Genomic DNA, 57403 nt, shown 5'->3' with positions numbered 1-57403 from the left:
CACCAGGGTTCCGTTCATATCAAAAAGTGGCCCACCAGAATCTCCACCTATTAATTTACAGTCAGATTGCACAGTACTTTTTGCCACGCGAACCATTCTGCCCAACCTAACAACTGACCCCCTCTCTGCATCGAACCCACCCGCATGTCCGAGCGAAAACACCCAGTCACCTAATTGGATTTCAGGCTTTTTAGAATCGTTTTTCGGCTCAATATCCACAAAAGGGAGATCTGTTTGATCTAAAATTTGTAGCATGGCGGCATCGTTATCAGCATTTAGTCCGAGTGACTTAGCCTCGTACTCAGTACCATCCTCCATAATTACCGTCAGCTTTTTATTCACACCAGCAACCACATGAGCAGCGGTCAAAACCAAACCATCGGGAGAAACTATTACACCAGATCCCGAACCTTGATTAAGCTTTATACAAACAGTGGCTGAGCGTGCTTTACCTAAATGATCTACTAGCGCGTCCTGAATAGCGACTAGATCTTGTTTTGACTCAGGAAACCTCTTGTCGTTCACATATAGCCTTTCAGCCAATGTCGAAGAACAACAAAGCACCAAGACTACTAAACAATTTTTGAAGAGTCGCATTATCCCTAACTTAACTAAGCTAGCTCTTCGTTCAACTCCCCATTTCAACTAATCGTCAGAAATACCAAAGTCGCGTAAAAATGAAAAAGACGAAAATGAAAAAGACGACCCGCTAGAATACTCTGTAGGAAACCCCCTAACCTAGAAAAGTATTATGACCTATCGGATCGTCTCGGTCTCCTTGCGAAGACTTGAGAACATTGCCACAAATTTATAATTCCGCAACCTTTTTTTCTAATTTCAGAACAAATTAATTTCTCAATAACCCTTGATATTATACGGGTCACAGAAGGCAACCTATAATAAAAGTACATTTAAAATATTAATTTCAAATCAAGTATATAAAAGCGGCCTTTTTTAAGAACAAAAAAAAGACGACCCGCTAGAATGTTCTATAGGAAACCCCCATAACCTATAAGAACATTGTAATCTATCGGATCGTCTCGCTCTCTTGCGAGAACAACGTTATTATGTCTTCAATCCACGCTTCCGCAAATTATTTCAGAGCCTAACAAAAAACTTCCGTTTAAAATTAATTTATAACCCTCTGATGCACTGGGAACCCCCCAGAACTCAGTATTCATAAAAAATCTTTGATAATTTGCTTCCTTTGCATGGAGGGCGGTACCCTTGAGTCTCTATAACGTAAAATACCGCCACTTTTGCCACCTACGCCTCCCCCCAGTCGAGCAGGAGATGGAGTCTCAGGAAATTTAAATCTCCTTCTCAAAATAACAAACAAAGCACCCCCAGCGACGACTACAGCTATTAATATCCATTGAATAGCCTGCATAACGTGTGGCTCCAGAGTATTTTCCCACACACCTAATAACTTACTCACTTTATCAGTAGCCTGTTCAGGAGTTTCAACTGAGCTCTGGGGAGGAATAATCTGATGCCTCAATTCATTAAGAATCTCCTCAACCCAGAAAAGTCGCATAGATAACTGCCCTACGAAACTACCAAGCTGATCAAAGATATCAGACTTCTCCCTCGCCTTATGAGCTGAATTCCAGAGAAGCTCTCGTACCTGCCATCCAGGCACATCATCACTCGGTCCACCAGCTAAGAGAAACTCTGAACGCTCAGGTGTACCCAAGTAATAATACACGATTACAATCGGTTTCTGGTTCCAAGCAAAAGCTTTATCGTACACAGCTTGAGGTGAATAACCTTCCGGTAGCTGCTGCTTAGCATCGAAAAGGTACACATAAAAAGGTATCTTGGATTCATTACCATGCTGCTCGAGCACATACTCCATGTCAGCTCGCTCTTGCATACTGAGTAACTGCTGAGGATCGACCAATGCTCCTTCAGGAGTTTGTCCAAAATATTTTTCCAAGTAAGCAGCACTAATCACAGCTTCACCGGAAAGAATCTCCATACCTGGGAGCTGAGGCTTCTCCTGAACCGCCTCTATGATCACCTCCACTTCCAGCTTCTTCTCAGCCTGCTGCTTCTGCAGTTCGTCTGTGAGCAAGCCTCGACCAACGATGATTTCACCTTTCCGCACACGTTCCTTATCTTCTACATCCCATGTAGGTAACGGAGGTAACTTTGCGAGCAAAGAAGCAGTGCTCAATAAGATGTATACTAAAACCCTCATTGCTTCTTCCTCGCGATACTACGTAATTTCTTCACGTAACGTTTCGTCCCGCCTAGCATTACTTCGATCGCACGCATGTAATTCGATTCAATCAAATAAGGATGTCCCCCAGTCAGAGCTTCGAAACCATCTTCCTCCTCTACACAATAATCGAGCAAATATCCAAAGTTTAAACAGACCTCTTTGCGGTTCACATCCAACACTATCAACACACAACCATCCGCTCTCGCGGACTCAGGGATATCCTCAAACTCGCCTCGGTTCATTAACCAAAAACCGTAGGATCGTATGTGTTGGTCATCACATAAAGAAACCGTAGCAACTACAAAATAAAGCTGAGGAAACGCCTTTTCAGCTTTCGCTATCCATTTAGCAACCTGACGCCTTTGCTGAACCCGCAGTATTCCTGCGGCATCGTGAGGACGCCTTACTCTCCGCTCGAAATTTTTATACATTGCGTCTAGATGCTCTAGATTCATACCGCAGTGCGGACATTCTTCCGCAGAAAGGTGCATAGTATGAAAACATCGAGGGCAGCGCATTGAGCGACACCATAAATTCAGCCTTCGCTATAGCCAAGCACAGAGCGTGTAATTAGTTCTTTTTTTTCTATCAACCATCCATCTAAGAATTCAGCACTTGATTGACATTCACACACCTCTCTTTAAATTAATGTATATGCCTACTAACTCACCAAACTACGCCATCGCCAGGATCGATCTTCCTGCTGCCGGCACACATGGTTGGCAAGTTAGAATGCAACGCCGTGGAATTAAATATGCCAAATTTTTTGCAGATGGTGTCTTCGGCGGTACCGAGCGAGCTTTAAGGGTTGCGAGTAGCTGGAGAAACGAACTACTCGATAGACTAGAAAGCGAAGATAGAGCTAGGATCTGTCAACGCTCGCAACGCAACTCATCCGGTGTAGTCGGAGTTTCTAAAGTCACAGTCATCACTAACGGCGTGCAGTATATTTTCTGGCAAGCTACTTGGTCTCCTGAACCAGGAAAACGCCGCTGTGTGAAATTTTCGATCAAGCGCTATGGTGAGACTCATGCCTTCGAACTTGCCGTCAAGGCTCGTACTGAAGCTGTAGGGCACTAGATCTTCTCCACAAAATGCAAATAGTACTTAACACCTAACGCATTTCCCACCATGCTCACTCATATGCCGCGCTTCACTCGCACATTCCTAGTCCTCCTCGCACTACTCACTACTGCATCTGCGTACGAACACGTCATGCTATCGGGTGGACCAGCACTCAGAAAACTCGAAGACTATCGCGTTGTCAATGATCGCCACGATCGCTGGTGGGCCAACTTCATCCGAGCTGCCACCCTGCAGATGGACATCATCCGTTCCCAATACGGCCCAGATGACACGATCACTTGGTACGTGTACAGAAGTGCGTATGACCTTCGCGGCCGCGAAGACGGAAAGCCTTATACATCGTGGATCGCGGAACAGGCATCCAAACGCGGAGCAAAGCTCGTCTGGATCAGCTCCGGCTCTCAGTTCATTTCAAAAATGAATGCCCTTCCAGCTGGGAAAACTAAGACATTCAACTACTTCGGCCATTCTAACAAACATTGTTTTTTACTCGATTACTCGTCTCAAGTCTTAGGCGCATCTGCTGCTTGGCTTCACGAGAACCAACTCAGTTCACTCAATGGCCGCCCCTTCTCCAAGTCTGCAATTTGTAAGAGCTGGGGTTGCTATACGGGCGAAAGTATGAGCAAGTACTGGCGTCAGGCGACAGGCATCAAACTCATCGGAGCGAAGGGCAAGACAGACTACGAAGCACTCAGCTTTGGCAGAATGCCGGACATCAATGGCCGCTGGACCTACTAACATTCTCATCTAACGACACACCTCATGAAATTCGAAGAACTCAAAGCACTCTACGACCTTCCACTGTTCGACCTCATCAAAAAATCTCGTGAGGTACACGACTCTAATTGGAGCGACAACGAAATCCAGCTATGCACCCTTCTCTCCATCAAAACTGGTGGCTGCTCAGAAGACTGCTCCTACTGCGCTCAATCAGCTCGCTACAGCTCTGGTGTAGAAGTTGAGCGGCTCATGGAAAAAGATGCCGTCATGGAGCGCGCACGCGTAGCTGCCGACTCTGGCTCTACACGCTTCTGCATGGGTGCTGCATGGAAAGGCGTACGCCAAGGTACTAAGCGTTTTGACCAAGTCGTCGAAATCATTGAAGAAGTGTCAGAACTCGGCATGGAAGTCTGTGTCACACTTGGTGAACTCGGACCAAATGAAGCTGTTCGCCTCAAAAAAGCTGGTGTCACCGCCTATAACCACAATGTGGACACCTCACGCGAGCACTACCCAAATATCGTCACTACGCACACCTACGATGACCGACTCAACACCATCAAAAATGTTCAAGAAGCGGGCATGTCTGTCTGCTGTGGCGGCATTCTAGGCCTTGGTGAAACAGCTGATGACCGCTTGAAAATGATCGAGACCATTTCTGAGCTCAACCCGCAGCCTGAATCAGTCCCGATTAACTCACTCATGCCTATGCCTGGCACACCACTTGGTGATTCCGACCCAGTCACTATCTTTGACGTGGTTCGCATGATCTCCATCGCGCGTATTGCCGTGCCTAAGGCTAAAGTTCGCCTATCCGCAGGACGCACACAAATTTCTGAAGAAGGCCAAGCTATGTGCTTCTTCGCTGGCGCTAACTCCATTTTCTACGGAGACAAACTCCTAACAGCTAAAAACCCGAGTGTCCAAAAAGACCTCGACCTGATTGGCAAGTTAGGACTTACAGTCAAGCAGCCGAATCCAGATATGGAAGCTCCTGTCGCGACTTGTGACAAAGAAGCTAGTCCATGCTGCGGCTAAAATGAAATGCCACGCCTCAGCTTGGCCACTTTAGCAAACGAACCCAATTTTTCGTTTGAATAAAACAGTTTCCATCACTGGCATTTCCGCCATTTCAGGTCTCGGAGAGAATCTCACCGAGCATGCTGAAGCTATGGAAAATGGCCAGACTGGCCTGCGTCCACTTAAAGAGCTTTTAGGTGATCAATCTAACTGTAGTGAACTCTTAGGCTCTTGGATTCAGCCGCGTTCTATTCTCAACTCTCGAAAATGGGCACCAGCATCGAGCCTAGCCCTCCACTGCGCCAAAGAAGCAATTGCTGATGCAAAGCTCTCTGGTAAGGATCTTAAAAATGCCGCCATTATCGCGGGGTCTTCGCGCGGCAACGCCTGGCTGAATAACTGGCCTAGCCGCCGCCCGTTCAAGCTCATGGCAGCCTCGAACTCCATGCATGGAGAAATCGCATCCGCTGTATCTATTGAACTTGGTATCACTGGACCTTGGCAAACCATCGCCTCCGGCTGTGCCGCATCTCTCGATGCCCTAGGCATGGCTTGGATGATGCTCCAAACAGGAGTTGTAAAACACGCCATTGTAATCGGCGTCGAGCTGCCACTCGTTCCCGAGATTGTCCAAGGCTATATCGACACTGGAGTTCTCAGCACCAATGGAATCAATGACCCATACCATCCAGACACCTCTGGCTTCTTTCCCGGAGAAGCAGGTTGCGCACTCGTGCTAACTACTGAACCAACTACCAATGCTCCTCTACTAGATGGCTACTGGTGTAACTCAGATGCAGACTCCCCTATCGGCATGCCCAGTGATGGTCGCGGACTAAGAGCCTGTATCGAATCCGCCCTTTCCAGCCTCCCTGCGGAGACAAATATTACAGCAATCTGCCCTCACGCTTCTGGCACTCATCTCCATTCTATCGCAGAGAAACAGGCTCTACTTGATGCTCTCAAACCTCAAACCCCTCTCTCGCTTCACCCGCTGAAACCATTTACCGGGCATACAGTCGGTGCCAGTGGAGCTCTCGATACAGCTATTTTATCTCACTATTTGAGAAACAAACAACTCCCCCCAAACCTAGACCTCACCAGTCCACCGCACCCATTCACACTTCCCAGAAATCCAACTCCAGCTACCGGAACTCTTCTTAAGATTGCAGTTGGAATGGGTGGCCATAATTCCGTCATTGCTCTACGCCCCCCCGAATCGTAAATCTGATAGCATGCGCTCACTCTTGATCACTATTCATGACCAACGCCTTCAACTCTTTGATAGCGAGAAACCACTGGCGACCTATACAATTTCATCAGCAAAAAATGGCATTGGATCAGAAGAAGGATCATTGAAAACCCCCTTGGGTCGATTCGTTGTTTCCGAGAAACATGGCCATGATGCCCCGCTCCACACCATTTTCAAAGGCAGAAAACCTGTCGGAAAATGGGACCCCTGTGACTGTTGTCACGATGACCTCGTCACCACTCGTATTCTCTGGCTAGATGGAATAGATGAGGACAATGCCAACACCAAAAGCCGCTACATCTACATCCACGGCACCAACCACGAAGATAAAATTGGCACTCCCCAATCCTGTGGCTGCATTCGTATGAGCAATCAAGACATCTTAGAACTCTTCGAAAATGTCACAGAAAATACTCCCGTCACAATAAAGCTCTGAGTTATCTAGCTCTGTACTCCTCACTTATTTCTTATCACTTCACACTCTAATCTATGAAACTCATCATTTTCGACTGCGACTCCACTCTCTCCTCCATCGAAGGCATCGACGAACTTGCTCGCGCTAAAGGCCCTGAAGTATTCGCTGAAGTCGAAGCTCTCACCAATGCAGCCATGAATGGTGAAGTCCCTCTCGACCAAGTATTTGCACGTCGTCTTGATATTATTCGTCCAGATTTAGTGACCTGTACTGCCATCGAACAACTCTATATCGATACAGTGGAACCTACCGCCATCGACACCCTTAACAAACTCCGCGCAAAGGGATGGACCTTCGCAATTCTCTCAGGCGGCTTCAAGAGACTCATAGAGCCACTAGCCAAATATTTAGATATTGATCGCGTGGAAGCGGTGCCTCTCACATTAGATGAAAACGGGTTCTATGTTTCCTTTGATTCCAGCTACCCGACAACCTATAATGGCGGCAAACCTGAAATCATCAAACAGCTCAAAACTGAACTCAATCCAGAGAAGATCATCATGGTAGGAGACGGCGTTTCAGATCTTGAAACCCAGCCAGAAGTCGACAGCTTTATTGGCTATGGTGGCTACACTCCTCGTGAAAAAGTAAAAGCGAGTGCCGACCACTTCATTTACAAATTGGATGAGCTCTTAGAACTTGTCTAATGGATCAGATCACTGCGCAGCATCACTACCTCTTTAACGGTCATCGGGAACTACTTACTCCCGATGAAGCGGCTGCGTGGCGAAACCTCCAAGTGGAGCGCATGATTTTACTCTGTGAATATCCAGCAGTGAAAGAACTCCTACACACCCGCTGGCTCACCTCAGACCCCGCAGTCCTTAAGCTACTAGAACAAGGCTCCCACGTCTTTCTTAGTAACACTCTTACTCGCCTAAATGGGCAGACTTGTACCTGCCAAAAATGTGACACCTTGTGCCGAACATCAAGAGCCCAGCAATGTCCTGAGTGCGACCACAGCTGGTTCGAATAAACGCATTACTTGAAGCAATGCGTTTTTAGAATCCTTCAGAATTAGCCGCTCGAAGAAGGGAACTTTTAACCCTCAGGAGTGAGCTCACTGATCGCCTGCATAATACGGTCAGAGATGCGCTGATAGCCATCTTTACCCTTATAACCTACAAGCTCCTCTTTAGTGAAGTGAATTGGGTCGCCTACGACGATATCAATCTGGTTGCACTTCATTTTCCCTGAACCTCGTGGCAATGCATCATAAGCTCCAAAAATCCGCATTGGTTGGACCGTTGCCTGAGACTTGGCGACGATGAGTCCTACGCCAGGAAGGCCTGGATTCAACTTACCATCTAATGTGCGTTCGCCTTCGGGAAACATCACCACTTTTTTACCATTCTTAACGGCTCGAATAATATTCTTCAGACCAGTCATGTCAGGGTTTTCCTGATCGATAGGAATAGCGTCCCACTGCGTATAAAGCCATTTAAAGAATCCCTTGAACAGAGTCTTACGCGCCAGATAAGTCACATTCATAGGGTAGGAAATTCCAATCAAGGGTGGGTCCAAAAAGCTCTCGTGGTTCGCGCACATCAATACGCCACCATCCTGCACAAGCTTATGCTCGTTGATGATACGGCGATTAAAAAACGCCTTACCCGCACTCTTAAAAAAAGTATAACCAATCCAATAGACGACCTTCATATCACTAGTTTGTTAGTTTGCTTTTGCCAGAATCTCAGCTGGAGCACCACGCTCACGAAGTACATCGAGAGCGGCATTCACCACCTGCTCAATGCTCAGTTCACTAGAATCAATTTTCACTGCGCCTTCGGCAACGATTAAAGGAGAGCTTTTCCGCTTACTGTCCTCTTTATCGCGAGCTGTAGGATCATCAATAATACCTTCAGCAGCACGACGCTTACGACGAACTTCCTCAGATGCATCAATATACATTTTAAATGGTGTGTCTGGAAAAACGACTGAGCCAATGTCACGGCCTTCCATGACCACGCTACCCAATTCCAAATAATCTCGCTGCATTGCGACTAAAAGTGCTCTCACTTCTGGAATAGCCGCTACCTTAGACACTCGGCTATTTACTGCATCTTGTCGCAGCGCATCACCGGGATCTACTCCATCGACCAAAACCGTAGAAAGGTTATTGCTAACACCACAGCTAAATTCGACCTCATCTAACATCGCTATAACTGCGGTACTATCAGATGGGTCGACATTCTTCTGAATCGTAGCCCAGGCTACAGCTCGGTACATTGCGCCCGTATTCACCATGATAAGTCCGAGGCGTTTAGCTAAAGTCTTCGCCACTGTGCTTTTCCCTGATGCGGCCGGTCCGTCGATTGCTACTGCAATATGTGAAGTGCTCATAAAAAATGTTAGTATTCGCTCACACTAGCGAGACGATCAAAATAATCTGGAAAGGTTTTTGCTGTGCAGCCTGGATCATTGATAGTTACTCCACAATCAGGATCTAACGCAACCAGAGAGAAACACATTGCAACACGGTGGTCGTCATAGGTATCGATTACTGCGTGTTGAATCTTTGCTGGTGGCGTAATTTCGATAAAATCTTCACCCTCCACTACTTCAGCTCCCACTTTACGGAGTTCTGTTGCCATAGCATGAAGACGATCAGTTTCCTTTACTCGCCAGTTATAGATATTACGAATCGCGGTTGTTCCTTTCGCGAAGAGAGCAGCAGTAGCAATTGTCATCGCAGCATCTGGAATATGGTTCATATCTTGATCCACAGCAGTGAGATCACCACCTTCAACCACGATATATTCATCATACCACTCAACCTTAGCTCCCATGTCTTCGAGAACTTTGGCAAATGCTACATCGCCTTGAATGCTTTTCTTCCCAATGCCTGTAACCTTGATACGCCCACCTTTTATTGCTCCGGCAGCGAGAAAGTAGGAAGCTGAGGAAGCATCACCTTCCACCATGAAACGGCCCGGTGATTTATACTTTTGACCAGCCTTCACATAGAATCGTTGATAATTGTCATTCTCCACACTCACTCCAAACTGCTCCATGATATGGGTGGTTATGTCGATATAAGGTTTAGAAACTAGTTCACCTACGATCTCAATCTCCATATCATTTTCAGCATAAGGAGCAGACATCAAGAGAGATGTCAGAAATTGACTAGAGATAGTTCCATCCACTTGAACTTTTCCACCTTTAAGCCCATTCGCTTTGATCAATAGTGGTGGGTAGCCCTCATTTTTGAGACAAGTGATATCACAGCCCATACTACGCAGTGTATCGACTAAAGCATCGATCGGACGCTCCTCCATGCGTGAGATCCCTGTAAGCGTGAATTCCCCCTTACCTAAGGTCATTGCCCCAGCGAGCGAGCGCATAGCAGTCCCTGCATTACCAAGGAAAAGCTCTAGTGTCTCACCAGTCCCTAATGGTCGGCCTAGTCCATGCATCGTACAAACTGTACCATTCTCGGACAGCTCATACTTCACACCAAGTAGCGCGAGCGCCTCTAACATGCGTTGCACGTCATCACTATCGAGTAGATTTGTAATCTCTGTGGTGCCCTCAGCGAGAGCTGCTAGTAAAAGCGCGCGGTTAGACAAGCTCTTAGAGCCCGGCATATTTACCTCGCCATTGATACGAGAAATCGGTTTTAAGGTAATAGATTCCATAAAAAATAAATTGCTTAGATTAGCTCCCTGCGTTTTTTCGCTTCGGCTAAATAGTCAAACATTTGCTCTCTGTCCCCTTTCTCGAGACAGTCCATAAGTTTTACAAGGTCAGCGATACTCTCACGCATCGAGCGTTGAAGGGCATCGCTGTTTTCCATTAAAATTTCAGTCCACAGGCTTGGGTCTCCACCAGCGACTCTAGTCGTGTCGCGCATTCCGCCACCGCAAAGCTCAGCGATGTCTTCGAATGCTAAACCAACAGTCGCACCTACAGAGGCCAAAATATGAGGGAAATGACTCACTCGAGCGACCGCATAATCGTGATCTTCCGCCGTCATTCTCCGCGTTTTACAACCTAGGTGTTGCCAGAAATTCTCTAGCTTCAGAACTTTCTCCTCAGCGACACCGGCATCATTGGTTACCAAACAAGTCGATCCGTCTAGCAAGTCGACAAATGCTGCCTCCATCCCAGTTTTCTCGGAACCAGCCATAGGGTGGCTTCCAATAAACTCAAGTTGGGTATCATTTATTAGCTCACCGATCTCCTTGTGTGGCAGCCGCTTTACGCTACCCACATCGGTCAAAAGCATTTCCTGCTGAGGAAAGCGTGCAGCAATTTGCTTCACCAATGTTTTCATCACACCCACGGGTGTTGCTAAAATGATGAGATCCGCATTATCGACAGCCTCAAATAGATCCGTCGTTGTTACTCGCACACCCATTTTCTGAGCGAGTTCAAGAGGCTGTTCACGCCGCCCCCAGAGGACTAGCTCCACCTCTGGCATGTGCTTTGTCACAGCCAATGCGATGGAGCCACCAAGTAGACCTGGTCCGAGTATGGAAACGCGCTTAATCATCCGCACTGATATAAAAAGCGCCGAGCCCTAAATGCAAGGCTCGGCGCAATAAATTCTTATTTAATCTACGACCTAAGGCACACGGAATTTGTGCGTCTGATCATTGTCGTATGGATCACGCACAAGAGTACCTTCTGGGATACCACGTACATCCACTTGATTTTTTGTAAATGGGTTAAATACGAAGCCTGGCTTACTTGGAACCTTCGTTGCATATGGGTATGTCGTTGGTGCCGGAGGAGCTACTGCCACGTTAGGGTCAGTTGTAGGTAACTGAGCGCTCTGGTTGTAAGGATTAGAGGTAGCACCATTTTGCTGAGCTTCGAGGCGCTCTCTAGCGGCTTGAAGCTGCTGTGCTCCTGGATCTGTAGCCGTTGTATTATCAACTGGTGCCGGCGGTGTCACTGGCTGGTTTGGCTGCTTAGGGTAGGATGGCGGGTAATAACACGAGGTCACAAGAGCGCAGAACGCCGCTGAGAGGAGAGTGAAAATAGCAATTTTCATAATGACTAACTGATAAGTGGTAGGTAGTTTTAAACTGTTAGCTGCATAAGCAGCACTGTTTCGATTCTTGTCCCAAGCTTAAGCAAAGTCAAGCAGTCGCGCTGAAAAAAAGACTAAGCTTGGCCTCAGCATAGGACTTGAAGTCAATCTACGCTTCCCCTTTACTCTTTCTTACAGCTTTTCAGAATATGATGCCCAACAATTCTATCTATCAAAAGACTCTATCAGCAGTGGAATCATTCATTCACGCACCTGAGTTTAGCGGGCACAATTTTGACTCTTTAGCGAAGGAACTCTTTCAATACCAATTAGCGCAAAACACTGCATTTCGTAGGCTCTGCCAGCTTATAGATGTCGAAAGTATGAATGATTGGAAAGAGTTTCCTGCGCTGACGACTGATACATTTAAGTCAAACTCCCCTCCATCTTGCATCAGCGCTAGTGAAATTTGCTCCACTTTCCAAACCTCTGGAACCACTGGTGAGATCAAAGGGAAACACCATTTCCGCCAAACAGAGCTCTACGACCTATCCATCCTTCAAGCCTGGAAACAACTAAACCTTCCAGCTCCTACTGGCAAAGTATTCATCCTGACTCCCTCACCTGCAGAAGCGCCCCATTCCTCCCTCTCCCATATGATGGAAACCTTGCGCCAACATTATTGCAAGAATGCTACGTATCTCATCAGCAATGAAACTTTAGACCCCACTCCTATTATTGAGGCTAGCAGAAACTCCGAGCCGGTCATCCTTCTAGGAACAGCACTCGCATTTCTCAATCTCTTTGAATCACTAGACACCTCTCTGACGCTTCCTGCCGGCAGTTGGGCCATGGAAACTGGAGGCTACAAAGGGAGTGGTCGTACACTCACAAAAGACCAACTCTATGGACAGTTCCAGTCTTCTATCGGTTTAGCCAATGAACAAATCTGGAATGAATATTCCATGACTGAACTTAGCTCCCAATGCTACACCAAAGGCATAGGCTCCCCCCACCATTCTCCACACTGGATGAAAATTCGCGTGGTGGATCCCGAAACCGACAAGGATGTTCAAGTTGGTGAAATCGGTTATCTCATTATTTACGACCTAGCTAACCTTGACTCGGTTTGCGCCATTCGCACACAAGACCTTGCCATTTACCATGACGAGCACCACTTCACCCTCATAGGCCGCGATCCCTCAGCTCTTCCTAGAGGTTGCTCAAGAAGTATTGATAGTGTCCTCAATAACTAAGTCCATGACCACCGAACAGCGAGCATTTGAACTAGCAAAAACAAGCAATGCATTTTCCCGGTTTCTAGGAGAATTCTCTGCCAACGACCTACTAGACTGGGTGAGCCATGAGCTGGGCCACCCTGAAGCTCTTGATGAGTATCAACAGGTCGGAGACATGCTTACGAAAGCCACAGCGACAAAAAACATTCTCCACATTATCAGCGGTAACACACCACACGCAGGACTACAGAGTCTACTCCGTGGTCTCCTCATTGGAGCAAAGAACACAGTAAAACTGCCTTCTAGGAAATCGACGAAAAATTCAGAGACGATTCCAGAAATTCACGCATTTCATCAATCACTCCATCCCGAACTACAGGAGCTCTGCTCTTTTACCTACGAGCTGAACGGAGATCTCATCGAATCAGCAGATACTGTCATAGCAATCGGCTCAGATCCATCAATCGCCGCCATTCATGCACAACTTTCACCGAATCAGCGCTTCATCCCACACGGGCATAAAATCAGTTTTGCTCTGATCGATAAACCCTCAGTAAAAAATGCCCAACTCGCGGCGATCGATGCCTCACTCTATGACCAGCAAGGCTGTCTTTCTCCTCACGCCATCTATGTGAAAGAAGACGCTCAGAGCTTTGCCCCACTTTTAGCTAAAGCCATGCAAAACTATGGCCAACTAAACCCGCGCTCACCTATCAGCATTTCGGAAAGCGGCGCCATCCGCAACCTTCGAGAAACAATACGCTACCAATCGGCTCAAACCCCCGAGCAATATCAACTCTTCGAAAGTGAACAGGATACTAGTTGGACAGTCATTTACGAAAATGATCCCACACTGCGCCCGAGCCCCCAGAATAGAGTCATTTACGTTCGCCCCTGGCCATCCGACCCGAAAAAATTAGGAGCTGAACTGAAATATCTCAGCACCATCGCCCTCTCACCACTTTCAGGCTTGCTCAAGGATGCAGAATACCTCACTCCAGCTCGCATCTGCCAACTAGGAAAAGCACAACATCCACACCTTTTCTGGCACCACGATGGATTCTCACCTCTCGCCAGTCTCGTAACCTGGCAAGACATTCACCTATAACATTAATAATAGAAATTTTTTATATGGCTAACAAAGACAACCCAATCCGAACCTCAGCGACTATCAAAGAGAAACGTGATGATGGAATGACCTTCATTGTAACTCTACCTAATGGTAAAACCGCCCTCGGTCATTCACAGCTTAAGCACAAAGACTACCGGGACTCCCTAGAAATTGGTGATATGGTCACTGTTGAAATGACTCCATTCGATTTCGAAAAAGCACGCATCATTCCGACTCCAGCTGAGGACTAATCAGACATTTCATAATGAATATTATTCTGGGTACAGCTGGTCACATTGACCACGGAAAGTCTTCACTCGTTAAAGCGCTTTCCGGGATAGACCCAGATCGACTTCCCGAAGAAAAGTCGAGGGGAGTCACCATAGAACTTGGCTTTGCCCACCTCAATCTAGGGGAATTCGAGATTGGACTGATTGATGTCCCAGGCCATGCCGACTTTATCAATAATATGGTTTCGGGAGTCGGCGCTCTCGACATCGCATTATTTATCGTAGCTGCAGATGATGGATGGATGCCTCAGTCTGAAGAACATCTTCAGATTCTACACTATCTTGGTATTAGAAATGTCATCATCGCACTCACAAAATGCGACTTGGCAGAAGACCTAGACTTCACTGTCGAACTTGTCCGTGAAGAAATTTCAGGCACGCACATAGAAAATACTCCCATCATCCCAGTCTCCTCAATCACAGGTGATGGCATTGAGAACCTAAAAGAAGAAATTCTCAAACAGGCCAAAGCTCTTCAGTCAGGTCCTAAGCATCACATCCCTCGCCTCTCCGTTGACCGAGCCTTCTCCCCCAAAGGTGCTGGCACAGTAGTTACCGGAACACTCACTGGCGAGGCTCTCAATAAAGGCGAAACCCTTGTCTGCTTGCCAGAAAATATTACCGCAAGCATCCGCAATGTGCAAAGTCACAACCAAGCACTCGCCTTGTCAGTAAGCGGAATGCGCACAGCACTCAATCTCCCAGACCTACCACTCAAACAGCGTGGTAAACCAGGAGTCAGCAGAGGCTCATTACTCACTCTACCTGATCACCTAGAGCCAGTGGCTGTACTCGATGTTCAGCTACACCGAGCGGATCGATCGATCTCAGGCCAATCTGCAACATCACGAGCACTTAAAAACACGGAAACTGTCGTCCTCCACCACGGAACTAGCCGCACACGTGCACGTGTCATCCTAAACGACCGCACGGCATTAGATCTTGGAGAAAAATGTTACGCCCAGCTCAGACTCGAGTCCCCTATCGCAGCCTGCGTTGGAGACCACTTTGTGATTCGCGATGGTGGACAACAAGGAACTCTGGGCGGAGGAACTATTCTAGACGCTGGAGCAAAAGCTAGAGGTTTCCGCACCGAAACAAGAGCCCACTTTCTGGCTCAGCGCTCAGTATCTCCCTATAATTTACGTGAGCTTATTCTTTCCGAGCTACTTAAAAATCCAGCCGTACTCGCTTCACAACCACTCACTAATCTCCCATTCACTAAAGCATACATCCATCAAACTATAGAAAAACTAGCAAAGGAGAAAAAGCTTACTCTCCGCAGCGGTTGGATTCTAGCCCCTACCTGGTGGAAAAAAATCACAGCCACAGCAACCGAAATCATAGACCTGTGGCACACGAGCAATACAGACGCACCATCCATGCCTATTGGCTCTTGGAGAACCCAGCTAATGAGCGATGGCGTTCCCGAAGAACTATTAGAAGCGATCGAAAAGCACATTCTCGCTCATGGTTACACCAAACAGAAAGATGGAATTGCCAATGAAGAACACTCGCTAGAGCTCCCCGAACGCTTACTCCCCTTTGCTCAACAAATTCTTAAGTCATTTCAAATGGGGGGACTCACTCCCCCGCCTCGAGTCGAAATAGCGCCCGACGAACCATCGCAACAAGCCCTTACATTCCTTATCCGTTCAGGACAGGTGATCGAACTCGACCCCAAAGCATTGTTAGATCACGATAATTACCAAACACTTCATAAGTCTGTGCTCGAATACTTGGCGGCGCATGAGAGAGCTACCGCTTCTGAACTCCGAGAACACAGTGGCACCAGCCGTAAATATATTATGCCTCTCTTAGAAGACTTCGATGCAAAAGGCATCACCATCCGCGACGGCGACTACCGAAGCCTCGCATAATTTTTTTTACTCTCCCAGCTTACGTAAGTATTCGTAGCTATAGATTCCGGTTCCATGGCCATCAGCCCAGTGAAATTGCACTGCATAACCACCCACATTTTCATAACGAGCCAAGAGAAAGCTCTTGTCGTTATAATGCACCGGAGGTTTCACCACACGCCCTAAAGCATCTGGCTCACCTTGGCAGTTTGCACAAGGACACGCTCTCCTCAACTCCTCGTGCTTGATGTAATTCTCAAGACCATCACTCCAGGCAATAGCGAGCTCATCTCCTATACTTGCGATATTTTCAAGACTCAGCATGGCGAATAGATAATTAGAATAAGTGAACTAAAAAAGAAAGCCCGCTAACAAAATGCTAGCGAGCTTTTTCATCCATCAAACAAATGGCAGACCGGGAGGGATTCGAACCCTCGATACCGTCACCGGTATACTCCCTTAGCAGGGGAGCGCTTTCGACCACTCAGCCACCGGTCCAGTGATTCGTTCGTCGAAGTGGTGGGACAAAACCATATCTTGCCTGTTGCGTCAACCCTGCAAAACTAAAAAAAATCATCATTTCTAACGCTCTTTCTTGAGTACCTTTAAGGAGCGATTAGAATCCCCACACTATGTCACACCTTCGATTTTACCTTCCTATTTTAGGCTTAATCATTTGCAGCTGTTCCAGCAACTCCACTGCACCTGAAGAGAGTAAAAAAGAAGTCCAACAAGACCTGTTAGTTGGCCGTATCGCCGCACTATACCCAGACGATGGATACATGCTCATACAACGTTACCGAAACATTCGAACAACTGAAAACACGGTTTATTATAGTCGAAACCAGCATGGTGAAATTTATTCCATTGCCCTCAATGAACAAAAGCAAGGTCAGTTCTATGTTGCCGATATTAAGAGTTCTAATTTCACCATAAATGACCCAGTTTTTCAGAGGACTATTGATGTCCCCCTCCAAGACGATCTAGCTCAATCAGATACAGAGACCGCTAATTCGCTCGACTAATACTAAAAAAGATTTGTGAACCATTATCAGAACAGTGAATCTTTAGAGTTATTTTGAAAAAGTTTATAAAACTATTGCTTCTATTTTAAAAAAAATGTTAGGCTGTACGCAGATTCAAGAATGGTCTCAGAATCACAAAACAATAAACCTATCACAAGGCACTTATGAAAACGCCCTCACCCCTGATCTCCCCCGCAGGCCTCGCGGAAGCAGAACGACTCGCTGATTTTGTTCTGTTCACTCAGCGTTCATGTATCTTGAACCTCTCCTCTGAGCTCAACCGTGGTAACATCTCGTTCCCTCAGTTTTTTCTTATGGCATACCTTTCTAGCGAAGACTATCTGACCATGTCAGACATCGCAAAAAAAATGGGCCACTCCACTGCAGCTGCGACTGGACTTGTTGACCGCCTTGAGAAGCTTGGTTATGTAGAGCGTGTGCATGCTGCCGAAGACCGCCGCAAGATCATGGTTCGTATCACTAGTAAAGGTACAGATCTCGTCGCTCTAATGCGTACAGAGATAGCTTCTAGCCTCGCCGACACAATGGCTGAGATGGACGAAGAAGAAGCCGACACCATCCGTCACGCACAGATGATGATCAACCGCTAGCACCTGAGACCACACAAAAATTTTAATAGAGCGCACTCTGCAGTAAGCTGAGTGCGTTTTTTTGTCTCAAAACCCAAAGATCTGTGACCTGGATTAATAATTCAGAATAACTGAATCTTGTTTAGAGCACCTCCGGCAACTAGCGTTATTAGCGCTGAAAAGAATTTCAAGCGAGGCCTGGCACAATGAATGAGCGGATTAATATCCGTCAATGAAGAACAACGACGCAATGCGCAGAAAGGCTTTTCAGCCCGAAAAGTGCATCTCATTTTTAAATGAGCTAGGCTCACAAATGAAAAAATAAATAACCTATGCACCTGAACGCGAGTTATACCACTCTGCGATTCAAAAGAGACTAATGCTGGAGTGATTCCCTGGTCAATCAAGGCGTGACGAAGGAGCGGTGCGAGCACCGTGACTGAGGAATAACGCAGATTCAACAGGATAGCGTCCAGCCTTCACTTCCTCCGCAACGCGCTATTCCCCAATCTTCAGTAAAATCACATTTGTCTCTTTTGGAACTCAGTTTGGTATTACTAGAGCTGCCCTTTAATAGTAACTAAAGCGAATTACCTAGGCACAAAAAATGCGCAACCTAGGCTGCGCATTGAATGAGAAAAGTTTAGCTACTTCTAGAAAAGTTTAACCATATCCTGTTTATCGGCCTTGGTCATCATCATGTAAGCATTATCGCCTTCTATCCAATGGACGATATTGAATTGCGTTTTTTCACAACCGAAACATGACTTCAATGATATGCTCTTCATAGAGTCTAGTACGTCTGGATCTTCTAAGTTCACCGCATCCAGCACCATAATATGTACCATACCCATTCCCTCTTTCTCAAAACAGAGAAGTGATACAGGCTGGCCATTTTCTAAATACACATCACGGGCACCAACGAGCTTAGCATCTTTCAAGCCTTGGGGTAGATTCGTAGGAACTGGGCTATGTTGATCGCTCAGATAATCCTTCGCCGCATGTTCACAGCTCAAGTTCGTGTTAAGATCAATACCTTCTGGGGCGACAAGCTTGCTCGCCATTTCTTGCACTGCATTATGAACTGCCACCGGTCGAACCGAAGCACTACCAATCACAGGATTAACCACCGCCGAGTTTACAACAATCGCTGGAGTCGGAGAAGTAGCCGGCTCAGGTTTATTAATAGTAAGAAAAGTACCCACAGCCACTACCGCCGCCACTCCAGCCCCAGAAAGCCAACGCCACATGGCTATGTCGTTCACATTCCTAGGCTTATTGGCCGCGACCTGCTGCTTCTCCATCTCCATCGCGGTAAGAATCTGTTCGCGCAATCCTGCTGGTGGCGAAATCATAGCCATACCACCAGTCAGTAAGCTATCGAGCTCCGCGTCTACTTCAGCAGCTTGGCCGTCATATTCTAGTACCGCTAGAATTTCATCACGTAGTCCTTCAGGAATAGGCACCTCGTTAAGAGCCTGCGCAAACGCTGCATCTGTAGCACGCTCTTGCGCTAACCACTCCCCTACTTCCCTGTCCTCTGTAGCGAGGCGCAGAGCATCAGCAAACTCAGGCATTTGTGCATCCGCTCCATCTGGGCGGAAGCTACTAAGTAAAAATTTAGCCTGTTCTTTATCCATTTTGTCTGACCTTTCCGTCCATGTTAATTATTTTGCTTTCAGCTTCGACCTGCATTCTGCTGCGAAGCTGTTCCTTGCCACGTGAAATACGCGACATTACTGTACCTATCGGTATATCTAGTATAGCTGCAATCTCCTTGTAGCTATGTTGTTGTAAGAAAAAGAGTGATAGCGGAGCTCGAAATGTTTCATCCAGCTGCTGCAGTATTTCCACCGCGCGCTTCCCATCTAGGCCTCGGCTTGTATCCGGCTCATGGGTGGTAAGCTGGTAGTCGATCGTTTCTAAATCTGTTTCTGGAAACCGTGTCGAGCGACGAGCATGCGCTAAGAACTCACGGTAGAGAGTGGTAAATAACCACGTCTTCGCCTTGCTTCTATCCTTCAGTTGATCCCCTTTCTGGGCCCAAATGCAGAATGTTTGTTGCACTAAGTCTGCTGCTCTATCTGGGTTTTTTGCCAACGAATAGGCAAATCGATAGAGAGGTTGGTAGTGCGCGTCTACTAATTCTTGGAACTCACTCATACTTTCTAATACTTAGAGTAAATAGAGAGGGAAACTATTCCACACTTATCCCCTTTTAATCAAAATCACTTATTCAAACGCTGGAACGCGAAAGCTATTAGCCTTCTCAGGGTCCTGTGGATCTCTTACCAAAATGCCAGCACTTAGCCCCCTCACATCCACTATGTTGCCTGTAAAAGGATTAATCACATACCCCGCACGCCCTGGTACCGGCTCAGCTATAGGTCTAATAGTATGCTCCACAGGCTTTATTAGCTCATCAGAAATATTCCCGTCATCAGTCTCCTTTGGCAAAACAGTTTCAGTACTCTGAGACACCTCAGGGCTCGACCCAAGATTCAGCCCAAATAACCCGCAAGAACTAAGGCCACCTAAAACCAACAAAGCACACACTACTTTCAAACAGGATAGAAATACAATTTTCATAGTGCTGTTTTTCTAGCACAATCTACATTGTGAAGTAAATCCTAAATGCTAATAATACAGCATTTGTATATTTATACGACTTCACAGTTTACGAAGCCCTCCAGATCGCCTAATCAATCGCTATGGCTAGCGTCCACGTTAATTTAGGTTCCCGTTCATACGATGTTCTTTGCAAATACGGCATGCTTGAGAAAGCAGCCGAACTCATTTTGGAAGCAGACCTCAAAGGTAAAGCTGCAATCATCACCGACAGTAATGTAGGCCCATTGTACAATGAAGCATTAGCCAGCAAACTAAAAGCTGCCGGCTACCATAGCTCCACCCACACTGTGCCTGCAGGTGAAGCGTCTAAATCCATGAGTAATGTCGAGCTGTTGTGCCGCGAAATGACTCAAGAAGGCCACGATCGCTCCTCCTTCGTCATAGCGCTCGGCGGTGGTGTCGTGGGTGATCTTGCCGGCTTTGTAGCATCCGTATTCTACCGCGGTATTCCATTTGTGCAGATTCCCACTACTATCGTGTCACTTGTCGACTCCTCAGTGGGAGGAAAGACCGGTGTCAATATTGCCGAGGGAAAAAATCTCGTAGGCGCCTTTCACCAGCCACAGCTCGTACTCGCTGATCCAGCCACCCTGAGTTCACTCCCCGGTCGTGAATACCGAGAAGGTTATGCCGAAGCGATCAAGCACGCAGCCATCAGAGATGCCGAGATGTTCACAGAACTAGAAGGACTCTCGCCAGCTGATCAAGCACCACCCGCTGAACTCATCGCGCGCAATATCGCCATCAAAGCCCGCGTGGTCGAGGAAGACGAACAAGAAACCTCTGGCACCCGCGCACTGCTCAACTTTGGCCACACCATAGGCCACGGTATCGAAGCCGCAGTCCCCTACGGTACCCTGCTCCACGGTGAAGCTATTTCACTAGGAATCCGCGCAGCTCTCATGCTTTCTGAAGAATATTCCTCACTCTCCCCCGCAGAATCAACCCGCGTGCTCGAGCTACTAAAAGGCTTCGAACTTCCTCTCATCCTTCCCGATGAAATCAAAACCTCTGTCGTGCTCGAGAAAATGAAGCGAGACAAAAAATTCAGCGGCGGCACCATCAACTTCGTACTCCTCCGCTCACTCGGAGACGCCTTCGTATCAAAAGAAATCACCTGGCAATCCATCGAGAGAACTATCGAAGCCCTCCGCAGCTAACCCGTTTTCCAGCTACAAACACAAAAGCCTGAGCTCTCACAGCTCAAGCTTTTTCTTATTTAGTTCATACGAAAACAACTGTTACTTTTTTCGTAGTACCACAAGCCAGTTCATTACATTTATAGGAGGTAAGTCAGTAATAGCTGTAATAGGAAGTAAAGTAGCGGAGATTTGTGCAGATAATGCTGGGTCTGAGCCTGCATCTACCGCCTTCAGATCTAGTAAATCTGCACGTGTTGTACTATCATTCTCCTTAAGACTGCCGACACTACCCCTCAAATCCACCTGACGTGAGCCTGATGTTGCGCCATAACGAATGGCTGGAGCAAACATTGACAATGCTGGATAAGGTGGACTGTCAAGAACTAGATCTCTCCCGTATATATTTAAATCATCGAGAAGATTAAGCGTGTAGTTTGTTATAAATGAAAAACCTTTAGTATTAAAAGCTGTCAAATTTTCAGCTCCAGCCATCTCAACGGCTAAATGAGTTCCAGCAAAAGTAGGATCTTGGGGGTTCTCGATACCCGATATCGTGTAATCAGCATTAACAACTATAGAATGATTAATATCAAATCTACTGGTATTCACTGTGGCGTCGTTAATTAAATAGTTAACCAATTGGGCAACATCCACCACTAGAACGGGCTGCGCACCTTGAAACTTAGTATAAAATGGCCAAACCCCACTTTGTGAACCACTTGGTAATGAGCCACTTACTGTATCAAAAATAAATATCGTTTGGTTTAGACCACCATCCGTTTTGTAGGTCAATGTAACCTGTGTAGGAGTTTGATCTGTTATCGTAGAACTCGCATCTAAGGCTAACGCATCAGATGCCACAGTAGCTGTTACATCCAGCTGCATTGCGGCTTGATGGCACCCACGCGTATACTCAGCCCAACTCTCTTGACTAGAACGATTAGTAGTTTTGGCTGGGTTAGCTCTGGCATAGCGATCGAAAAATTCTGTACCAGTGTTGATCGGAATGAAAATACTACGTGCAAAGTCAGATGCCTGAGAAATCGGGAAAAATTGCCCGACATTTGTCGTTGATTCATACATGTTGCGACTATCTTGAGTATAAGTAGCGTCATAGCCTCCGACTAAACCTCCATTCATAGTCTCGCCCCTAGTTGTAGACAAACCAGTCAGGTTTGCCCCCGCCTGCACATTAGCATCTTTAGCATAAACATTACCTGCCACACTAATATTAGCTCCCCATGCTGTATTATTGATCTGACCTATGTTCGAAAATGCTGAAGAACTGATTGCTAACTGAGCAGGCACCTCATAAAGCGAAAGGATGTACTCATTACCACTATAGGAAGTTTGCCCGAGACCTGTATTAGCCACATCTTTAATCTGGCTATGGAGGTATAATTGCCACCAGTTATGTCGAGCCAGAAATGGTAGACCTGGTGTACCGTAGCCAAAATGAATATCGGGATAAGGCACCGTATCTAAAAAGTCACGGTCATCTCCTATATTAGTTGTTGCGTTATAAGTGAGATCAGACGAGATGATCGGAGCCCATGAAGCATTTAGGGCTGCTATGTTTGCGCCAGGTCGCTCTGTGAGCTGTAGAGGGTAGCCGGTGTAACTAGTACGTGCAGTATCAGCTGCACTCGGTGAATACCCAGCTCTTAAGCCACTACTATACGCCCCATTAGCATCAACTTCACCTATAATTTCATCAACTGTCTGGGCCGCTGAAGCATCCGCGGTATTCCCATTATATGCAGTGGCAACGCCTAACGCATTTTCTATAGCACTATGTGTGGCAGCACTACGAGCTGCAGACATATTAGACCAAGCCATCGCTGCTGTATACATGTGGTTAAACCTCCTTACAGCCCTTGGTCGAGTGGCATTATTCGCTGAGTTTTCTGCCATCGTATTCGCAGCATATACCGGTGTCATCGTCACCACTGATCGAAGAAATGCCTGCTCTCGACCTTCATAGTCTATCGATAACTGCACCTTTTTTTGACCTTCTAAATTACGGATAGCTGCACGATATTGTATAGCAACAAGTGCTAGCATAAAAGAACAGATCACTACAGTGGTCATCAGTGTTACGACACCTTTTCGCGGCCTAGATAGAGTAGCATTTTTCATAATGATGGTGATGCAGCATAGGTTATTTGGCCTCCATAGGGGCCAGTCAGGGTGAGTTGCATAATACCGCTACCTTGGACAGAAAAAACGGCCGAAGCAACGTTACTAGCCATCGTCCATCTGTCCCCAGCAGCGATAGTTAAAACGCCTCCAATATTAGTAACTATACTATACTCGATAATCTGACTCACAGCATTATAACTAATTATTCCATAACGTTTATCCCCTCCGTCGGACTGGGAAAAGCCAACGATAATAGCTGATCCTTGATATACATTAGCACCAAGACCATCAACGGTAACAGTCAGCCCTGTGCCAGCTAGAGCAGCAGCATGGTCATTGCACACTCTAAAAGCGTCAGCCTGAGAGAATAGACGAACTACCATATTATTTACTAACGGTGCATCCTCGGCAATAAATTTCTGGGTATTCCACCACTTAAGAAACTGTAACTGCTGATTCAACATAGTAGTGAGAGTGCTCGCGATCAAAACAACAAGCACCATGACTACTGATAATTCTATCAGAGTATATCCCTTCTTACTTTTAGGTTTTAGTACTTTCATTATTCTGAGCGTACTACAGTTCGAGATTTAATAAAAGTTTTACCATTTATCACGTAAGACACATGACTCTCTAGCTGGTATGCTCGAATACCCATTTGAGCAGTGGTCAAAGCTCCACCAGAGTTAGTTGGTCGAAAAAGGAGCCCTGCTGCTAGCTGGGTCCCTTGAAGTGTCGTCCTCTGGCGCATTATCTGACCATTATATGCTCTACCATTTCCTGTTCCAAGACTAAATCCCGGTAACAAGCCTAGTGCCTGAACAGCGGGCGCGGACAATGCCCCCCCCCCCCAAGCCGAGGTTCCTGCTTCAATATTTGCGAAAGCTACATTATTCGCAGCGGCTACTTCCTGCGAAAGGTAAGCATCCGCTAGATTCTGCTTCATCACCCACGAGCGAGGCTGTAAAATATTAAACGAAGCATTAACAAGAACTATAGCTATAGAAACGAGAATAAACAGAGAAACGGAGGCCTCCACTAAGAAGCTTCCCTTACGTTTTAGAACACCGGGGGGAGCATCTGCGGCATTCGTCAGTAACAGCTTTGAGTCTGAAAGAGTTGTTTTCATGAATATCTGAAATCACGGGGAGAGAATTAGTAAAGCACATCTAGTGAATCAGACAATCATAAACTTAGACAGCCCTAGGCAGACCTTTAGTAATTAAGGTAGAGATCACTAGGCTTTAGCCAAATTCAGATCACATCTTCACGGCTAGGTACAAGAAAAGGCCGCGATCTAACGCGGCCTTCTCGAAAAATTTTAGTATTTCGTGTTAGAATAAATTCGAACTAACCACGCTTACTCTCAATATTAGGCATGTTTCTCGATCATTGCGTAAGCATTATGATTGTGGATCGACTCGAAATTCTCAGCCTCCACTTTGTACCAAGTGATATTATCCTGAGCATTCGCCTTACCTGCAATATTACGCACAAGATCTTCCACGAAAACTGGGTTTTCGTAAGCTCTTTCTGTCACGTATTTTTCATCAGGTCTCTTAAGTAAACTATAGAGCTCACAACTCGCAGAGGATTCTACTAGATCAATGAGGTCTTCAACCCAGATCGGCTGCTTCGAACGTACAGCGAAGGTCACTAAGCCACGTTGATTGTGCGCGCCGTATTCTGAAATAGCCTTAGAACAAGGACAGAGAGTCGCCACCGGCACCATCACAGTACAAACGAAATCTGAATCGCCGTTGGAACACGCTTCAACTTCAAAACGAACGGTATAGTCCATCACTCCACCTTTGCCTGTAACGGGAGCTGCTTTGGTACGGAAAAATGGGAATTCGAACTCTACATGTGCTCTAGAAGCCTCAAGCCTCTCCAGCATTTCCTCAGGAACAGCCTTCATCTCACGCACATCAAGGCAGTTCCCATGACTATTGAGCACTTCTACAAAGCGGCTCATATGGGTACCTTTGAAGTGCTCAGGAAGGTCTACAGCCAAAGCTGTCATAGCGACAGTACGCTGGCTACCACCTTCTTTTTCGCGGACTTCTACAGGAAAACGAAGAGCTTTCACTCCTACGCGGTCGATTGCTATGTTGCGATCGTCTCGTTCGTTTTGAGTATCTTTCAATGGCTGAATCTCAGCAGGCATGGAATTTATAAAATAATTTTAGTAAACAAAGCGAGCTAGTCCAGAAAAGGCCGGACTAGCTCGGGGAAACCATTTATCTGGTATCAACACCCAGAGTCTTCCAGGTTATGGAAGGAGGTTGCAGGAACGAGCACGCTTAATTTCGCGAGTGATCTTGCGGTGAAGCTTAGCAGAAACACCAGTCACACGACGTGGAAGAATCTTGCCAGTTTCAGAAGTGAATTTTGTAAGTGTATCAGCGTTCTTGAAGTTGATGTGCTCAGCTGGAAGATCGATACGACGGCGCGTCATGCAACGGTTAGCCTTGCGGAAAGCGATGCGGCGCTCAATTGTCTTAGGTTCAGTAGACATAATAGTAAATTTGTTAGTTTGAAATGCGATTAACGAAGCTCACGGTGGAGAGTACGACGACGAAGTTTAGGATTATACTTAACTTTTTCAAGACGACCTGGAGTATTCAGGCTCTTCTTGTTTCGTGTGGATGTGTAGCGGGAAGGAGATTTACCTTCTGCGCGGGCTTCTGTACATTCGAGGATGATGATATCACGTGACATGGTTTAAAAAATTAGAATTTGGGAGGCGCAAGCTACCGAAACTGGACGACTCGTCAAGACAAACCGATCTATTTTCTCATATTTTTACTCACAAAAATGAAACACCCATCACAGTTTAAGCTCCATGATGAGTGTAATAAGGTATTATCGAGAGAGTTACATCGTCAAACCAGTGAATCCCGCTTCATCTTCACGACGGTAACGGTTCTTACCATGCTTCCCTTCCCATCGCTCTTGGCACTGCACAGTAAGTCGACAGAACGGTATAGCCTCCAGACGCTCTTTAGGAATCTTGTCACCAGACATTTCACATAGACCATAAGTCCCCCGCCCAACTCGGCTAATAGCTTCCTCGATCTCATAAAGCGCATCGTGCTCTTTGGAGAGAATATTTAGAGCTAGGTCACGGTCATAAGCATCGCTACCAGCATCCCCCTGATGCATTCCTGAACCATTAGCCTCGCTCCCCTCTGGATGATTCCTCAGGGTATCCTGAGCTTTATCAAAGGTGGTATCTACAAGTTCATCACGCAGGTCGAGTAGACGCTGGTGCTGCTTCTTGATAAATGCGGTGAGTTTTACAGGGCTTTTCAGGATCTCCTTCATTGCTTTTTTCTTAGTATTTTTTGGTTGGGGTGCCTTTTTAGGCGGAGAGGATTTAGCTGTGGACTTTTTCGCAGCCTTTTTCGCTGATTTAGCCACTGGTTTTGACTTTTGTGCCACCTTTGCCGTAGCTTTTTTTGAAGCCTTTTTCGCTGGTTTGCTCGCAGACTTCTTTTGGGCAGTCTTCTTTGTAGGTTTAGAAATAGTTTTCTTCTTGGTCGCTTTTTTAGCGACTTTCTTAACAGCCTTCTTCACTGATTTTTTAGTGGCCTTTTTGGCTACCTTTTTGGCTACCTTTTTCACAGTTTTCTTTACAACTTTAGCCTTCTTGACTGCAGCGCTCTTAGCTGTTTTTTTGACAACCTTCTTCACTGATTTTTTCGCAACTGTCTTCTTAGCTGTCTTCTTAGCTGTCTTCTTAGCTGTCTTTGAAACGGTTTTCTTGACGACTTTTTTGGATACAGCCTTCTTGGCCACTTTCACCTTCTTACCAGCTGCTTTTTTAGGCTGTTTTTTTACGACTGCTTTTTTTACTGACTTTTTCGCTATTTTTTTTGCAGCCCCCTTCGAGGCAACTTTCTTCCCAGCATTCTTTTTAGCCGCCTTCTTCGCGACCTTTCTGCCTTGTTTCTTTTTGGGTGCCATGGAGTTAGGTGGTTTTATTTAGGTTTATAACTAGATAGGAAATCTAAAGCATTACGAGATTTAGCACTATCGAGTTAAAGATTTCTGACACCAACGCAAGGAAAAACGACTCTTCGGACCCCTCTGGAAAGCTTAGAGTCTGAGGATTTGACACACCTTCACTAACAAGCCAATGTCTTGCTCATGACTTGGAATGACCAATTTTTAAAACTCTTTCGTCGCTGCATTGAGGCCTACCGCAGCGGCAATTCCGACTACGATTCTTACTACACTGAGGATGACATCACCTTCCTTCAATCTATCGGCTATAAGCCGCGGGAACTCTTCGACTTCATCGAAGACTTAGGAGATGCCGGTGAGCCCACTGAATCCACAGCCCTACTCGTAGCAGCTGTACGCCGTGACTACTTCCATGTTGTTCAAAAGGGAACACTGAGCCAACACGAGATCACCTCTAGCGAACTCCCATCTAAAACAGATGAGTACGATGGTATCACCTACCTTAAACGCATCATCTCAAAAGCTGAGCATAAGCTCCGTGGGGAACTCGATCCAAACATCATGTACGGCTGTGGTGGCGATCGCCGCTTCCTCCGCGAAAATGGCAACATCCACCCTGCTGACTTCTTGCGTCACGTTTGGGCTGCAGATGGCGACATCCAACAGATCGCTGATTTCGTGAAATCCCAAGCAACCTAATTTCCAATGGCTAAAGACTACAAAGGCGAGCAAGTGCTCGTCATCACCCGCAACCTCTTCGACAGCCTCGGTTCCTTTCAAGGTATCAACACTGATGTCGACAGTTTCCTTCCATCCATCCTCGATCCCAAGAATAACTCCTTCATGGATCGCGGTGCCGCGGAAGACGATCCGAGCCACAAGCAGATCATCCCTTACGTGCTGATTCGTCTCAATGGTAAGTTCGTGCATTACTCACGCGGTAAGGCTGGCGGTGAAGCCCGTCTCCATGCCAAGCGCTCAATGGGCATTGGTGGGCACATAAACCCTGAAGATGAGCGTGAAGACCACCTTGGCTATGAAACTTACATGGCCGGCGTGGAGCGCGAAATCGCGGAAGAAGTGGTCATCGATGGAACCTACACCCAGAAGATCATTGGACTGCTCAACGACGACTCAAACGAAGTTGGCCAAGTCCATCTTGGAGTCGTTCACCTCTTTGAAGTCGAAGGCACTTCTGTAAAATCAAACGAAGACGCCATAGCTGACCTCCAGCTCAGCACACCAAACACCCTCAACTCTGACTACTACGATAGGCTCGAAACTTGGTCTCAGTTCTGCGCTGACATCATCGACGAACTCTAGGGTTCCAGAAATTCAGATCACAAAAAAGGCGAGCATTTCAGGTGCTCGCCTTTTCTTTTTTAGCAGAGTGAGAAACCCATCGTTCCTCACTCGCAAATTTATTCTTTGTCTAGAAGTTGAATGTACCGATGTCTGTACGGCTCAGCATGCCAGGGAAAGTCACTTTCTCCAGCTGAGCATAAGCTGCCTTCACAGCAGAAGTACGATCATCGCCACCAGCGACGACAGCAAGTACACGGCCACCATTTGTTTCCCACTCACCATTTGCATTCTTGCGAGTACCGGCATGATACACACGTGCACCTTCGACATCGCCAAAGCCAGTGATCACGTCACCACTGCGGGATGTTTCTGGGTAGCCAGCAGAAGCGCGAACAAGACAAACGGACCACCCCTCACTGAAGCTCAGAAGATCAGAGTTGAGCTCACCTTTTGCTCCGTCGAAACAGAACTGTGCCAGGTCACCGCCAACGATTGGCATCACAGCCTGACACTCAGGATCACCGAAACGGCAATTGTATTCGATAATCTTTGGACCAGCCTCTGTGATCATCAAACCAAAGTAAATAAATCCACGATACGGAAGATTATCTTTCACGAGACCGTCCACTGTAGGCTTCACGATCTCTTGCTCTATTTGATCAAGCAACTCTTGGCTGACTAGCTGACGCGATGCCACGGCTCCCATACCACCTGTATTTGGACCATGGTCACCATCAAGAGCACGCTTGTAGTCACGCGCAGGCGTGAAAATGAGATACTTGTCATCTACCACAGCTGCAAACACCGAAACCTCTGGACCGATGAGACATTCTTCCACCAGAAGACGGCCTTCACCGAAACGGCGCTCGACGAGCACTTCATTTAAAAATTCTTCAGCAGTCGCTTCGTCTGGACACACCGCAACACCTTTACCTGCTGCGAGTCCGTCGAACTTGAGAACCGTTGGGTACACGCCATTGATCGCCGCGCGCGCTTCCTCGATGTCAGCACAACCTGTGGCTGCTCCTGTAGGAATGTCATGGCGAAGCATGAACTCTTTCGCAAATTCTTTAGAAGCTTCGAGCTGTGCAGATTGGAAATGCGGCCCCCAACAAGGGATCCCTTCCTTCTCACAGAGATTCGCAAGACCTTCTCCAGTCACTAGGTAACTTTCTTCACCTGCGACACAGAGTTCGATCTTATTAGCCAGCATCCACGCGATCAATTCATCAAGCCCAGCGACCTCCACGCGCGTCGCAATCTCTGCAATCGCATCGCTTCCAGGAAAGCTGTATAGCTCTGTTTCCGTTGGAGATTCGTTGAATGCTGTCAAAAGCGCATGCTCGCGCCCACCTTTTCCTACAACCAAAATTTTCATATCTGCGCCGATTCATACTCACCCAAGCCAATTGTCCAAGTACGATTTTTAGTTTAACTCACTTCGCTTTTCTGACGGGATTTTCTCGACAATTGCGTTAAAGTGGCAAAAACACGCAGAGTGAGCCTTAAACCACAAGCACTTCCTAGCCTTCTCGGCTACACATCCGATGACCTGACCACACTTCTCAAAGAAGAACATGGCCAGCCAGCCTACCGCGTGCAGCAAGCACTCGAATGGATTTACAAACATCGTGCTGACTCTGTGGACGAAATGCTAAATCTCCCTGCGGGTCTTCGCGACACACTGAAGAACAACTTCCGCATGAGCCCGCTCGAGTTAGTGCGTGTACAAGGCTCCGAAGACACAACGCGCAAGTACCTCTTCAAACTGCATGACGGTCGCTACGTAGAAACCGTCCTCATCCCAGCTTCTCCTGCGCTCTATGGCGAGAAATCAGATCGCCACACCGCTTGTGTATCCTCTCAAGTTGGCTGTGCTTACGGATGTAAATTCTGCGCATCTGGACTCGACGGATTCACGCGTAACCTCACTGCTGACGAAATTGTCGGTCAGCTGATGGCAGTCGAAAAACACGCGGGCCGCAAGATCAACAACATAGTCTTCATGGGAATGGGCGAGCCCTTAGCAAACTTTAAGAATCTCAACCAAGCTCTGGACATCATCACAGGTAATTGGGGTCTCAACATCGGTGCTCGCCACATTACCATATCCACCTCAGGTCTCGCCCCAATGATCAAAAAGCTAGCAGATCGCCCACAGCAGATCCGCCTTGCAATCTCCCTCCACGGCGCCACCAACGACACGCGTGACAAGATCATGCCAGTCAACTCGAAGTGGAAAATCGAGGAACTTTTTGATGCGCTCCATTACTATAAATCAAAGTCAAAGAAGCGCATCACCTTCGAGTACATCCTGATTAAAGGAATCAACGACGAGCTCGAACAAGCTTCGATTCTAGCGAAACGCGCTAAGTCACTCGGAGCTCTCGTCAACCTCATTCCCTACAACACCGTTGAAGGACTAGAGTGGGAACGCCCCTCCGAAGAGCATTGCTACAAGTTCCGTGACATTGTCCGCAACAACGATGTGACAACCACTCTACGCATCGAAAAAGGTCACGACATCGACGCCGCCTGTGGCCAACTCCGCCTCAAGCAAGAGACTGCAGATGGTAAGATCTCTCTAGATTAGCAATCTAGGCTGAGGCTCTATTTAAATGCTCTCACAATGAACAGAGCCACCTCCAGTAAAGTCACTACCCCAGTAATGACTAAAATTATATTCATCAGTAGCTCCATCATACTTTGAGAAACTGAAGCTTTTTAAACCTTCGTCCAGATGCGGGTATTGAGATTCATCGTCTCGACCACCTCGCAGCAGGTTTGCATCTCCATCACAAATTTTTCAATCTGACTCACGTCATAACTCGGCTTCTTGAAATCGGGCTCAAACCAGTTTCCATGTGTTGCAAAAAGCATCACCACCTTGGAGTCCTTGAAGGCGAACATCACATTATCGCCAAGCACTGAGCGAAGCTTTAATAAGCGTTCCTGCATATCAGGCGTGAGCACATAGCGCACCTCCACTTGGTCTCCACCTCGCACCACGAAGGCTTTTTCAAACTCGGGGTTCTCTAGATGGATCACACTTCCACCGAGCTTCTGAAGCTTCTTGCCAAGCCAACCAAAAGTACGCTCCGCAAAATCAGGGGTCACGGTCGCCCAAGTGGAAAAATCCTTGTGAAAATCAGCCATAAAGAACACACCATCAAATAATGTTTTCCAAGATGTCTGCGTCCTTCCTTTTGAATCCGTAGAGGTATCTTTCCTCTCTGCCTTCACCTCAGAAAAATATAGCTCGGTCTCGCCTACTCGTCCTGAGAATAAGTCTTCAGAGTGATAGCGATCAATCCGCGACTTGATTAACCCTGGGCTTTTAAACAAAGCCTCAGAGATCCCCTCATGTGGCCGGTACTGCATGCCTGGTTGAATCGCCTTAGTCACTTCAGTCAGTACTCTTTCTTTATAAGCCTGAAGATACTCCTTCCTGTGCTTCCCGATAAAAACGGCATTTAGAACACAAAAGCTAATCACAAAACCCACTACAGCGATAATGAGACCCATGAGACCTATATCAGACGAACTCATGATCATGACTCCAATCAACAGCCATACGAGCGCAGCTACCCCCACAAAACCATTGCCCTTCTTTTGCTTTTTGAGAGCAACTTGGCGCTGATCCTCGAGCTCACCTAACAAACCAGCCTGCTGCTCGATCACAGCTATCACTTGCTCACGACTAAACACTTTTCACCTCCGTCTCTGAGGCTTCTATCTGAAACCATTCCCGCCGCTTAAATCCAAACATCCCCGCCACCAGACTCGAGGGAAACATCTGCACTCCATCGTTATATTCAGTGATCGCTGCATTATAGGCACGCCGTGCAGCCGAGATCTGACTCTCGATTTCTGTTAAATTGCGCTGTAAGTTCAAAAACTGAGCATCCGACTTCAACTCTGGATAGCGTTCACCCAGCGCGATCAACCTCGGCAACTCTTGAGAAACCTCCCCCTCTCTCCGAAACCTTTCGTCTCCTCGAGCGGACTGAGCCTGAGCCCGCGCTTCTATCACCCTCTCAAAAACTTCCTTCTCATGTTTGGCGTACCCTTTTGCTGTCTCCACCAAACGAGGAATCAGATCCCAACGCTTCTTCAACTGCACATCGATCGAACTAAAGGCATACTCCACCGCATTTCTCCGGCTCACATGCCCATTATACATCACGATCAATGCCAACAGCGGCAAAATGAAAAGTGCCGCTAGGAAAAGGATTCGAGAATTAGCTAAAAGCATTACCATAGATACTTCTAACGACTCCACCACATCACCGCCATAATAAGTTCAGTAGAATTTTGTACTCATTCGTATCACTTCTTTTTTAATAATTGATACAGGCAATAAACTAGAGCGAGCAGCGAGAGCCCAATCCAGCCCCAAGGAAGCACCCAACCAATACGCGTGTATATGGTCGCCCCACTCACCCTTGACACTCTGGCATACAAGGCTCCTTCCTCCATTATTGGCAAGGAATCTACCCTGACACCTGTCGGGTCAATAAGCTGAGTCACCCCTGATCCTGCCGCGACCAGGAACCAACGCCCACTCTCAGCAGCTCTGTGTCGAAATAATTCAGAGTGCATGTAATGCTGACGTTCTCCCCAGTGCTTAGCATCGAGACTTGGCACTAAAAACATTTCAGCGCCTGCGTCGGCCATTCGCCTCACCACTCCTTCGTAATCATTATCAAAACAGATTGGCGAACCTATCGATCCAAGCGAGGTCATGACCGGCTCTGCGACTTCTCCCTTTTTCCCATCATTAAAAAAATGCACGGGGTGATTCTTGTGATGCGTCCCCAATATTCCATTCTTATCCAGCACGACAGCTGAATTATAATGCTCACCCATATCAAGGTCAGTCCTAGCTCCGACTATGACTAGAGCATCCCTCTCTTTTGCCAGATCCATTAACTTTTGGCGCATACGGTCAGACCTCTCGAGATCGACCTCTATCGCATACTCAGGAAACAGAATAACATCGATATCCTCCTCACAACTCGCAACGAGCTCTTTATAGCGATGAATAGTGGCAAACTCAGCCTGAAGCGCGAGCACCCTCAGGGATGGTTCAGACGGAACAGAACGTGGGATGAAGCTAACAAGCAGCAACACAACTAAACCCGCACCTCCAAACCAAGGTTTACGCAGACAAATAATCAACATTCCAAACAAGATGATGAGCACACTCATTCCATAGACTCCGACTACCGAAGTCAGAAACTGTGGTTCAAAACCTAGCCCCGGAGTCATCCAAGAAAATTTGAGCAAGAAGAGTTCAGACCGGATAAACTCCACCGCGCCCCACCAGAGAGCACCAAACACGGCTAATCTCCATCCACCTTTCCAACACGTCTGGGCTATTCCATAACCAAGCCCAAAGATTGCCGAAAAAAATGCTAAAACTAACACCAATGGGTATACCGCCCAGCTCATAGTTTGAAACACATTTGCTAACCACCCCATGGTACCCCCAAACAAGCAAACTCCATGTAAAAAACCCAATCGGGTCGCCACCTTCACTGAAGTACCAGTGAGAGCAACTAACAATGGCACCCATGCGACAAGAGACAAATAGCTATAAGAAAATGGAGCAAACACGGATACTGCTAGCAGGGCACTCAGCCCCACAAAACCAATCCTCACCCACAAAGATAAATTCTTAGAAAACTCTAACATCAAGCCTAAGAAATAACAGATTCATCAGCCAAAACAACCTATTCCTACCCACAAAAAAGCCGTCCTCAAACGAGAACGGCTCTTGAAAAAAATAACGTGAAACGTCTACTCAAAGAAATTAATCTTCTGGGTAGCACCCGGGACTTCGCCGCGCGCCATTGCATCGTGCTCTGCGTCTGTACAAGCGGAATCAGTCGGAGCATCTGCTTCAGCTTCGGAAGCCGCAAGAAGTCCATTCTCGATCATCCACGCTTCTACCTCGTCACCAGAAACATCGGCGAGCATCGTGCCATTCACTTCCACACAGGGACTGAGTGGCTGACCACTCTTCTGTTCCATTTCCCAACGGAACGCTGTGTTCTTAATAATATCTTTCTCTTCCCACTGGAGGTCGTACTTACGAAGAATCGCACGCACGCCTTCACTCCAACCACAGTAAGTCTTCAGGTAAGCTACAACTTTTATATCTTGGCTCATAATTTTATCAATTTGAATAGCGTTAACCTACATCCACTCTCACTACGTGCAACTCTAGATTCACATCGATAAGAAAAGCTGCAACTTCACCATAAGATCTTTGTTTATACCTCATGCGCCTTTATTTCCTCCTATGCAGCCTGCTCATTCACAGTGCGCCAGCCAGCTCACAGCCGAATATCATTCTCCTACTCTCGGATGACCAGCACTGGGACGCCACATCGGCGCCTATGCATCCCAGCTTTTCATCTTCGAGCGACAAACACCAGACACCAAACCTTGCGAAGCTCGCAGCCCAAGGCATGCGTTTTTCCGCAGCCTACGCCCCTGCTCCGGTTTGCGCCCCTACACGTGTAAGCCTTCTCACAGGGAAAAGCCCAGCAGCTCTACAATGGTGTAAGGCTTCCCCAGTTCTAAAATCTTCCGAAAACACCAAGTATCTAGCAGCATCCTCAGCAAAAAACATTAAAGATCCCACCTTTGCTGCATCACTTCAGCAAGCTGGCTATAACACGGCACACTTTGGTAAGTGGCACATAGGCGGTGGAGGTCCAGAAGCACACGGATTTAATGTCAGTGACGGCGACATAGGCAACGAGCAATCCATAAAGTTCGAGGACCCAAATCCCGTAGATATTTTTGGAATGACCGACAGAGCCAAAGCCTTCATCACAGACTCTGGAGAAAAGCCCTTCTATTTACAAATGTCTTACCTCGCACTGCACTCCCCGCAAAACGCTTCAAAAAAGAATATAGAAAAATTCTCAAAACTCTTACCCAATGACAAAGAAAGATCGGTGCAACGGATCGCCCTCGCCTCTGATCTTGATGAAGGTGTTGGAGTACTCATGGAGTTCTTAAAAGAAAAGAAGCTCCTAGATAACACCTACGTCATCTACATGAGCGATAATGGAGCCAGCGGCCGTTCGAGTAAACTTCAAGGCGGAAAAGGCTCACTAGACGAAGGCGGCATTCGTGTCCCCTTCGTTATCACAGGCCCTAATATACCAGCAAACAGTTGGTCACATGCACCCATTTCAGCAATCGATTTCTTCCCAACCTTCTGTCAGCTCGCATCAGCCGAGTCGCCTCCTAGTCACATAGAAGGCACTGACATCAGCCCACTCTTCACGGGAAAGCCTATCCAACGACAGAAGCCACTCCTCTTTCATTTTCCTCACTACCAAAAATCCTCGCCACAAAGCGCGCTTATTACCGGCCAATATAAAATCCTCTTCGACTACGAGAAACAGCATTCCGCTATTTTTGATATCCACAATGACCCCGCTGAATCAAACGACCTTAGCAAGACTCAACCCGGCCTCGCTAAAAATCTTAAGCAACAACTTTTCGCTCAGCTAGAAAGCGTCAATGCTGCAATCCCCCAGCCTAATCCGAACTACGATCCATCGAAACCCACACCTGACTTCAGCCAAAGCAAACCCCGCCGCTCAAAATAATTTTCTACCGTCATGAACAAACTACTTAGCATCACACTTTTCAGCATAATCCCGACCACCCAAGCCATCTATGCTCACGATGCCGCCCACACTGGTGGCGACGGTGTCCAGCACAGCTCTGCCTCAAAAATAGAAATCAGTACGGACAATGAACAAAGGCACATCCACGCAAATGGTATCGCCAACCACACTACAGGTAAGTTTCCTAACAAAAGAAACCCTCATTCTATCACCACTCAGAACTACCGCCACGCAGTTCCAGAAAAAGGAGTCGTTGCTGAGAAGTTCACCCCGCTAGAGCGGCAGGCATTCGGAATCGCAACGAACGGCGTCCTCTTTGACCCCAACACAGCTGAATATTGGAACAACGACCGCACCACTGGATGGAACTACGAAGCTCTCTCTGGGAAAATAGATCTAGGAGAGGATATCCATCACGCCCACGTCCAACCCAATGGCGCCTACCACTACCACGGCATGCCAACCGGCCTCATTGAAATCATCCAGAAATCTAAAGCTGAGAAAAAACAAATGACTCTCGTTGGATGGGCAGCCGACGGCTTCCCCATCTATGCCAAATTCGGTTACGTTGACCCGAATGATCCATCGAAAGGTCTCAAGGAAATGCACTCCAGCTATCAGTTAAAATCAGGAGACCGCCCAGGAAGCATCGACCCAAAATCTCTCAAACGCGTCCGCCAAACCACCAACTCACTAGAACCAGGCGGCTCATACGATGGTACATTCGTCCAAGATTATGATTACAAAGAAGGCTCTGGCGACCTCGATCAGGCAAACGGCAGATTCGGCAAAACTCCAGAATTCCCAGAAGGTACTTACCATTATTACATCACTGCCGAGTTCCCATTCGTGCCACGCTTTTTTAGAGGAGCTCCCTCACCGACATTCAAAAAACGCCACAGCAGACCAAGATGAAGTAAGTAAAATAGCAAATCTTGATATCCCCCCAAGTCCGCCATTGCCGCCTGCTTGAACTATTGATCTCCAGCGGGCAATATCCCGGACTGATACGCCTCGGAGACGGCGGCGGGAGCGTTTTTGACTCCCAGCTTATTGTAAATGCGCTCGATATGGGTCGCCACTGTCCGGTGGGTGATGTTCAGCTCGCTTGCGATTTCCTTTTTCACAAAACCCTCCCCGATGAGAGTGAGCACCTCGATCTCTCGATTCGAGAGAATAGCATCAGAGTCGCCCTGCGGAGCTTCGTCCTTAATCGAACTAAGCAGGTATTTTGCCATCATTGGGTCGATGGCAGCACCGCCGTTGGTCACGTTCCGGATTGCATCCTTCAGCCGCACCAGTGACGAGCTTTTGAGCAAGTATCCGGCTGCGCCCTTGCGCACGGCTGCTAGCACATCGGCTTCTTTTCCTGACTGGGTCAGGACAATGATTTTTGTGTCGGGCATTTCTTCCAGTAGATCGGGTATGGCTTCGATCCCCGACATCCCCGGCAGATTGAGATCGAGCAACAATACGTCAGGAGCTAGTTCGCCGGATGCTTTCCGCAAGTTGCGTAATGCTCCCTCGGCACTGGCGAACTGGTCGATAAGCTCCAGCGAATCGTCATTATTGGTCGTGTGCTCGATGACTTGCCGGTAGGCAGGGCTATCTTCAATGAGCATGATTCGGGTACTGCTTTTCATGATGACAATGGGAATGTAAGGCCAAACAGACTCCGACGAAAGCTGATAAACACAGTGATGCAAGAGCCTCCCCCTTCCGGGCTGCTCGCAGTGACCTTGCCTCCGAGGAGTTTTGCCCGGCTCCTGAGTGAGGCGGGCACCTCGGGGGGGGATGATTGAGAAAGGCCAACGCCGTCGTCGGTGACACTCAGAGAAATGCCTCTAGGAGTGCCTGATAGGTGGGTAATTACCTTGTCCGCTTTTGCGTGGCGCACTGCATTGTTGAGGCATTCTTTGTGAAATAGCACCAGATCTAGTCGCTTCCGAGGTGCTAAGCTGATGAGCATTTTCTCGTTTTCAATGTGAGTTTCGTACTCGATATCAGCCAGCAATCGGTCAGCGCTGCGCTCTAGTTCCTCGACTAGGTTTTCGTATCCTCCGGTTGCCTTCAGGAGGTTGGTGCAGCGCCGGGCTGCCTGTTCTGCTTCAGTAGAGAGATTGCTTACTTTCCCGACTGTTTCGGACAAATGGCTCAATGAATTGTCCTTCTTCTTATCTGCGATTAAAGCCTGTGCGTATTCTCCGAGCAGTGAGATGGCATTCAGATTGGCCCCCAGTTCATCGTGAAGATTGGCGGCTATCCGCTCACGGGTTTTCAGAATGGCTCGTTGACGAAGTATCCGGCCTAGGAGGATGGCTATCCCGATCCCGACAAAGAGCAGCACCGAGATCCAGATCATCCATCGGAGAGTGGTTTGTTGGCGCGCTTGGTGGTGGTTGATTTCACGGATGATACCCGGACGGCTTACCTCCAGATCGTGCCGGCGCGCCAGTTGCTCCATCCAATCGCGGCTTGTCAGGATTTCTCCGAAATGGTTTTTGCCATCGGTAATAGATCCCTTATTGAAGTGCCTGGCCCCTTTATCTCGTCTCCGGTTGGGAAAAATGACCTGTTTGTTTTTAGCCACATTCTGCCCATCGGCAAGGACCTCGAACTCGGCCAGTCCCATCGAGTTTTTATCACTGCTCTCTGGTGGCATTTGGTAAGGGGTCAGAGCCGAGAAGCGTATGTAGCGACTGCTAGTTGCAGTGACATTTCGAGTCAAAATGGGGCCAGCGTCATATGCTGAGTTCCGCTTATACTCGAGCAAGATCGTGCGTTCTAAAAAATCCGCATGGTTGGATCCTTCCACGAGGAGGTGATAAGGGATTCCGAAATCGACCGGAAATATCTGGGGGATGTGTTCGGTTTGGTCAGTACTATGGATGCGCAATCCATCTACTAGGTGACTGCTCCCCAAGTCCACGACGAAAGAATAAGGCACCTTATCAGGAAAGAAGCAGAAGTAGGGGGTGCTGTAGTCTCCTTGGGCGTCCATGAGGAAGGGGGTGAAGCCGTCGGTCAGCGCGTGCGGTGAGAGGGCCACCTCTCCCCATCCGCCAACGACGGACGATACTCGGACGGGTTGCATCAAGGCAATGTTTCGTTCTCCGCTGAAGACCATGATCTCAGAGAAGCCAAGAACAAACCGTTCATCGCGTGCCCATGGCGAAAGCTGTGTGGATTCCACCCGCACCCATGATGCCCTTGTTGGAGGAAGGTCAATAACAAGCGGGGCCAGCCGCGGCAGCATATCTTCATCGGGGCCGACGCTGGCAATGACTTGCCCCTTGCTGTCACCTTCGACTCCGGCAACGATTTTGAATGCCTCTGGGAAACTGGTTGCCTGTGGACCAGATTCAGCGTCATTCCAGAGTAGGGGCACCAGCACGACCCGATCAAACTGGCTGTCTTCCGGGAGTTGGATTTCGGCCCATTCGGAGCGGGATAGATTCTTGCCTGGCTTTGAGAACCATCCGATGTTTCCAGCGCCACCGCGTAAGGTGAACTGGGCGAGTTGATCGAGCTCGGCATCGATCTCCACCAGCCTCTGCTTTAATTCGTCCAGAGAGCGCTTCTCGGGTGGAGCAGCAGCCACCATGTTCACAGCCCATAAAAGCGAAAGAGCCATGAAGGTAAACAGTCTGACTCGTCTCTTGGTGGCGAACATGCCTCTGTCTACCATGGTGATCCTTGCTCGGACATGAAGAAATACACCCTCATCGCCCCCCGTGATCATTGTCGGTCGAACGACCGATATTCAAAAGTGTGTTTTTGGGTATGGTTACAAAAGATCTATTGAAGATATCCTGATCACTTGTGGGAATCACTGCAAGAATCAGTGCTGACAATCAGTTATCAAACTCCTCAATATAAAACAAAGCAACATAATGAAAAAAACATTAGGAATTATCAGCGCCGCTTTCTGCGCGAGCGCCCTATCATCCCAAGCTGCTGTTCTGGTAGATTACCAGTTCAATGACCCTGCCGATTATAACATTATTTCAGGTACAGCCAGCTCTGCTCGTGTCACTTGGAATGCTACAATTACCGCGGCTGATACTAGCGCATCTATATTTCAAGGAGACGGCCTGCAGCTCTTTGCCAATGGTGGCCTCAATACGGCATTCACCTCTACTGCGGGATCAGCAGCTGAGGGTGCAGACGCTGGTGATTCCATGACATTCACCCTCAGCGCTGGTTCAGGGTATACTCTGGACCTTACTAATCTCACTTTTGATTTAACCGCTAATCAAGGAGCTACTGCATACCACGTTGATGCATATGCTGATGGCTCTCTCACAGCAGTTGAGCTTCTTGCGAGCACGACTGCTGATGGCCCGTTTGACCTTGATCTAACTGGTTTTGCGTCGGATGTCGAATCCATTGAATTCCGAATTAACATGGATGTCTTTAATAGTGGCAACATGCAGATTGATAACGTGATCGTTAATGGTGACGTAGTGGCAGTTCCAGAACCGAGTTCAGCCTCTCTTCTCGGCCTTGGCGGCCTCGCACTGATCCTTCGCCGCCGCAAGTAATTGCGTCCAGCGAAGTATTTTATTTTCACAAAAGCTCTCCGAGTAATCGGGGGGCTTTTTTTAAAAAGCCTGAATAATCTTGGAACAATGTCTCTTTTTGTTCCAAGCATTTTTTCTCACCAGTAGCAGCATGGAAGCCTGCGCCACCCATTGCAAACAACACAGTAAAACCAAAAATGAAACTAAGATTAGGACTTATCTGCGCCACGTTCTGCGCAAGCGCCCTGTCATCACAAGCAGAGGTTTTGGTACAGTATGTTTTCACTGCCCCTGCCGAATATAAGCTTATTTCTGGTGACGCCAGCTCTGCTCGTGTCACTTGGAATGCCAGCACCACAGCTGCTGGCACTAGGTCATCTGTATTTCAAGGAGTCGGCCTGCAGCTCTTTACAAAAGGTGACATCCATTCGTCATTCACCTCTGCTGCGGGGTCAGCGGCTGAAAAGGCAAACGCTGGTGATTACGAGATGTTTACCCTCACAGCTGGTTCAGGTAAGAAGCTCGATCTTGCGAGTCTAACATTTGACGTGATTACCAATTCCAATAATGACAACACCTATTCTGTGGATGTGCTTCTTGATGGTGGACCGGCAAAGACTCTAGTTGCCACTAATAACAATATTACCTCGTACGATCTTGACCTAAGCGGTTTCGCCAATGCTGGCGAATTAGAAGTGCGCATCAATATTGATGCCTTTACTGGCGGGCATATGCAGATCGACAACGTGATCGTAAATGGTGACGTAGTGGAAGCTCCAGAAACGCGTTCAGCCGCCCTTCTCGGCTTCGGAGATTTAACCCTGACTCTCAGCCGCAGCAGATAATTACGCTAAGCAAAGTTTTTTCAATTTCCTGTAGCAGCCTCGAATGATGCCTGCGCCATCCATTACTCTATAAATGTCTTCATACAAACCTCTGACCGCCGTGCTGGTCTCATTGCTTGGATTATCCGTTGCGCATGCAGCACCTCTAGTGGAATACCAGTTCAGTGACCCTGCCGAATATAATATTATTTCTGGTAACGCCAGCTCTGCTCGTACCACTTGGAACGCGACAAGTACCGCGGCTAATGTCAGCTCATCCGTCTTTCAAGGAGTGGGCCTCCAGCTCTTTGCTAATGGTAGCCTCAACACGGCATTCACCTCTGCTTCGGGGGTGACAAATCTAAGGGCCGATACTGGTGATTCCATGACATTTACCCTGACCGCTGCTTCAGGTTTCGAGCTAGACCTATCGAGCTTAACCTTCGACGTGCCTAGCAATGGTAACAATGGCAACACGTTTTCTGTTGATGTGATTCTTGATGGTGGAACGCCAAGCACTATTCTGGCGACCACTAATTCTGCCTCCTCAAAAGATCTTGATCTGACCAGTTTTGCTAATGCTAGTGAATTAGTGGTCCAAATCAACATCGACAGCTATTCTGGCAGTAACTTCCAGATTGATAATGTGGTGGTGAATGGTGAAATCATTGGTGGTGCAGATGTAGAGGATGACACCTTCGATGTCACGGTGAGTGGCACCACGAATCTCAACGTGCTCGCCAACGATCTCAACACCGGCGAGCTGGACCTTTCTTCGTTGCAGATCAGCAGTTCTCCTACTCACGGTACAGCCACGGTGCTGCCAGATGGGAGCATCAATTACCTCAATACTTCCGGCACGCTGGGAAGTGAGAGCTTTGATTACTCCGTGGACAACAGCGCAGGCACTGTCACCTACTCCGCCACGGTCACTTTACAGATTGTAACCGTCATCAAGACGATCAACTCCTCACTCAACCTGCCCGATACGAAACCAGTCGGCGGTTTCCAGTTTGAGGATGCTTTTCCCGGTCTTACATTTACCGGAGGCACCTGCTTGGAGCACATGCCTGGCAGCACTGAAAATCTTTTTGTCACTGAGAAAGCCGGACAAATTTGGCTCATCCCCGATGTCACCGACTCGACTCATACTAAGAGTCTCTTTCTTGATATCACTGGGCAAATGGACGCCTCATTCCTCGCCGGATTGCGAGGGCTGGCATTTCACCCGGACTTTGCTACAAATCGCTATTTTTATGTTGCCTACAATCACACCACGGGAGCCCGGGTTTCTCGCTTCACCGCCAACGCAAGTGACTTGAACGAGGTGGACAGCTCCACCGAAATCGTCCTATTAAGTCAGGGAGACTATGAATCCCACGGCATCAATCGTCTGATATTCGGACCGGACGGCTATCTCTACATCGCGATCGGAGACTCCGCGGATCACACGACTTCTCAGAAGATCGATGAAAACTTCTGGTCCTCAGTTCTCCGGATCGATGTCGACAAAAAAGTAGACAACTACGAACCAGTCAACACAACGGGCGTGAACCTAGATGGCATGGGCAAAGCGTACTATTCAGTTCCCGCTGACAACCCGTACATCGACACGAACTTCACCGATGGCCGAGGTGTCAGCACCTTCCACGGTCAGTCGATCGACCCCTACGATGTACGCACCGAGATGTTTTCCATCGGTTTCAGAAACCCATGGAAGATCGGCTTTGTCCCGAACACCACCAGCCTCTGGGTCACCGATGCTGCCCATGGCAACTATGAGAAATATGCCATTCTCCCCAAGGGGTCCAATTCAGGTTGGGGATATTTCGAAGGCACCTACGCGGGACGCTATCAGATAGAATCTAACCTCTATCCACCTGCAGGCAGCACCTATGTGCAGCCGGTCATGGAGTACCGGGTTACCGGTGTGGACAAGAACGGTGGCACCAAGTCCATCGTCGGCGGAGCATTCTACACCTCCAATGACATCTCGGAGATGACCGGGTCCTTTGTGTTTGGTGACAACGTGACTGGGGACATCTGGTACATGACTCGTCCGGATCATACAGATCATCAGACGGTCGGCTTCACGGACATCGGTGGAGGACTCGATGGACTCGATGAAACCGGGATGACCACCGAAGATATTGATGGAGCTAAGAATTTCGAAGCTTTGGGCTATAATGTAGACTCTATCGTCCGCGTCGGCGTCACTGGTCGCATGAATGCCATCGGCAACGACCCATCGGATGGCAGCGTGCTCATTATTCTTAGCGATGGTACCATTCAACGGATCGTCCAGAATATCGATGATGGCTCAATCCCCCCAACCTTATCAGCTACAGGCACATTCAGTGACCTCAGCACCATGACCCCGAACTTTGGAGTCGTGCCCTATGATTTGAATTTAAGATTCTGGTCGGATCATGCGATCAAGACCCGCTTCTTTGCATTTCAGGACGGCGCCAGCCTGATCACCTACTCTCGTGATGGGTTCTGGGGTTTCCCAGAGGGTAGCGTGTGGGTCAAGCACTTCGATATGGACCTTAATCGCGACAGCCCGGGCACCAATATCAAACGTCTGGAGACCCGTTTTCTGGTCAAGACGGCCGATGACTTCTATGGCCTCACCTATAAATGGAATGATGCCGGAACAGATGCCGATCTCGTCGACGCAAATGGTGAAAACATCGATCTGACCATTCAGGAAGATGGCCAGATTATCACGCAAACGTGGCGTTACCCTTCAAGAGGTGAATGCCGCGCATGCCACACCACGGATAACGCAGCCATCGTCGGATTCAGCACACGACAACTCAATCGAGAAGCGACTCTCAATGGATCTGCGGGTAATTTCCTAGAACTGATGGAAGACGCAGGCTATTTGTCACCCCTAGATGATATCCCTGAGAACCTGCCAAAATACTATCGCCCTGATGAGGCCAGCATTAATGTTGAAGATCGGGTGCGCTCGTACCTAGCTGTGAACTGCGCCTACTGCCACTACGAGGGGAACGTCGCGGTACCATCCTCGTGGCAAGCGGACCCGGACCTGAGCTTAGAGGATACATTACTGCTTCACGGCGTGGCACATGGCGCCTCCAGTATCGTTGACTCGACGGATCGTTTGATCATTCCTGGCAATACGACTAAATCAATCATTCTAAACCGGGCGGCAGAATCCAACGGCTATTCTCGTATGCCGCCACTAGCAAGCAACGTCATCGACCAAGAGGGAGTTGATCTTATCATCGATTGGATTAACAACTACGCCAATGCCAAGCCGGTTCTAGGTTCAGCTACTGGTCCTCACGCCATCACCGAGAATACCGCAGCGAGCACAGCGGTCGGAGCCTCGCCAACAGCCACGGATCAGGACTCAACCTACTCTCTGGAAGATCGCGGCACGCTAACCTACTCCATTGTTTCAGGAAATGACAGTGGCTACTTCTCTATCGATCCCTCGACCGGTGCGTTGTCCCTCGCACAGCAAGGCCCTGATTATGAGGAAGGCGATATTCAGACCCTAACGATCAAGGTCAGTGACGGCTTCGCCCCGAACCCCGGGGAAGCAACCACAGACGTCGCCATCCACGTCAGCGACATCTTGAATGATGATACCCAAGGCGATGGAATCGAGGATATGTGGGCAGTTACCCATTTCGGATTCTCGATGATCGATCCGCTGAATGATAGTGATAATGACGGCAGCATCGAGTTGTTTGAGTATTGGGCGGACAGTGACCCGAATGATTCTGCCAGTAAGGGATTCAGTGTACTCACTTCTTCCACGGGATACGTCAGTACCCCCGGCCAGGAAGGCTATGAGTTTGAGTGGATCATTCGCAGCGAATTGACGGCAGGCGTCGATTACCTAATCAAGGGGTCATCCACGCTGGAAGGATTTACCACACTGACAAAGGATGTCGATTACACCGAGGTTCTAAGCGAGTCAGCAGGTTCTGGACTGACCCGTAAAAGAATCAAAGTTCTGACGACTGGTGAGCGCTATTTCCTGAGAATCGAAAACCCCTAGATGAATCAGACCATCGCATGCTACTAAACTCAAGAAAGGGAAGATCTAGCTCTAGATTAAACACCTGCGAATATGAGACAATAGTTTATCCTAAATGGGGCTAGACCACAGCTCTATTTCGCCTCAAAATCACCTATCAAAAAAGAACTCACACGCTTGAAACTCATTCTTTCATCCATGAAACGACAATCCCAGCTGAGCGCATTATGAAGAAATTTCCCTATTTCCTCATGAATTACTCAAAAAGATTAAAAAATCAGTTGCATTCGCCTGCAGAATCCTATAGCAATCCGCCCCCGCACACACCACTCGGTGTATTATAACAATTTTCAAAGAAGGACTAATCCGATGAACATCATTGACAAAATCGAAGCTGAACAGCTCAAGGACGAAGTAGCAGACTTCAACGTAGGCGATACTATTAAAGTACACACACGCGTTGTTGAAGGTGGTAAAGAGCGTATCCAGATCTTCCAAGGTCTTTGTATCGGTCGTAAAGGTTCTTCAGTAAACGCAGCTTTCACTGTCCGTAAGATCTCTTACGGCGAAGGCGTTGAGCGTGTATTCCCAGTTCACACACCACGTATTGCTAAGGTTGAAGTTGTTTCCCGCGGCAAAGTACGTCGTGCAAAACTTAACTACCTTCGTGAGCGTATCGGTAAGCGTGCACTTCTCGTTAAGTCTGCTGACAGAAAGTAGAACCTAAGAGTCACACATTTTTTGAAACGGTCATTGCATTCTAGCAGTGGCCGTTTTTTGTGCTTCCGAAACTAGTAAGTTTCATCAGGATGGCGACGTAAAGGTAATACCACTCTGCGATTCAAAAGTGACTAATGCTGGAGTGATTTCCTGGTCAATCAAGGCGTGACGAAGGAGCGGTGCGAGCACCGTAACTGAGGAATAACGCAGATTCAACAGGATAGCGCCCAGCCTTCACTTCTTCCGCAACGCGCCATTCCCCAAGCTTCATCAAAATCACATTTGTCTCTTTTGGAACTCAGTTTGGTATAATAGCAAATACGTATAACAATTCTCTGTGCGCATCCCTCTCTACATTTGCCTTCCACTTGCTATCAGCCTATTCGGCGGATTGCTTTGGTTTGGCGCACATGACACAGACTTCACTACTGAACCAAGTGATGCCGAAATTACATCTCAGCTAAGCGAATGGAAAGCCAAGCACCCCACGCTACCTCCACGTCAGTTCACCACTGCAGTGGCCCCTCGCATTGAGAATAGCCAGAAACCAGCTCCCACGAAAGAGTACCCTACTATTCCAGATGGAGAGCTCACAATAAGCCCGGGACTCGATCACTATTCTGAGCTCAATGATCTACCGACTGAGAGCTATCAAAAACTCGCTATCGAACTCGAAACCAAAGCCAAGCTCCAGCACAGCTTACTCGCATGGGAACGATCAATCGACCACTGCGACAACGATCATCCAACTAAAGCGCACAAGGCCATCACTCAGCTCCGGCAAGCCCTCCCCATTTGGAACACCGACAGCGAACAATCTTTCCCTCTAGCAATCCATATTCACACTCCTGAGGCACATTTGGAAGCTATCGAGAAGTTACGTGAACCGGTCACACAAACACTCCTAGACTCCTCTAGCTACATCATCAGACCAGAGCTTGAAATTAGCTCAGCAGAACACCGCCCAGGCTTCCCCGCTCCCCCTATTCGTATTTGGTTAAGCTCCACCGGCCCTGAGACAAAACAAACACCGCAGCTAACCTTTCGCTTTAAGCCTGAAGACGACGTTTTCTCCCTAGAAGAACAACTCTACCTCGCCATCTATCGCTCCATCTCAGGTCAGTTTCTGCAAATCTCAAACATCCAGCCACCAGCTCCACTCTCAACCCAAGATTCGGCGAAATCAGCCCTCGGCACCTACCTCACACGCCGCCACTGGAAAATGCTTAGCGATAGCCTATTCGTAGAAAATGAGCCACCACCACCAGCTGTCATCATTATCGAAGAAGAATCTGACCAAGAATAAATACCAACTTACTCCCACATAGCGTATTTAGCTTGAATCTTGCGCCCGCCTCACTAGCTTCCGCAACATGCTCCAGGCAGGAATCGTAGGTCTACCAAACGTCGGAAAATCCACTCTATTTAATGCAGTTACCCGCACGCGTAAAGCGGAGGCGGCTAACTATCCATTCTGCACCATCGACCCAAATGTCGGTGTCGTAACCGTTCCCGACGAACGTATAGCAGTTCTCAGTGAACTTTCAGGCTCCAAAAAACTGATCCCGACAGCGATCGAGTTCGTTGATATCGCAGGTCTTGTGGAAGGCGCTTCTGAAGGTGCTGGCCTAGGCAATAAATTCCTCGCAACCATCCGCGAAGTAGACGCTATCGTGCAAGTTATCCGTTGCTTCGAAAATGACGATATCATTCACGAGCTTGGCTCCGTGGATCCAGTCCGTGATATCGAAATCATCAATGGAGAACTCATCCTTGCCGACATGGCAGCCATGGAAAAACGCCGCTACTCACGCGCTAAAAAAGCGAAGAGCGGAGACAAAGAATCAAAAGCAGAGGTCGACCTCATCGACAAACTTATGCCGCACCTCGAAGACGGCAAGCCTGCGATCACCCTCGAACTCTCTGAAGACGAGCGCGAACTACTCAAAGAGTTCTTCCTCCTCTCTAATAAACGCTCCGTATTCGCCTGCAACGTCTCTGAAGACGACCTCGCTTCTGCGACGGCTGACCAAATGTCTCACCCTCTTGTTTCTAAAGTTGCTGAATACGCAGCAGCGGCGCACGGAGCTGAATCCATCGTCATCTCTGCTCAGATCGAAGAAGAGCTCATGGATTTAGATGCCGCAGATGTTGCCGACTTCCTCAGCGACATGGGCGTCACAGACTCAGGCGTCTCAACCTTGATCAAGGGCGTCTACAGCCTACTCGGCCTCCGCACTTACCTCACCACTGGAGTTCAAGAAACACGCGCATGGACCATCACCGCCGGCGACAAAGCCCCTGCAGCTGCTGGCGTCATTCACACAGATTTCGAAAAGCAGTTCATCCGCGCAGAAGTCATTTCCTATGATGATTATGTGACCCACAAAACAGTTGGAGCTGCGAGAGAAGCTGGCGCTCTTCGCGCTGAAGGCAAAGAATACGAAGTTCAAGACGGCGACGTCATCAACTTCCTCACCGGCGCCTAATAAAAGCTGCTCAAACAAACTTCAAAAAGCCACTCTGCTTCATCGCGAGTGGCTTTTTCACTTCTCATAGTTAGCTTAAACTCACAAACTCCTTCCATGGCGAACATTCTCATAGTTGGTGGCACTGGCTGCGTAGGACTCGAAACGACTAACGCCCTCCTAGACAAAGGAGGTCACAAAATTATTTCTATATCTCGAGGACATACGGCTCAACCTGACCTCTCCGAAGTCATCTACCACAAGGGTGACATTCTCGACATTGCTAGCCTGACAAGCACGCTTGAGAAGTTTAAAATCACACATGTCCTGCACGCAGCAGCCATGCGTACCACCGACTGTAAAGCTGCACCACACAGTGCGATTAAGATCAATGTCGACGGCACAGCGAACCTACTCGAAGCCATCCGTCTCTATGGCAAAATCCAGCGACTCGTATTCATCAGCACAGCCGCTGTCTACAAAGTCACTAGTGATAAATGCTTTGTCACAGAACGCTCCCCCACCACTCCGCTCAATGCTTATACCGCAACTAAACTAGCAGCGGAACAGCTAGTAGAGTGTTATTCTAAGAATTACTCTATCCCCGCTTCTATCATACGCCCACAAATTATTTATGGCCTTTCACGTGGAAGCGAAGGATCAACAGCGGGCGTAAGCTCGGCCATCCGTGCCGCGAGCCAAGGTGAGAATTTCACCATCCCCTTTGGCGGCACCATCGGCTTCCATTACGCACCAGACATTGGAGAAAATGTCGCTCTCGCTCTCATGAAAAGCCCGCAGCATTTCGCCAGCTATAACCCCCCATGCCAATCACTCTCAATCAGCGGAATCACAGAAAGCATTAACTCCGAATTCGCTAGCCAACACATCGACCACCTCGACACCATCTACCCATTCCCTACTGGAGTTGACGATAGTGCATTTAAAAGTGATTTCCCAGACTACGCGCTCACTACATTCAGCGCAGCCCTTCAGCAGATGAAGCAACAGCTTCGCTAGAGCTCATAGAAATAAAAAAGCTTCGGATATCACTCCGAAGCTTTTGAAAAAATAAATTAAGCTTAACGCTTATTTCTCAAATATGGAGGGATATCTAAATCTTCGCCGTCCACTATATTCGGAGCCTCTCCATCAAACTTCCCGCGTGGTCCGCCATCAAGATCTAGCTCCACCTGTGAGCCCTTGCTCAATTTGGCAGCATTATCATTCATCTCCTCCGTGACCTCTTTCTCAAGCTCTTCAAACATGGTCATTTCATCCACTTCCTCAGGATCATCCATCTCCTCTTTTTCAGACTCAATTAGCGGAATTATCTCCTCCACCTCTTCTTGAACCTCTTCAACAAAATCTTCTTCCTCATCAGGAAGTAATGTATCTGCCTCATCGAGCATTGGCTCATCATCTAGCTCAGCGACCGCCACTTCAAGCTCACCAACTAAATCTGCTGGCGACTCATCCACCAAACTAGCTTCAACTAGCTCTACCTCCACCTCGCTCTCAGTTATCTCTAGTTCAGACTCTTCTACTTGAGAATCGACCACTTCAGCAAGCTCCTGAGCTGACTCACTTGGCTCCACTACCTCTAAAATCTCAGCTTTCTGGACCAAGCCACTTTCAGGGAGAGAGCTGATCACTGTCACGCTCAGGCTGTCCGCCATATTCACATCTACAGCAGCTCCAAAAAGAATATGCGCATCTTCGGGCACATGCTTACTGAGTTCACGCATAAGTAACTCTACTTCATACAAAGTTAAACCCTCTCCACCACAGACATGCACCAAGGCTGTCTTAGTATTCTTCAAAAGACGTCCTTTATCTAACAGAGGACTCGTAAGCGCATTCTGCAATGCGACTTGGCTCCGGTTTTCACCTTGGGCAATACCTGAACCAAAAAGACAACGCGAGCGACTCGAGCTCAGAGAACTAATTAGATCATCCAAGCCTACATTGATAATTCCTGGTCGCACGACCAAACGAGTCACCGCCTGAATGCTCTCTGAAATCATCCGATCAGCTGCAGCAAACGCCTCATGAATTCCTTGTGAAGCCAAAACTAGCTCACCCATACGCGCATTTTCAAATGTCACTAAAGCATTTGCGATGACTGAAAGCTCATTGAGTGCAGTCTCCGCCTGTTCACGCCGGCGCTTCCCTTCAAACTCGAATGGCATAGTCGCGAAAACCACCACAAACGCTCCCATCTCTCTTGCAATACGCGCCACAAGTGGAGCGCCACCTGATCCAGTTCCTCCACCGAGCCCTGCACAGACAAACACCATGTTGCGCTCGCGCAGAGCATCTCGGATTTCGGTCTCCTGCTCAAGCGCAGCCTTAGCACCGAGTTCTGGATCACCTCCACAGCCTAGACCCATCGTTAGCTTCGCTCCAATTTGAACCTTCTCAGAAGCTACAGAACTTGTGAGCGAGCGAGAATCAGATGCCAGAGCTAACAATTCAACTCCTTGCATGCCATCCAACGCTACTCGATCGATCATGTTTAACCCGGCGCCCCCAACACCTACTATTTTCACTTGAGAGTCTGGAATCGTTTGCTGTTGGTCACGCTGGTATTCAATCATGCTGGATAGAAATTTAGTTAGGTTTTGTTTACTACTTCCACCATAATTTGACCAGTCGATAAACTCTAATACTCATTTTTCTCTTCTCAGAAAAAAAAAGAATCATAGACTTTCGCCATGCCTCGCATCGCTCTGCTACAACTCACAGCTCACGCTGAGCCAAAAAATAACATCGCAAAAACTGAAGAAGCCATCCGCCAAGCAGCGTCCGAAGGTGCACAGATTATCTGCACCCAAGAGCTCTTCACCACAGAGTATTTTTGTATCACACAAGACACCGATAATTTTAATTTAGCCGACAAAATCCCCGGAGCACTCACCAAGCACCACCAACAGTTAGCCAAAGAACTCGGCGTAGTCATCGTTGCCAGCGGTTTCGAAAAACGCGCCACAGGCCTTTACCACAACACCGCTTGGGTCATCGATGCTGACGGCTCCTATCTCGGGCAATATCGTAAAATGCACATCCCGCAAGACCCTGGTTTCGAAGAAAAATTCTACTTCACTCCAGGCGATACGGGCTACAAAGCGTGGGACACCCGGTTTGGTAAAATCGGAGTCCTCATATGCTGGGATCAATGGTACCCAGAAGCAGCACGCCTCACAGCTCTAGCTGGTGCTGAAATTCTTATTTATCCCACTGCGATCGGCTGGCTTCCCGAAGAAAAAGCGGAACTTGGCGAAGCGCAACACAATGCATGGCAAGCGGTACAATGCGGCCACGCCGTCGCAAACAGCTGCTATGTCGTCGCGATCAACCGCACCGGCACCGAAGGTGAAACAGAATTCTGGGGACAATCTTTTGTCTCTAACCATTACGGTCAAGTCATAGCCAAAGCTCCAGTCTCTGAAGAAAAAGTTCTCACTGTCGATCTCGACCTCGACGCGCTCGAACAACACCGCCGCATCTGGCCATTTTTCCGAGACCGCCGCATCGATTCCTACGGTGACATCACCAAACGGTTTATTGATTAAACTACCAACACTTCACGTTCATGTCTCAACAAGAAATCCGCTGGCCTGCAGAATGGGAAAAACAAGATGCGGTTTGGTTCAGCTGGCCGCACCGCCAAGATACTTGGCCAGCTGAAAAGCTTACTCAAATTCGGAGCCAATTCACTCAGATCATAGCCACCTGCTCGCGCTTTCAGCCTGTAAGCATCAACGCTGCAGCACCGCTTCACGCTGGCATCCGAAAAGCTCTCGCGCCATCTCACTGCAAGCTCGATCGCATCACACTGCACGACCACTCGACCAATGACGTTTGGTGCCGTGACCATGGCTCTACATTCGTCATCAATCAGACATCCAACAAACTACGTGCAATTGATTGGCACTTTAATTCATGGGGTGGAAAATTTCCGCCGTGGGATCTCGATGACCAAGTCGCCCAGCAAATGGCGACAGCCACTCAGGCTGAACATTACCGCTCGCCACTCTATCTTGAAGGTGGCGCTATCGAAGGAAACGGCGCTGGAACAATGATCACCACTGAAGCCGTCGCGCTCAACCCAAACCGCAATCCCGAATGGACTAAATCCGATGTCGAAGCAGAACTCAGTAAAGCACTCGGAGTGAAGAATATTTTCTGGCTCCCTTCTGGTATCGAAGGCGATGACACCGATGGCCACATTGACGACCTCACACGCTTCGTTCGAGAGGACGCCATCGTATCCATTGTAGAAAATGACAGTAAAGATCCTAACTACCGCACGCTCCAGCAAAACTTAGAAATCTTGCAGGATCTAAAAACAGTGAGCGGCTCCAATGTAGAAATCGTAGAACTTCCCATGCCGACACCCCTTCGGACCAAAGGCTGGCGACTGGAAATGCTGCCAGCAAGCTACGCAAACTTCCTCATTCTCAATGATTCAGTACTCGTCCCCACATTCAACCAAGAAAAAAATGACGACCGCGCCCTCGGCATTCTCAGTGAATGTTTCACTGGCAGAAATGTCATCGGTATCGACTGCCGTGACATCGTCTGGGAAGGCGGTGCTATCCACTGTATCTCCCAGCAGCAGCCATCCCTCTAACATGTCATTGCGCCATTATAAAATATAGCAGCTTTCACCCTTGCTCTAGGACGGAGCTCCGTATTTGTTAGAACCCGTACAACACCTATCAATTCTATGAACCAACCACCTCTACTCCCTCAAGACCAACGTCGTTTCAGCCTCGCCGAGTTCGTTTCAGCCACTGAACAACAAGACCGCGGTCAAGGATTGTTCGAGCTCGAAACCCCTCGCATGCTCGAACTCAACCTCAATGGTCGTATCAATACCAAACTAGGCTCCATGGTATCCTATCGCGGCAAGGTGAAATTCACCCGCGAAGGAATCCTCGATCAAGGAGTTGGCAACCTTCTCAAAAAAGCGGTCTCAGGTGAAGGCATGCGTCTCACTTATGCTGAAGGACAAGGCCAAGTCTATCTCGCAGATGCTGGCAAAAAGATCACCATCTTAAACCTAGAGGGAGACGACGGCATCATTGTGAACGGCAATGACGTGCTAGCCTTCGAACCCACCCTAAACCACAAAATTTCTATGATGAAGAAAATTGCTGGTTTAGCACAAGGAGGTCTCTTTAACGTCGCGTTCAAAGGCTCGGGCCTCTTAGCAATCACCAGTCATTACGAGCCGGTAACTCTCCGCGTCACCCCCAACTCACCTGTATTCACTGACCCTAACGCCACCATAGCATGGAGCGACAGCCTCTCACCTAGCATGAAAACTGACGTCTCTCTCAAATCATTCTTCGGCCGCAGCTCTGGCGAGTCCTTCCAAATGGCATTTGAAGGAGACGGATTCGTCGTCATTCAGCCCTACGAAGAAGTGTACTTAAGCTCTCGAGGCTAGGCATCAGTTACAGCATCACTCACAACAGTATCATCGCTCACTTGAGCCTTGGTGCTTTTTTAGGAAGCGTAATCGTGCCAATTAGCAGCCGCTCCCACGATTCCTTCAATCAACATTTGCACCCCAATCACAGCAAGGATCAGCCCCATTAAACGGGTCACAATGTTGAGACCTCCCTTGCCGAGTGTAGAAACGATTTTCTGACCTCCCACAAAAAAGAAAAAGGTAACGACACAGAGTAAGCTAAACATCGCTATGGTGATAAGAGTCGCAGACCAACCTCCTTTGGAAGAAAAATTTATGGCTGTAGCTATTGTGCCTGGGCCGGCAAGAATCGGCATGGCCAATGGTGAGATAGCCACATCATCAGCCGTCTGATTGTCTCCTTGCTGCTTATGCATTTTTGAGGACTCACCATTGAGCATCTTGTAACCAATAAAAAACACTAAAATCCCACCAGTCACTCGCAATGCTGGAAGCGTAATGCCAAACATGTGAAAAATCATATTACCCAACAAAGCGAAGGCGGTGACTATACAGAACGTCATAAACAAAGCTTTGCGTGCTATCTGACGCTTCTCAGCTTCCGAGTCCTCACCAGTAAGCCCTATAAATACAGCCGTGTTCGCCACTGGATTCATGATCGCGAAAAACCCTAAAAATACGTGGAGAACCTGTCCTGCTATATCACTCATGTTAGATACGACCTCTTAAGGATAACACGAGCACTTTGGAAGTACTTTCGCATAAAAGGGCCTCTTTGTTAAGTAGCTCCGCGACTGAAGCAATTTCTCCTATTTCAATATCATAAGAGAGTAAGCTGATGAGCACACCAATGTTCCATCTCAATATCTGCATCTGACAACCCCCACTTATGGCGCATCTCTCTCCATAATTTTTCTGAGCGAACTAAATAACCTTTCGCCTTAATCTTACTACCGGAACTGATCTCAATCTCTGCTAAATCACATAAAATTCTAGCTGACATTCGCTCGGCCGACAAGGCGCTCAGAAAACTAGGTCCGCTAAGCACTGAAGATAACAGCTCTAAAGCCTTATTTCCATCACCTCTAGCTTTCTCAGAGCTCGTCTGCATCATACTTCTCACCCACAATAATGTCGCACATCTACAATATGCAGCCTGATTAGAGGGGTCACTTGCGATTAATGCGGCCAATTCCTTTACCTGTCTATCCATCAGCTCCACAGCTGATACTTGAGCTCCTCTTTCCCATGCCATGAATGCATGCACCTCCTCAATAGACGCCTGCACCAGAACATCCCCACCGCCAAGCTTTAGGGACTGACTTGCCTTATCTAATAAATTCTTAACTTTAGACAGATCCCTATCTCGCAAACACTTTTCTGCCTCGCTCACATGGAGCTTTGCTAATATCAAATGAGCTCTCGAATATTCTGAATTTTGCTTCACTAGCCACGCGGCTTGCTCACCTGCCAGCTTTTTTAAACTATTACTCCAATCACTACTTCCATCCACTGACGGCATCACTGATACATCGTGGGAAAGTTGAGCTAATTTAAAGCGCACCTTGTTGTTAGAGGGAACTTCAGCGACCATTTCACTCAAAGAATCTACGGCAGTCAGGTAACTTTTAAGAGCTAGCTTAGGCTGCTCTTTTAACCTCAAATCTCCATCTATTTCTGAAAGCATCGCAGAGACATAGAGGTACTCGACACCGTCTTGATCCATTTCTGGCAGTACACTCCAACAAGATTCCACCAATACTACTGCTTCGGCAGCCTTACCTGCAGATTCTAATTTCTTCGCTTGTTTGTAATAAATACGAGCCAATATCATCGACCGCTCTTGTTCCAATTTCGCCGTCGACCAATCTATCGAATCTAACTCTTGTTGATCGAACCCTCCAGAGAGAGCCTGGGACTCAATAACTCTCAGTTTTATCAATTCCCTTTCACGCTCAAACACATCCCCGCCCTTCAATAACTCGCTAAGCTCACCCCAAGACTTACGGATTGCCTCCTCTCGTTCCTCGTCAGACTCCAAGTCTATCAATGAGCTCTGCCGCGCCTCAGTTTTAAGAGCATAAATCTCTTGCGACAGACCCACTACCTTCTGCATAGATTGCCTCAATCGCTCTAACTCCTTACCCCTCTCGACATATTGTTTCTCCATTTGTTGACGCCCAGACGCCAGCTCTTCCTCTTTTTTTGAAGCAATAGCTTTTTCGGCATCCAAAGCCGCAGCCCTCTGAGTTATCAACTCTCGTTCAGTAATAATTTCCTGCTCTTTTTGTGCGAGAATATCCAATGTCCCTTGATGCTCGCGATTTAATTTACTCAACTGAACACTCACTAGCCCCCAATGCACTACAGCTAAGACAATTACGACTATCAACGCCGCCTTCGGCCCATGCTTCCACATACGCTTCACCAACAATCTCCACTGCGCCAATTCAGGCTCAACCGCTTCTTCAGGGACTGTCTGCTCATTCAACAGCCCAGTAGCTCTCTGCTGCTCTAACTTTTCTTCAGCACTGAGGTACTGGAACCACCAGTCCTTATTCTCCTCTTGCCTACTCTGCTCCTTATCGTCGTTCATTGATGATCTTACTCATTATACGTTACGGGGAATTATTGTTCCGGGGAGAGTCACAACAGAAAAGACCCAATCAGAAACCTGGGAAAACAAGAT

58 protein-coding genes and 1 tRNA gene (1 of these 59 running past the window's edge) are annotated in these 57403 nt (G+C 47.9%); 29 read left to right on the top strand and 30 right to left on the bottom strand.

The genetic code is table 11. The features are described from left to right. The 3 genes from ACSHX2_RS09865 to ACSHX2_RS09855 form a co-directional block, all read right to left on the bottom strand. Window positions 1-597 carry the 5' portion of a S1C family serine protease gene (locus ACSHX2_RS09865; protein ID WP_435692774.1) on the bottom strand. The gene continues 393 nt to the left of window position 1, outside the view, so only the first 597 of its 990 coding nucleotides appear in the window; it begins with the start codon at window positions 595-597; its stop codon lies off the left edge, out of view. A 580-nt stretch (window positions 598-1177) separates the two neighbouring features. Beyond that, window positions 1178-2203, bottom strand: coding sequence for a hypothetical protein (locus tag ACSHX2_RS09860; protein WP_435692773.1), 1026 nt, complete (start codon window positions 2201-2203; stop codon window positions 1178-1180). Continuing rightward, window positions 2200-2718: a hypothetical protein gene (locus ACSHX2_RS09855; protein WP_435692772.1), complete on the bottom strand. Its 519-nt coding sequence runs from the start codon at window positions 2716-2718 to the stop codon at window positions 2200-2202. The genes ACSHX2_RS09860 and ACSHX2_RS09855 overlap by 4 nt, the downstream gene beginning before the upstream one ends. 163 nt (window positions 2719-2881) lie before the next feature. Here ACSHX2_RS09855 and ACSHX2_RS09850 point away from each other — a divergent pair, with 163 nt between their 5' ends. The 7 genes from ACSHX2_RS09850 to ACSHX2_RS09820 all read left to right on the top strand — a co-directional run bounded on the left by ACSHX2_RS09850 (window position 2882) and on the right by ACSHX2_RS09820 (window position 7759). Continuing rightward, window positions 2882-3307, top strand: coding sequence for a hypothetical protein (locus ACSHX2_RS09850; protein WP_435692771.1), 426 nt, complete (start codon window positions 2882-2884; stop codon window positions 3305-3307). Between the two features lie 63 nt (window positions 3308-3370). Then, complete coding sequence (locus ACSHX2_RS09845; RefSeq protein WP_435692770.1) at window positions 3371-4054, top strand: hypothetical protein; 684 nt, start codon at window positions 3371-3373, stop codon at window positions 4052-4054. Window positions 4055-4078: 24 nt separating this feature from the next. Continuing rightward, window positions 4079-5074, top strand: coding sequence for a biotin synthase BioB (gene bioB, locus ACSHX2_RS09840; protein WP_435692769.1), 996 nt, complete (start codon window positions 4079-4081; stop codon window positions 5072-5074). A 55-nt stretch (window positions 5075-5129) separates the two neighbouring features. Beyond that, on the top strand, window positions 5130-6281 hold the full coding sequence (locus ACSHX2_RS09835; RefSeq protein ID WP_435692768.1) for a beta-ketoacyl synthase N-terminal-like domain-containing protein: 1152 nt from the start codon (window positions 5130-5132) through the stop codon (window positions 6279-6281). A gap of 10 nt (window positions 6282-6291) precedes the next feature. Then, entirely contained in the window at window positions 6292-6744 is a 453-nt protein-coding gene (locus tag ACSHX2_RS09830; protein ID WP_435692767.1) for a L,D-transpeptidase family protein, read from the top strand. A 53-nt stretch (window positions 6745-6797) separates the two neighbouring features. Beyond that, entirely contained in the window at window positions 6798-7430 is a 633-nt protein-coding gene (locus tag ACSHX2_RS09825; RefSeq protein WP_435692766.1) for an HAD-IB family phosphatase, read from the top strand. Continuing rightward, window positions 7430-7759 (top strand): hypothetical protein, encoded by a 330-nt coding sequence (locus tag ACSHX2_RS09820; RefSeq protein ID WP_435692765.1) that lies wholly within the window; start codon window positions 7430-7432, stop codon window positions 7757-7759. Before ACSHX2_RS09825 ends, ACSHX2_RS09820 begins: the two co-directional genes overlap by 1 nt. 65 nt (window positions 7760-7824) lie before the next feature. On the opposite strand, the gene ACSHX2_RS09815 is transcribed toward ACSHX2_RS09820, so the two are convergent. From ACSHX2_RS09815 to ACSHX2_RS09795, 5 genes are all read right to left on the bottom strand, one after another. Continuing rightward, window positions 7825-8442, bottom strand: a complete 618-nt coding sequence (locus ACSHX2_RS09815; protein WP_435692764.1) for a lysophospholipid acyltransferase family protein — start codon at window positions 8440-8442, stop codon at window positions 7825-7827. 12 nt (window positions 8443-8454) lie between these two features. Then, entirely contained in the window at window positions 8455-9126 is a 672-nt protein-coding gene (cmk, locus tag ACSHX2_RS09810) for a (d)CMP kinase (RefSeq protein ID WP_435692763.1), read from the bottom strand. Window positions 9127-9134: 8 nt separating this feature from the next. Continuing rightward, window positions 9135-10421 carry a 3-phosphoshikimate 1-carboxyvinyltransferase gene (aroA, locus tag ACSHX2_RS09805; protein ID WP_435692762.1) on the bottom strand — a complete coding sequence of 429 codons (1287 nt, stop codon included), beginning with the start codon at window positions 10419-10421 and terminating at the stop codon, window positions 9135-9137. Window positions 10422-10435: 14 nt separating this feature from the next. Then, complete coding sequence (locus ACSHX2_RS09800; protein WP_435692761.1) at window positions 10436-11278, bottom strand: prephenate dehydrogenase; 843 nt, start codon at window positions 11276-11278, stop codon at window positions 10436-10438. Between the two features lie 72 nt (window positions 11279-11350). Then, a complete protein-coding gene (locus tag ACSHX2_RS09795) occupies window positions 11351-11782 on the bottom strand; it encodes a hypothetical protein (RefSeq protein WP_435692760.1) in 432 nt (143 codons plus the stop codon). Between the two features lie 188 nt (window positions 11783-11970). Here ACSHX2_RS09795 and ACSHX2_RS09790 point away from each other — a divergent pair, with 188 nt between their 5' ends. The 4 genes from ACSHX2_RS09790 to selB are packed head-to-tail and all read left to right on the top strand — an operon-like array spanning window position 11971 to window position 16280. After that, a complete protein-coding gene (locus ACSHX2_RS09790) occupies window positions 11971-13017 on the top strand; it encodes a hypothetical protein (protein ID WP_435692759.1) in 1047 nt (348 codons plus the stop codon). 4 nt (window positions 13018-13021) lie between these two features. Next, entirely contained in the window at window positions 13022-14107 is a 1086-nt protein-coding gene (locus ACSHX2_RS09785; RefSeq protein ID WP_435692758.1) for an acyl-CoA reductase, read from the top strand. Window positions 14108-14130: 23 nt separating this feature from the next. Beyond that, window positions 14131-14361 (top strand): translation initiation factor IF-1, encoded by a 231-nt coding sequence (locus ACSHX2_RS09780; protein WP_435692757.1) that lies wholly within the window; start codon window positions 14131-14133, stop codon window positions 14359-14361. A 14-nt stretch (window positions 14362-14375) separates the two neighbouring features. Next, window positions 14376-16280 (top strand): selenocysteine-specific translation elongation factor, encoded by a 1905-nt coding sequence (gene selB, locus ACSHX2_RS09775; protein ID WP_435692756.1) that lies wholly within the window; start codon window positions 14376-14378, stop codon window positions 16278-16280. A gap of 6 nt (window positions 16281-16286) precedes the next feature. On the opposite strand, the gene ACSHX2_RS09770 is transcribed toward selB, so the two are convergent. Next, window positions 16287-16583: a gamma-butyrobetaine hydroxylase-like domain-containing protein gene (locus tag ACSHX2_RS09770; RefSeq protein ID WP_435692755.1), complete on the bottom strand. Its 297-nt coding sequence runs from the start codon at window positions 16581-16583 to the stop codon at window positions 16287-16289. 84 nt (window positions 16584-16667) lie between these two features. Beyond that, a tRNA-Ser gene (locus ACSHX2_RS09765) sits at window positions 16668-16757 on the bottom strand. Window positions 16758-16891: 134 nt separating this feature from the next. On the opposite strand from ACSHX2_RS09765, the gene ACSHX2_RS09760 reads away from it, so the two are divergent. Together ACSHX2_RS09760 and ACSHX2_RS09755 are read left to right on the top strand one after the other, a co-directional pair. Then, window positions 16892-17284, top strand: coding sequence for a hypothetical protein (locus ACSHX2_RS09760; protein ID WP_435692754.1), 393 nt, complete (start codon window positions 16892-16894; stop codon window positions 17282-17284). A gap of 164 nt (window positions 17285-17448) precedes the next feature. Continuing rightward, the gene (locus ACSHX2_RS09755) at window positions 17449-17895 is read left to right on the top strand and encodes a MarR family winged helix-turn-helix transcriptional regulator (protein WP_435692753.1); all 447 of its coding nucleotides are present in this window, start codon (window positions 17449-17451) and stop codon (window positions 17893-17895) included. A 632-nt stretch (window positions 17896-18527) separates the two neighbouring features. On the opposite strand, the gene ACSHX2_RS09750 is transcribed toward ACSHX2_RS09755, so the two are convergent. The 3 genes from ACSHX2_RS09750 to ACSHX2_RS09740 all read right to left on the bottom strand — a co-directional run bounded on the left by ACSHX2_RS09750 (window position 18528) and on the right by ACSHX2_RS09740 (window position 20463). Continuing rightward, window positions 18528-19514: a hypothetical protein gene (locus ACSHX2_RS09750; RefSeq protein ID WP_435692752.1), complete on the bottom strand. Its 987-nt coding sequence runs from the start codon at window positions 19512-19514 to the stop codon at window positions 18528-18530. Next, complete coding sequence (locus ACSHX2_RS09745) at window positions 19507-20037, bottom strand: RNA polymerase sigma factor (RefSeq protein WP_435692751.1); 531 nt, start codon at window positions 20035-20037, stop codon at window positions 19507-19509. The genes ACSHX2_RS09750 and ACSHX2_RS09745 overlap by 8 nt, the downstream gene beginning before the upstream one ends. A 69-nt stretch (window positions 20038-20106) precedes the next feature. Then, window positions 20107-20463 carry a hypothetical protein gene (locus ACSHX2_RS09740; protein ID WP_435692750.1) on the bottom strand — a complete coding sequence of 119 codons (357 nt, stop codon included), beginning with the start codon at window positions 20461-20463 and terminating at the stop codon, window positions 20107-20109. 122 nt (window positions 20464-20585) lie between these two features. On the opposite strand from ACSHX2_RS09740, the gene aroB reads away from it, so the two are divergent. Beyond that, entirely contained in the window at window positions 20586-21665 is a 1080-nt protein-coding gene (gene aroB / locus ACSHX2_RS09735; RefSeq protein ID WP_435692749.1) for a 3-dehydroquinate synthase, read from the top strand. A gap of 81 nt (window positions 21666-21746) precedes the next feature. Here the strand turns inward: aroB and ACSHX2_RS09730 are convergent, their stop codons facing one another. The 7 genes from ACSHX2_RS09730 to ACSHX2_RS09700 form a co-directional block, all read right to left on the bottom strand. Further along, window positions 21747-23711 carry a hypothetical protein gene (locus ACSHX2_RS09730; protein ID WP_435692748.1) on the bottom strand — a complete coding sequence of 655 codons (1965 nt, stop codon included), beginning with the start codon at window positions 23709-23711 and terminating at the stop codon, window positions 21747-21749. Between the two features lie 71 nt (window positions 23712-23782). After that, window positions 23783-24352, bottom strand: coding sequence for a prepilin-type N-terminal cleavage/methylation domain-containing protein (locus ACSHX2_RS09725; RefSeq protein ID WP_435692747.1), 570 nt, complete (start codon window positions 24350-24352; stop codon window positions 23783-23785). After that, entirely contained in the window at window positions 24352-24918 is a 567-nt protein-coding gene (locus tag ACSHX2_RS09720) for a hypothetical protein (RefSeq protein WP_435692746.1), read from the bottom strand. The genes ACSHX2_RS09725 and ACSHX2_RS09720 overlap by 1 nt, the downstream gene beginning before the upstream one ends. A gap of 243 nt (window positions 24919-25161) precedes the next feature. Further along, window positions 25162-25956: a GTP cyclohydrolase FolE2 gene (folE2, locus tag ACSHX2_RS09715; protein ID WP_435692745.1), complete on the bottom strand. Its 795-nt coding sequence runs from the start codon at window positions 25954-25956 to the stop codon at window positions 25162-25164. A gap of 105 nt (window positions 25957-26061) precedes the next feature. Continuing rightward, on the bottom strand, window positions 26062-26307 hold the full coding sequence (gene rpsR / locus ACSHX2_RS09710) for a 30S ribosomal protein S18 (protein WP_435692744.1): 246 nt from the start codon (window positions 26305-26307) through the stop codon (window positions 26062-26064). A 29-nt stretch (window positions 26308-26336) separates the two neighbouring features. After that, on the bottom strand, window positions 26337-26510 hold the full coding sequence (gene rpmG / locus ACSHX2_RS09705; RefSeq protein WP_435692743.1) for a 50S ribosomal protein L33: 174 nt from the start codon (window positions 26508-26510) through the stop codon (window positions 26337-26339). Window positions 26511-26666: 156 nt separating this feature from the next. Continuing rightward, entirely contained in the window at window positions 26667-27758 is a 1092-nt protein-coding gene (locus ACSHX2_RS09700) for a TraR/DksA family transcriptional regulator (protein WP_435692742.1), read from the bottom strand. A gap of 183 nt (window positions 27759-27941) precedes the next feature. Here ACSHX2_RS09700 and ACSHX2_RS09695 point away from each other — a divergent pair, with 183 nt between their 5' ends. Further along, window positions 27942-28457: a hypothetical protein gene (locus ACSHX2_RS09695; protein ID WP_435692741.1), complete on the top strand. Its 516-nt coding sequence runs from the start codon at window positions 27942-27944 to the stop codon at window positions 28455-28457. 6 nt (window positions 28458-28463) lie between these two features. Beyond that, window positions 28464-29081: a hypothetical protein gene (locus tag ACSHX2_RS09690; protein WP_435692740.1), complete on the top strand. Its 618-nt coding sequence runs from the start codon at window positions 28464-28466 to the stop codon at window positions 29079-29081. A gap of 109 nt (window positions 29082-29190) precedes the next feature. On the opposite strand, the gene purD is transcribed toward ACSHX2_RS09690, so the two are convergent. Continuing rightward, window positions 29191-30441 (bottom strand): phosphoribosylamine--glycine ligase, encoded by a 1251-nt coding sequence (purD, locus tag ACSHX2_RS09685; protein ID WP_435692739.1) that lies wholly within the window; start codon window positions 30439-30441, stop codon window positions 29191-29193. Window positions 30442-30561: 120 nt separating this feature from the next. Here purD and rlmN point away from each other — a divergent pair, with 120 nt between their 5' ends. After that, window positions 30562-31656, top strand: coding sequence for a 23S rRNA (adenine(2503)-C(2))-methyltransferase RlmN (rlmN, locus tag ACSHX2_RS09680; RefSeq protein WP_435692738.1), 1095 nt, complete (start codon window positions 30562-30564; stop codon window positions 31654-31656). Window positions 31657-31787: 131 nt separating this feature from the next. Here the strand turns inward: rlmN and ACSHX2_RS09675 are convergent, their stop codons facing one another. From ACSHX2_RS09675 to ACSHX2_RS09660, 4 genes are all read right to left on the bottom strand, one after another. Beyond that, a complete protein-coding gene (locus ACSHX2_RS09675; protein WP_435692737.1) occupies window positions 31788-32771 on the bottom strand; it encodes a DUF3137 domain-containing protein in 984 nt (327 codons plus the stop codon). Further along, the gene (locus ACSHX2_RS09670; RefSeq protein ID WP_435692736.1) at window positions 32764-33318 is read right to left on the bottom strand and encodes a LemA family protein; all 555 of its coding nucleotides are present in this window, start codon (window positions 33316-33318) and stop codon (window positions 32764-32766) included. Before ACSHX2_RS09670 ends, ACSHX2_RS09675 begins: the two co-directional genes overlap by 8 nt. 74 nt (window positions 33319-33392) lie before the next feature. Further along, entirely contained in the window at window positions 33393-34760 is a 1368-nt protein-coding gene (locus ACSHX2_RS09665; protein ID WP_435692735.1) for an apolipoprotein N-acyltransferase, read from the bottom strand. Between the two features lie 105 nt (window positions 34761-34865). Then, window positions 34866-35237: a glutaredoxin gene (locus ACSHX2_RS09660; protein ID WP_435692734.1), complete on the bottom strand. Its 372-nt coding sequence runs from the start codon at window positions 35235-35237 to the stop codon at window positions 34866-34868. A gap of 113 nt (window positions 35238-35350) precedes the next feature. Between ACSHX2_RS09660 and ACSHX2_RS09655 the strand changes: the two genes are divergently transcribed. Together ACSHX2_RS09655 and ACSHX2_RS09650 are read left to right on the top strand one after the other, a co-directional pair. Beyond that, complete coding sequence (locus ACSHX2_RS09655; RefSeq protein ID WP_435692733.1) at window positions 35351-36697, top strand: sulfatase-like hydrolase/transferase; 1347 nt, start codon at window positions 35351-35353, stop codon at window positions 36695-36697. A gap of 12 nt (window positions 36698-36709) precedes the next feature. Next, window positions 36710-37633: a YHYH protein gene (locus ACSHX2_RS09650; protein WP_435692732.1), complete on the top strand. Its 924-nt coding sequence runs from the start codon at window positions 36710-36712 to the stop codon at window positions 37631-37633. 59 nt (window positions 37634-37692) lie between these two features. Here the strand turns inward: ACSHX2_RS09650 and ACSHX2_RS09645 are convergent, their stop codons facing one another. Next, the gene (locus ACSHX2_RS09645; protein ID WP_435692731.1) at window positions 37693-38361 is read right to left on the bottom strand and encodes a response regulator; all 669 of its coding nucleotides are present in this window, start codon (window positions 38359-38361) and stop codon (window positions 37693-37695) included. Continuing rightward, window positions 38358-40391, bottom strand: a complete 2034-nt coding sequence (locus ACSHX2_RS09640) for a sensor histidine kinase (RefSeq protein ID WP_435692730.1) — start codon at window positions 40389-40391, stop codon at window positions 38358-38360. The genes ACSHX2_RS09645 and ACSHX2_RS09640 overlap by 4 nt, the downstream gene beginning before the upstream one ends. Before the next feature lie 220 nt (window positions 40392-40611). Between ACSHX2_RS09640 and ACSHX2_RS09635 the strand changes: the two genes are divergently transcribed. From ACSHX2_RS09635 to ACSHX2_RS09605, 7 genes are all read left to right on the top strand, one after another. Further along, window positions 40612-41262 carry a PEP-CTERM sorting domain-containing protein gene (locus ACSHX2_RS09635; RefSeq protein WP_435692729.1) on the top strand — a complete coding sequence of 217 codons (651 nt, stop codon included), beginning with the start codon at window positions 40612-40614 and terminating at the stop codon, window positions 41260-41262. 176 nt (window positions 41263-41438) lie between these two features. Next, entirely contained in the window at window positions 41439-42086 is a 648-nt protein-coding gene (locus ACSHX2_RS09630) for a hypothetical protein (protein ID WP_435692728.1), read from the top strand. Between the two features lie 73 nt (window positions 42087-42159). Next, window positions 42160-46104, top strand: coding sequence for a PQQ-dependent sugar dehydrogenase (locus ACSHX2_RS09625; RefSeq protein ID WP_435692727.1), 3945 nt, complete (start codon window positions 42160-42162; stop codon window positions 46102-46104). A 348-nt stretch (window positions 46105-46452) separates the two neighbouring features. Next, complete coding sequence (gene rplS, locus ACSHX2_RS09620; RefSeq protein ID WP_435692726.1) at window positions 46453-46803, top strand: 50S ribosomal protein L19; 351 nt, start codon at window positions 46453-46455, stop codon at window positions 46801-46803. Window positions 46804-47140: 337 nt separating this feature from the next. Further along, window positions 47141-48109, top strand: a complete 969-nt coding sequence (locus tag ACSHX2_RS09615; protein ID WP_435692725.1) for a hypothetical protein — start codon at window positions 47141-47143, stop codon at window positions 48107-48109. Window positions 48110-48176: 67 nt separating this feature from the next. After that, window positions 48177-49292: a redox-regulated ATPase YchF gene (ychF, locus tag ACSHX2_RS09610; protein WP_435692724.1), complete on the top strand. Its 1116-nt coding sequence runs from the start codon at window positions 48177-48179 to the stop codon at window positions 49290-49292. 96 nt (window positions 49293-49388) lie between these two features. Further along, a complete protein-coding gene (locus tag ACSHX2_RS09605; RefSeq protein ID WP_435692723.1) occupies window positions 49389-50291 on the top strand; it encodes an NAD-dependent epimerase/dehydratase family protein in 903 nt (300 codons plus the stop codon). Between the two features lie 62 nt (window positions 50292-50353). On the opposite strand, the gene ACSHX2_RS09600 is transcribed toward ACSHX2_RS09605, so the two are convergent. Continuing rightward, a complete protein-coding gene (locus ACSHX2_RS09600) occupies window positions 50354-51871 on the bottom strand; it encodes a cell division protein FtsZ (protein ID WP_435692722.1) in 1518 nt (505 codons plus the stop codon). A 117-nt stretch (window positions 51872-51988) separates the two neighbouring features. On the opposite strand from ACSHX2_RS09600, the gene ACSHX2_RS09595 reads away from it, so the two are divergent. The 3 genes from ACSHX2_RS09595 to ACSHX2_RS09585 all read left to right on the top strand — a co-directional run bounded on the left by ACSHX2_RS09595 (window position 51989) and on the right by ACSHX2_RS09585 (window position 54729). Further along, window positions 51989-52846, top strand: coding sequence for a carbon-nitrogen hydrolase (locus tag ACSHX2_RS09595; RefSeq protein ID WP_435692721.1), 858 nt, complete (start codon window positions 51989-51991; stop codon window positions 52844-52846). A gap of 20 nt (window positions 52847-52866) precedes the next feature. Beyond that, complete coding sequence (locus tag ACSHX2_RS09590) at window positions 52867-53907, top strand: agmatine deiminase family protein (RefSeq protein WP_435692720.1); 1041 nt, start codon at window positions 52867-52869, stop codon at window positions 53905-53907. Window positions 53908-54003: 96 nt separating this feature from the next. Continuing rightward, the gene (locus tag ACSHX2_RS09585; protein WP_435692719.1) at window positions 54004-54729 is read left to right on the top strand and encodes an AIM24 family protein; all 726 of its coding nucleotides are present in this window, start codon (window positions 54004-54006) and stop codon (window positions 54727-54729) included. Window positions 54730-54788: 59 nt separating this feature from the next. On the opposite strand, the gene ACSHX2_RS09580 is transcribed toward ACSHX2_RS09585, so the two are convergent. After that, window positions 54789-55424, bottom strand: coding sequence for a MarC family protein (locus ACSHX2_RS09580; protein ID WP_435692718.1), 636 nt, complete (start codon window positions 55422-55424; stop codon window positions 54789-54791). A gap of 110 nt (window positions 55425-55534) precedes the next feature. Continuing rightward, complete coding sequence (locus ACSHX2_RS09575; protein WP_435692717.1) at window positions 55535-57310, bottom strand: hypothetical protein; 1776 nt, start codon at window positions 57308-57310, stop codon at window positions 55535-55537. Window positions 57311-57403 lie beyond the last annotated feature (93 nt).

Source organism: Rubritalea sp. (assembly GCF_051252225.1).
Lineage (GTDB): Bacteria > Verrucomicrobiota > Verrucomicrobiia > Verrucomicrobiales > Akkermansiaceae > Rubritalea.
The sequence above is the reverse complement of the archived record's forward strand: the minus strand, read 5'-3'. Positions and strand labels throughout refer to the sequence as shown.

Bases quoted from the DNA above. Each gene is read 5' to 3' on its own strand.
- ACSHX2_RS09860 (WP_435692773.1), bottom strand. From the start codon at position 2,203: ATGAGGGTTTTAGTATACATCTTATTGAGCACTGCTTCTTTGCTCGCA.
- ACSHX2_RS09855 (WP_435692772.1), bottom strand. From the start codon at position 2,718: ATGCACCTTTCTGCGGAAGAATGTCCGCACTGCGGTATGAATCTAGAG.
- ACSHX2_RS09850 (WP_435692771.1), top strand. From the start codon at position 2,882: ATGCCTACTAACTCACCAAACTACGCCATCGCCAGGATCGATCTTCCT.
- ACSHX2_RS09845 (WP_435692770.1), top strand. From the start codon at position 3,371: ATGCCGCGCTTCACTCGCACATTCCTAGTCCTCCTCGCACTACTCACT.
- bioB (WP_435692769.1), top strand. From the start codon at position 4,079: ATGAAATTCGAAGAACTCAAAGCACTCTACGACCTTCCACTGTTCGAC.
- ACSHX2_RS09830 (WP_435692767.1), top strand. From the start codon at position 6,292: ATGCGCTCACTCTTGATCACTATTCATGACCAACGCCTTCAACTCTTT.
- ACSHX2_RS09825 (WP_435692766.1), top strand. From the start codon at position 6,798: ATGAAACTCATCATTTTCGACTGCGACTCCACTCTCTCCTCCATCGAA.
- ACSHX2_RS09820 (WP_435692765.1), top strand. From the start codon at position 7,430: ATGGATCAGATCACTGCGCAGCATCACTACCTCTTTAACGGTCATCGG.
- ACSHX2_RS09815 (WP_435692764.1), bottom strand. From the start codon at position 8,442: ATGAAGGTCGTCTATTGGATTGGTTATACTTTTTTTAAGAGTGCGGGT.
- cmk (WP_435692763.1), bottom strand. From the start codon at position 9,126: ATGAGCACTTCACATATTGCAGTAGCAATCGACGGACCGGCCGCATCA.
- aroA (WP_435692762.1), bottom strand. From the start codon at position 10,421: ATGGAATCTATTACCTTAAAACCGATTTCTCGTATCAATGGCGAGGTA.
- ACSHX2_RS09800 (WP_435692761.1), bottom strand. From the start codon at position 11,278: ATGATTAAGCGCGTTTCCATACTCGGACCAGGTCTACTTGGTGGCTCC.
- ACSHX2_RS09795 (WP_435692760.1), bottom strand. From the start codon at position 11,782: ATGAAAATTGCTATTTTCACTCTCCTCTCAGCGGCGTTCTGCGCTCTT.
- ACSHX2_RS09790 (WP_435692759.1), top strand. From the start codon at position 11,971: ATGATGCCCAACAATTCTATCTATCAAAAGACTCTATCAGCAGTGGAA.
- ACSHX2_RS09785 (WP_435692758.1), top strand. From the start codon at position 13,022: ATGACCACCGAACAGCGAGCATTTGAACTAGCAAAAACAAGCAATGCA.
- ACSHX2_RS09780 (WP_435692757.1), top strand. From the start codon at position 14,131: ATGGCTAACAAAGACAACCCAATCCGAACCTCAGCGACTATCAAAGAG.
- selB (WP_435692756.1), top strand. From the start codon at position 14,376: ATGAATATTATTCTGGGTACAGCTGGTCACATTGACCACGGAAAGTCT.
- ACSHX2_RS09770 (WP_435692755.1), bottom strand. From the start codon at position 16,583: ATGCTGAGTCTTGAAAATATCGCAAGTATAGGAGATGAGCTCGCTATT.
- ACSHX2_RS09760 (WP_435692754.1), top strand. From the start codon at position 16,892: ATGTCACACCTTCGATTTTACCTTCCTATTTTAGGCTTAATCATTTGC.
- ACSHX2_RS09755 (WP_435692753.1), top strand. From the start codon at position 17,449: ATGAAAACGCCCTCACCCCTGATCTCCCCCGCAGGCCTCGCGGAAGCA.
- ACSHX2_RS09750 (WP_435692752.1), bottom strand. From the start codon at position 19,514: ATGGATAAAGAACAGGCTAAATTTTTACTTAGTAGCTTCCGCCCAGAT.
- ACSHX2_RS09745 (WP_435692751.1), bottom strand. From the start codon at position 20,037: ATGAGTGAGTTCCAAGAATTAGTAGACGCGCACTACCAACCTCTCTAT.
- ACSHX2_RS09740 (WP_435692750.1), bottom strand. From the start codon at position 20,463: ATGAAAATTGTATTTCTATCCTGTTTGAAAGTAGTGTGTGCTTTGTTG.
- aroB (WP_435692749.1), top strand. From the start codon at position 20,586: ATGGCTAGCGTCCACGTTAATTTAGGTTCCCGTTCATACGATGTTCTT.
- ACSHX2_RS09730 (WP_435692748.1), bottom strand. From the start codon at position 23,711: ATGCTAGCACTTGTTGCTATACAATATCGTGCAGCTATCCGTAATTTA.
- ACSHX2_RS09725 (WP_435692747.1), bottom strand. From the start codon at position 24,352: ATGAAAGTACTAAAACCTAAAAGTAAGAAGGGATATACTCTGATAGAA.
- ACSHX2_RS09720 (WP_435692746.1), bottom strand. From the start codon at position 24,918: ATGAAAACAACTCTTTCAGACTCAAAGCTGTTACTGACGAATGCCGCA.
- folE2 (WP_435692745.1), bottom strand. From the start codon at position 25,956: ATGCCTGCTGAGATTCAGCCATTGAAAGATACTCAAAACGAACGAGAC.
- rpsR (WP_435692744.1), bottom strand. From the start codon at position 26,307: ATGTCTACTGAACCTAAGACAATTGAGCGCCGCATCGCTTTCCGCAAG.
- rpmG (WP_435692743.1), bottom strand. From the start codon at position 26,510: ATGTCACGTGATATCATCATCCTCGAATGTACAGAAGCCCGCGCAGAA.
- ACSHX2_RS09700 (WP_435692742.1), bottom strand. From the start codon at position 27,758: ATGGCACCCAAAAAGAAACAAGGCAGAAAGGTCGCGAAGAAGGCGGCT.
- ACSHX2_RS09695 (WP_435692741.1), top strand. From the start codon at position 27,942: ATGACTTGGAATGACCAATTTTTAAAACTCTTTCGTCGCTGCATTGAG.
- ACSHX2_RS09690 (WP_435692740.1), top strand. From the start codon at position 28,464: ATGGCTAAAGACTACAAAGGCGAGCAAGTGCTCGTCATCACCCGCAAC.
- purD (WP_435692739.1), bottom strand. From the start codon at position 30,441: ATGAAAATTTTGGTTGTAGGAAAAGGTGGGCGCGAGCATGCGCTTTTG.
- ACSHX2_RS09670 (WP_435692736.1), bottom strand. From the start codon at position 33,318: ATGCTTTTAGCTAATTCTCGAATCCTTTTCCTAGCGGCACTTTTCATT.
- ACSHX2_RS09665 (WP_435692735.1), bottom strand. From the start codon at position 34,760: ATGTTAGAGTTTTCTAAGAATTTATCTTTGTGGGTGAGGATTGGTTTT.
- ACSHX2_RS09660 (WP_435692734.1), bottom strand. From the start codon at position 35,237: ATGAGCCAAGATATAAAAGTTGTAGCTTACCTGAAGACTTACTGTGGT.
- ACSHX2_RS09655 (WP_435692733.1), top strand. From the start codon at position 35,351: ATGCGCCTTTATTTCCTCCTATGCAGCCTGCTCATTCACAGTGCGCCA.
- ACSHX2_RS09650 (WP_435692732.1), top strand. From the start codon at position 36,710: ATGAACAAACTACTTAGCATCACACTTTTCAGCATAATCCCGACCACC.
- ACSHX2_RS09645 (WP_435692731.1), bottom strand. From the start codon at position 38,361: ATGAAAAGCAGTACCCGAATCATGCTCATTGAAGATAGCCCTGCCTAC.
- ACSHX2_RS09640 (WP_435692730.1), bottom strand. From the start codon at position 40,391: ATGTTCGCCACCAAGAGACGAGTCAGACTGTTTACCTTCATGGCTCTT.
- ACSHX2_RS09635 (WP_435692729.1), top strand. From the start codon at position 40,612: ATGAAAAAAACATTAGGAATTATCAGCGCCGCTTTCTGCGCGAGCGCC.
- ACSHX2_RS09630 (WP_435692728.1), top strand. From the start codon at position 41,439: ATGAAACTAAGATTAGGACTTATCTGCGCCACGTTCTGCGCAAGCGCC.
- ACSHX2_RS09625 (WP_435692727.1), top strand. From the start codon at position 42,160: ATGTCTTCATACAAACCTCTGACCGCCGTGCTGGTCTCATTGCTTGGA.
- rplS (WP_435692726.1), top strand. From the start codon at position 46,453: ATGAACATCATTGACAAAATCGAAGCTGAACAGCTCAAGGACGAAGTA.
- ychF (WP_435692724.1), top strand. From the start codon at position 48,177: ATGCTCCAGGCAGGAATCGTAGGTCTACCAAACGTCGGAAAATCCACT.
- ACSHX2_RS09605 (WP_435692723.1), top strand. From the start codon at position 49,389: ATGGCGAACATTCTCATAGTTGGTGGCACTGGCTGCGTAGGACTCGAA.
- ACSHX2_RS09600 (WP_435692722.1), bottom strand. From the start codon at position 51,871: ATGATTGAATACCAGCGTGACCAACAGCAAACGATTCCAGACTCTCAA.
- ACSHX2_RS09595 (WP_435692721.1), top strand. From the start codon at position 51,989: ATGCCTCGCATCGCTCTGCTACAACTCACAGCTCACGCTGAGCCAAAA.
- ACSHX2_RS09590 (WP_435692720.1), top strand. From the start codon at position 52,867: ATGTCTCAACAAGAAATCCGCTGGCCTGCAGAATGGGAAAAACAAGAT.
- ACSHX2_RS09585 (WP_435692719.1), top strand. From the start codon at position 54,004: ATGAACCAACCACCTCTACTCCCTCAAGACCAACGTCGTTTCAGCCTC.
- ACSHX2_RS09580 (WP_435692718.1), bottom strand. From the start codon at position 55,424: ATGAGTGATATAGCAGGACAGGTTCTCCACGTATTTTTAGGGTTTTTC.
- ACSHX2_RS09575 (WP_435692717.1), bottom strand. From the start codon at position 57,310: ATGAACGACGATAAGGAGCAGAGTAGGCAAGAGGAGAATAAGGACTGG.